This window comes from Sphingobium sp. AP50 (genome assembly GCF_900109095.1).
In the GTDB taxonomy this organism is placed as follows: Bacteria; Pseudomonadota; Alphaproteobacteria; order Sphingomonadales; family Sphingomonadaceae; genus Sphingobium.
Genome location: NZ_FNYZ01000007.1, coordinates 1 through 56,758 on the forward strand (window position 1 = coordinate 1; position 56,758 = coordinate 56,758).

The following is a 56,758-nucleotide window of genomic DNA, read 5'->3' on the forward strand; positions in this document are numbered from 1 at the left end:
AAGGCCTTGCCCGAGCATCTGCCGCGCGAGCGCGTCGTCATCGCCGCGCCCGATGCCTGCCCCTGCTGCGGCTCGGAACGGCTGTGCAAGCTGGGCGAGGATATCACCGAGACGCTTGAGGTCGTGCCGCGACAGTGGAAGGTGGTCCAGACCGTGCGGGAGAAGTTCTCCTGCCGGGATTGTGAGAAGATCACGCAACCGCCGGCGCCGTTCCATGTGACGCCCCGCGGGCTCTTTGGTCCCAGCTTCCTGGCGATGCTGCTGTTCGAGAAGTTCGGTGCGCATCAACCGCTTAACCGCCAGCGTGATCGCTATGCCCGGGAAGGCGTGGACCTGAGCCTTTCCACTCTGGCCGATCAGGTCGGCATCTGCACCGCCGCGCTGATGCCGCTCTATCTGCTGATCGAAGCCCACGTCCTTGCCGCCGAGCGATTGCATGGCGACGATACGACGGTGCCAGTGCTGGCCAAGACCAAGACCGATACGGGCCGGATCTGGACCTATGTTCGGGATGATCGACCTTTTGGCGGACCGGCACCGCCCGCAGCGATCTTCCATTATTCCCGCGACCGGCGGGGCGAGCATCCTGTGGGCCATCTGCGCGGTTGGAGAGGCATTCTTCAGGCTGATGCCTATGCCGGCTATAATGCCCTGTTCCATGGCGACCGCCTGCCGGCGCCGCTAACCCGCGCCCTTTGCTGGAGCCACGCGCGCCGTTATTTCTTCGAGCTGGCCGATATCGCCGCGCAGCTCAAGAAGCGCCGAAAAAAGGCCGTTATCTCGCCGCTGGCGGTGGAGGCGGTTCGCCGTATCGACGCGATTTTCGATATCGAACGCGCCATCAACGGCAAGCCGGCACAGGAGCGCCTCGCCCTTCGGCAGGAACTCAGCGCACCGCTAGTTGCCGATATGGAAGAATGGATGCGCGACAACCGGTCAAAGCTGTCAAAGAACAGCGATGTGGCCGAGGCCATGGATTACATGCTCAAGGCATGGCCGGCCTTCACCGCGTTCCTCGATGACGGCCGCATCTGCCTCTCGAACAACGCGGCGGAACGCGCGCTCAGAGGCATAGCCCTTGGAAGAAAATCGTGGCTCTTCGCTGGTTCAGATCGTGGTGGCCAGCGCACCGCCTTCATGCTGAGCCTCATTGGCACGGCGAAGCTCAACAACATCGATCCGCAGGCTTGGCTTGCCGATGTGCTCAGCCGCATCGCCGACATCCCTCAGAACCGTCTCCATGAACTGCTGCCATGGAATTGGCGCGCCGCCGAAGATCAACGCGAAGCCGCCTGATCCGCGGCCTTCACCGAATGCCTACATTCCGAACCGCCGAGAATGGGCATTATGGTGAACTGTAACTAGTGGTTATGGATAAGGGCTGAAACGCTTCGTGCGTATCGAATTTGCCGCCAACGCGTCGGGCTGTGATAGATGCCAACTGCTTTCCAGAAATCGCCGCTATCACGAAGCGCTGAAAGAAATATCCAGCGAGCTACGTTGACATTGAAGCATGCATCATCCCGCAACCATGCCCTCACCTGGCCCTCGTTGCGCGCGATCAAACGTGCAATCCGAGGCACCCACCAACTGTTTACTTGCATTGGTCCGAGATCATGCGTGCCGTTATCATTGCGTACCTCCGCGCCGATCCAGCCACCTTCCTGCTTTCGCAAGGCCATAAGCGTCTGCCGCAGCCAGTTCCGGCCCGAGGATGCTTTCTCAACACACACTGCAATTACGGCCTCATGATTATTCGAAGACCCCACGACAGCGTGGCTCTTCGGCCACGCCGGGTTCGTCACGGCAACGATCAGGACCACGGGCATGACGATCCCCCGGTTGACGAAGAACCTTCTCATCAGGGTGATAATACCGCCCGGTAACACCCAAAAGGCTAGACCAGAAGCTTTCGCACTCATCGCGAGTGTCCGCGATAAGGCTTGTCGTCTCTGGCGCGATTGGGTTGCTGCGTGGGTTGGTCCTTTTCACCGGACCGCTCCTTAGCCAACACCCGCTGGATAAGTGCTGTCAGCGCATCCGTTGCCGAACGGGCCACTTCAGCGATGCCGCCGTGACGGATAGGCATCTGCCGTTCTAATGCAGCGTCCCGCCGCTCCGCGTCAGTTTTTACCCTAGAGACCCGGAGGCGATCGCCATAGCGGGTCCGAATCGCCTCTGCATGGTTAGGATCAAGCCGCCCCAGCCCTTCGAGCGCCGATCTTTTTTCGCCCGTTCGGCGGATGAGCCTGTCGGCAAGCCTCTCCGGGTCCTCCGTCCATAGTTTCACGCCGAACCGCGCGCGGGTGATGGCAGTATAATAATTCTGGCCGTTGACGAGCGGCGAGTTTACTGGGGCCAGTATATAGGCGCGGGCGTAGGTTTTGGATTGCGAAGAATATACGGTCTCCGCATAGCCATGATCCCAAGTCTTGAAGCGGGTCAAATCGACGGATTGGACGTCCTTGGCCCGATCCCACCTGATGCTCGCGATCGGACCATCGAGCTGAATGACTGTCCCGCGCTCCGCATTCTTAAGCCCAAGGTCTTTGGTCGCTAGGCGCCATTGAATTCGATCGCCGACCGCGACGCCTCGCTCCTCGGCGTTAAAGACGTTGATCTGAGCGGCACGCGTCAGTCGCGGATCCCATCGTATCGTGTGGCCAAGCTCGTCCACAAGACGAACGACCTGTCTGCCATTCTCTTCCCGGCCGAGCCCAGCGACGCGATACTCGACCTGCCGTGCGATACCCTGGCGCGCTTCATCGCGGCTAAACATGACGACCTGGCCTCTGGAATAGAAGCGAGCCATGCGTCGTTCTTCAGAAGACAAAGGCGAAGGCGTTAGAACCTGCAGCGTCACATCTTGAGCGGCGATCACGCCTTCCCTCCGAAGGGTAGAACGGATCTGATCGTTCACGATGATCCTGCTGGCATTGTCGAGAACCAGAATGTTTGTATTATCCCGGTTTTCACGTTTGAGCCGCGTCCATTCAGACACGAGATCGCGCGCCAAGCCATCTGGACCGCTGCCGCTCACGACCTTGTCGAGGCTGTCGATTGACCCGGCATAGTCTCCCTCTCGGGCCAGCGCGACCGCATGCCGCATGAGACGCGTTTGCTGCCGCATCGACTCGGTGAGTTCTGCTTTCGGAAGTCCTAGCCGCTGCAATAACCAGAACGCCTTGCCCTGTTCGATCGCGCCGGTCTGACGATTGTCACCAAGCAGAAGGAGCCTTACGCCGGTGTCGCGGCTGATTTCTAGAAGACGAAGCGCTTGCCGATTCCCAAGTTGGCCGGCTTCATCTATGACGAGCACATCGCGACTATCGATACCATGTCCACCGCCGGCGATGAGGCTCGCTACGGTCCGCGATTCTATTCCCGCCATGTCTCCCAGATTTGCCGCAGCGGAGGATGTGGGCGCTAGGGCAAGCATCCGAATGTCAGGATCGACGGCTGCGGCCATCGCTCGGATGAGGGTCGATTTCCCAGCTCCGGCAACGCCGTGAACGCCGAGCAAGCGATCGCGTGACTCCGCAAGTTGAGCCAAGGCCTGCTCCTGAGCGGGGGTTAGCTCCGCAGTTTCCAGTGCCACCAGTAGTCGGACGCTTGACGCGAGACGCGGGGCGTCATCCATGGCAAGCGCCAGATGCCGGGCTAGGGCAAGCTCCAGCCGCGCCGTATTGCGACTGGTCCTGCCCCTCGCGAGAAGCCCGTCGCCCGTCTGCTCTCGCGTTACGAGCAGCTTTGAGCGCGTCTCATGTTCGACGATAAGGGGACGCAGGTCCGAGAGTGTAACTTCACCGACATGAGCCGCAAGGCCAACACGGAGCAAATGACCCTGATTATTGACCGCCTCCCGATCCTCCAAATGCCTGATTCCGAACAGCGCAGCCCGGCGAGCGGTCATCGGATCAACGACAATCTGCCCCGTTTCTGACCGCTCGGCACGATCTTTCAGATCGTGCAATTGCGGAAGAAGGCCCCCTGCCCTCTCCTTCCAAGCATCCTGCAGGTCGGCCATTCCCACCTTCTCTTTGGGACCGCGCGTCTGATAGAAGGATGCGACCCGGGCCGCCTGGCCGTTATGTCCATGTTCGGCAGCATGCGCGTTGATCTGCTCGGCACGCTGGGACATAGCCTTCACGAGATCGGCCGGTACGCCCCGTATTTCGAACAGCCCTTTTTTCGGATCGGTCTCGATCTCGTAGCCGAGTTCCCGAAGGGAAATGGCGAGAGCATTTCGGTATATCTGTCCGCCGACCATCTGCTCGGCGAACATAGCCCTGCTCTCAACGCTGGTCATTGGCGCTCCAGATGCCCTATTGGTGATGTTCATGATGACAACATGGGTATGGAGATGTGGGTCGAGTTCTCGGCTCGCATGTTCCGTGAAGCGTGCAAAGATTAGTCGCGCCGTCGTCTCATGGACGATCTTTCCGCTATCACGACGGCGAAAAGCCGCATGCTCCTCTATCCAGGAGAGTGCCTGACCCACGGCTTTCTCATGCGCGTCGATGACCCGGCCATCCTGCGCAACGAGCGCCAGAATCGAAACGGACTTAGGTGCATTGACAGCAAAATCCCAGCCGGGGTGGTGCTCGAGCGTTCCATCGGACCGGTGTCGGCCAAGCTCTTGGCCAGCAACTTTACCTGAAAGCAATTCGCGGAAGACGTCCGGATCGACCCTACCCTGCAGACCCAGTTCAGAGGCAATCTGGCCGCCCCATTCACTGTGCTCGTCGCTCCCTTTCGAATAATAATCGCCGATCGCATAATAGCGGGCAATGTTACCGGGCGAGCCGGAAAGGCGTCGCGGATGGATCATGCCGGGTCGGCCTTTCCTGGCTTATCGTTCGTTCGACCATGACGCAGAAGGGGCACGGTTCTGGAACCCGCGCGAGGCCCCAGTGTCGCTGGCGGGGTTACTTTCACCTCCTTGCCTTCGGATCCCGGGGATGGTCGGCCATTTCGGGAAAGCGGCAGTTCGGGCGAACGATTAGCCGTAATATTCGGTCCGGATCTCTGACCCGGCGCATCCCTGTTGGCAGACTTTCCTGTCGTCCGAGAGGACTGCCGACGCTGTGGCTTGCGTTCTCCTTCCCTTGTCGCGCTCCGGTTTGCTTCGATGATCTCGTCGGCGAGTGGGAGGCGTATGGGTTGGGTTGTTCGCTCGATAAAGGCGGGCACAATCGTGGGGAGCGAATTATAGCTATCCTTGAACCGGACCACCGGGAGGTCGCGACCGAACCGCAGAAATCCGGATAGGTTTGGAAGGTTCGTGACCTCCGTGTGCATGACGAGCGGCCGGGTGACCTGCATGCGTGAGAGGTTCACCCCGTCGCGCATGTCGTTTACACCATAAGACATGCCCTCATTGGCTTCGATCTGCTCGACCTGGCCCAGATTCTCCGAAACATGTTTAGCTGTCGGGGTATCGTTCGCGCGCAGGGCAATCCAGGTCGAGCAATAGCCGGTGATGGCCGCTGCATCCTGGATGCCGTATGTTGCCTCCAGCTGGGGGTACGACTGGAAACCCAGAATGCCGCATCCGCCATATTTGCGAGCGCGGGCCAGAAAATCGCTGAGCGAAGGCAGCCGCTGCAGCGTGGGCAATTCATCGATGATGCAATAAAGCCGTCGGTCGGGATCGGGCGCCATGCTCATGATCGCGCCGATCGCGATGTCGATCCACACCGTGATGAGGGGGCGTAGTGACGGCAACTGGTCGGCCTTGACGGTAATGAACAACCAGCTGTCATCGTCTTCATTTTCAACCCAGCTTCGGATGGAAAAGCCGTTCGTGGTGTCGTCCAGATAGGAAAAGCTGCGCATCACCGACGCCAGCTCGGCCTGAATGCCGGCCGAGGTCCGGTCCCCCTCCATGCTAATGAACGCGGCCGCTTCAGTCCCCTCGGCAAACGCCACCAGATCCTTCAGGCCTGAGCGAAGCAGTCGGTCGAGCAGGATCGAGACGAGCGTATGCTTCTGCCGAGCAAGCTTGCGCAGGACCCCCACGAGCGTGCCTCGTGCCGCGCGTGCCCAAAAGGGATCACCGACCTTGTCGGGGATCGTGGACTGGGCGATTTGATCATAATGATAGTCGCGTGGGACATCGACCCAAGGGGACCAATGGTCGGTCCGCTCGTCGAGGGGATTGAGCAATATGTCCTTATCCGGACGGTAGAACTTCTCAACGAACGCCCCCGCCGTATCGTAGACGATTGCGCGCTTTCCGTCTCGCCGAATGCCGGCGAGCATGGTTGTGATGATATTCGTTTTGCCTGTCCCGGGCGCGCCGCAAAGTACGACATGTTCCGGCTCGAACGCATGGGGCACCGTCACGCCGCCAACTGTAAGGCTCCCCTTGCGCCGCCGGCGAAGGGCTCTGCGAACCATCGCTGTCGTGCCGAACCTTGCCCCTCGCAGAAACTGGTTGGACCCGAGACCTCGTCCCGTCCGCGTGAAATAATACCAAGCCCAGAGCAAGGCCAGCAGAGCGCCTACTCCACCAATCGCCGCGCCCGTGATCAACGCAGCTTCACCGGCATCAAGGGTTCTGCGGGCCAGTCCCGATGCCAAAAGTCCATCCGCGCTCGTCCAATATTGATGACCGTCGGGAGCCTTAAATGGTACCGGATCGCTGCCGCCGCGTGTCGCGTCACGGAGGAAGCTGGCCAGCGCGAGTTGCACCAGCACATAGCGTTGATAATCGGTGAGGGTCTCAAGACAATACCAGAGAATGCCAATGATCCACAGCACCAGGCAGGCCGTCATCGTCTGAAAAAAGACCTGGGTGGTCATGCGGACATTGTGGACAATGGCCTGCCCGCCCCGGGTCCAGGATCCCAGCGTATCGTTACGAAAGATGCTCATCGCCGGTCACTCTGCGAACGAGGATCATGTGTGGCAAAGCCACCGCCTTCATCCGGCTGAGGCGCGAGCAGTCCGCGCTGTTCGAGGAGGATGCGCGCCTCCTCCATTCCTTGCTCGATTGCCTCGGGGGAGCGGCGACCGACTGCGACTACCAGGATCGAATAGATCTGGAGACAGGTCGCCAGGATTTCGTCATTCGACGTGAAAATATAGCCACGATCAGGATCGGCGGCCTGCGCCAAGACAGATCTAGAGAATTGGGAAAGGGTAAGGTCAGCGTCATTGGCGCGCCGCACCAGGCGCGCATGCAGCGTGTCGTCGATACGAAAGTTGAGTTTGACCACAGGGCCGCTCCATCAAGTGGAGCCCCGTCGGATGTCGTAAAGCATCGCCCTTATACCCACAAATCTCGTCTTTTACAATCGCGGCTGCGGTGTCCCATGGACCACGAGCCGCATTCCTAGCAAATCATGGGTTCTGAGGCTGTCTGACCGAGGCTAGTGGTCCCCGGACCACAAAATGCCCTCTAAAATGACTACACGTATTACCACGCTATCCATCTGATTTTACAACCGATAATGCGCGGCAGCACCCGTGCGTAGGGTGCATTACAAACGGCCCCGCGCCGTGCGTCTGCTCCTTCGCAGCGGCCTGCCGCTGCGCCAGCCTCGACCGGGCACGGGCGTGGCTCCCCGGAGGGGTTCTTCTTTTTGAAATGGTCTTGCGCCAAAGCGCTCCATGTTGGATCATCATAGTCGGCGGGCAGACCTCTCAATATGGAGTTATGGTCATGCCGAAACTTTCAGAACGCGAGCGCCTTGCCGAACTCGAAGCGCGACAACGCCGAGCCGCACAAGAGGTAGAAACAGCCCGCCGCGCCTTGCGCGGCAAATATGCCGATATTGTTCGAGACCTCCCCGTGGAGGCCATGAGCGAGCGCATCTTCAAGGACCTGCTGACAGAGGCCATCCGGATAGGCGGAGAGGCAAGCTTCGCAGCGCTGAAAGCGATGCCGCCGGCTTCCGAAAGGAAGCCTACTTCTTCAAAATCAACCGCCAAAGGCGTCCCTGCAGCGAGCACGGTGTAACCGCGCGCAGCTGGCCGCGACCGGCTGTTTCCGGTTGCGCATCGCATTGCGACGGACCCGGCTTGCCGGGTTCCCGAGTGGGGCGATATTGATAGGTCGAGACAAAAAAAGGGACGGCGAGAGCAAGATGCTCCCGCCGTCCCTTGCCTTCGTCAGACAGCGCCCTTCGGTCCTTGTCCGCTATTCTGGTCTGCCAGCCGGAAGAAATGCGCGGGGATGCCCTGCTTGCGGACTTCGCGCGCCAGATGGGACTGAAGGCCCGACCCTTCACACACGATGGCTTCCACTGGCCGCAACCCGAGCAGTTGTTCGTTGCGGGCAAATCCCGCCCGGTTGCCAAGGCGGCGGTTGAGGGTGAAGGCGATGAGCTTGCACCCGCTGCGCGCGGCCCAGGCAGCGGCAATGGCGTCGCACCCTTTGTCCTGCGCGGTCGTCGCCAGGATCATGCCCGGCACGCTCGCGCGGATCGCATCCAGCCGGTCGTAGAGCAGCCGATGGTCCTCCCAGACCTGCCCGCCTGAGAAGATGACGACCGGCCCTTGCGGCGCATGCGCGTCGATCTTGCGCTGCCGTCGTGCCGCTAGAAAGTCCGTCGCGGCCACCACCGATGCGGTGCGCTTGGAAGATGTCAGCGACGCTTGCGGCGCCGCCCAGGGCTTCCCGGTTTCGGCGAGATAGGTGGCAGCGGCGTGGTCGCGCATGCAAGCCAGGGCATCGCGCGTCTCGTCCAGCGACTGGCACAGTTGCTGCGCCTCCTCCAGTTCCCGGGTTCCGACCTCGCTGCCATCGGCTTGGCGGATCAGCGCCTTGACGCTCATCGCGGCCTTGTCGGCCTGCCCGTCGATCTGCTGGGTGACCTTATGCAGGCTGTGCACGACGCCCCAGGCAATCCGGTCGGCGATGGATTCGAGCCGCGTGTCCTGCAGCACGTCGAAGATGGTGCGGACGAGCATTTCGGTCGCATGCTCGACTGCAACCGGGTCGGGCATCGGCGCGTCGGTCGGATCTTCGCCCGGGATGATACGGTATTGATCGACTGTCTCGGTGAAGGCCTGTGCAAAACGGTCGTGGCTGGTGGATGAAGTTGTATAAGTCATCGAAACCTCCTTTGAAAATCTCTTCAAGAGGTTCTCTTTTCCGCACGGGCTCCGGCCGACGGGGTCAAGGAGCGCGGCGCAGCCGCGACCGCGCAGCGGCGATGGGGGTCACGATTTTTTCTGGCGCGACCAGGTCTCACGATGGCGCGCCGACGTCACCCGCCAGGAAAAATGGTGGGGCCCCGTCGTCCTTGAGGCCGGCGGTGACCCCGTGCCATCCTTCCGATACGTTGAGAGAAGAAGAGGCAGCGTTGTCGGGGGCTCGATGCCCCCGGCGACGCTGGGATCTTGGCACACCCTCTCCGTCGCGGACCCTTTCAAGCGCGAATCCTCGCCCTGCACAGCCCATAAAAAAGACGGGCAGCGCGCAGCGCAGCCGGTCCAGAACCCTCATGAGCGCGGTAAACGTCCCGCTCAATGGGGAGCACCAAATGGCCGGCTTTGTGGCGGCACATAGGCTTCGAACGGGTTACCCTCGGCAAGATGGCCGAAGGGCGTCATAACATAGTCATTGCCATCCCGGCCGACGCCACAAAGCACGAAACGCTTTTCGTCGGTGACGGCGTCGCGACATTCCATCAGCGCGAGATTGCCATCTTCGGCGGCGCGCATCAGGGTCCGAAAATTCTTCAGATGATGGTCTGGAATAGCCATGTGGGCCTCCATGGTGGACACGGTCCAGACCGTTTCAGTGGCCTGGACCAGAGGAAAATGCGGCGGCAGATCGTCAAACCGGCATGCGCGTCGGCGTCTGCTGCGCAGGCGCCTGATCGCTGACACGGAAGGCGTGGATCGGCGTGCCGGCCTCACGCAGGACCTGGTAGAGGTTCGCTTGCAGTCCCGACCCCTCGCACAGGATCGCCTCGACGGGGCGCAGCTCAGCGAGTTTGCGATTACGCGTGAAGGGCGCCTTGCGGCCGCCGCCGAAGAGGCCGTAGGCCACCAGCGGCACGCCATTGCCTTTGCGCGCCGCCCAGGCGGCCGCGATTTGATCGACGCCCTTGCGCTGGCCGGTCGTGACCAGCGTCATATGCGGCACCCGGCGCTTGATCTCGTCAAGCCGCTCCCAGATCTTGGCCCAGTCGTGCCAGGAGGCCGGTCCCGACACCACGACGATCGGGCCTTGCGGCGCATGCCGCTCGCGGGTCGCAAGCTGGCGGGCACGCAGGAAATCGAGCGCTGCGATCTGGCTCGCGGTCGAGGCGGACGACGCCTTCGTGCCGCGCGCGGGCGACCAGGGCCGACCGCTGAGCGCCCGATACATTTCGGCGGCATAGTCGCGCATGCACTCCATCGCCTCGCGCTGTTCGGTGGTCGATTGGCAGAGAAGCTGTTTGTCCTCCATCTCCCGGTTGAATATTTCGGAGGGGTCCTGACGACGGGCCATGTCCCCCACCTCGTCGGCCAGCGCCTGTTCACGGCGCTCGAGTTTGCCGGCTGTAAAATGGAAGCTGTTGACGAAGCCCCAGGCGATTTCGGCTGCGAGCGGCTCGAGCCTCGTGCCCGTAAACAGGTCGAAGATGGCAGCGATCACGCCGCCGCATTCCGCCTGGGCCGCGAGCGGCTCGGGCATCTCATGTTCGCCCGGCTCGTCACCAAATTCGACGATCGAGAGTCCAAGCGGCTCGCCAAAGGCGGCCTGGAATTCGGGGGTGGCGGTGATCTCGGCATAAAGGGTAGGTAGGTCCGCAAAGCGATCGATCCTGCGGATGGGTTGATGCTGGGTCATGACGACATGTCCTTATAAAAGCGGTTGAGGAAACGGAGGCCGGGAGCGCGCGGAACGCCCCCGGCCGGCTCCCGTCGTCAGAAGGGGACCTCGTCATCAATGTCGCCGCCCGCGCCCATCAGCCCCCCGTCGGCGCCTGCCGTGCTGTCCCCAAAGCCGCCACCCGATGGCGTGTCGCTGCCACGCGTGCCCCGCGTGACCGGTCCGAAATCGTCCCGCCGCTGGGGCCGACGCCAGGCGACGCGATAGCCTTCCTCATCGGTTCCGAAGAGCGCGATCGAGAGCGGTTCGGGAAGGCTGGGATCATCGATCGAACCCTGGAGGAAGACCTCGCCGGTGGAGTTGGACGTCTGCGGCCACAGCGCCCCGATCTGCACCCAGCGCTTGCCGACATTGAGGGTGACGATCTCGTAGGCGGGTGCCCGCTCGTTCTGGCTCTGGACCGGACGAAGCCCTAATTGGGGGAGATCGATACTGCGGGTCGCGATCGCCCCCAACAGACGTCCGTTCTGCTGCTTGATTTCACCGATGTTCATGTGCCTATCCTTTGCGAATGTCTCTCCGAACCCATTTCGGCGACACTCTTCAAAGACCCATCTTTTCTCTGGGGGCTGGCGCTGGCCTCGCTCGAAGGCACCAGGCAGCCGCCCATCCTCCCCATCGCAATGGGGAGCTATGATTTCACGCCCAGGAGAGAGTATCGGACAGGCTGGTCTCCCATGCCCGCTGCACGGGCCGACCGGCCCGCGCCACCCTCCCCCGGCAGGCCCTCGCCTTTGCTCTTCCCGGAAGGGGATCGAAGCCCGAAGGGACGGGACCGGCGCAGCCGGGCCCGATCGGAGCACAGCTCCGACAAGAGCCCCGGTGCCCGCGACGCGGGCATCCGCCAAAACCCCTCCTTGCTGCAACCTCGAACATGCCTGCTGGCGCTCGATCACCTGCGCCGGGCCTCGGGCATGTGTCGCGCGTGGTCCCTGACGGCACCGCACCGCTTGATCTCATGTTGCCATTATGTTCTTATGATGACCAAGCTTCAACGGGGACCTTCCATGCGCGCCTGGCTAACCAATTACGACTTCATCCTGCCGCTGATCGATGCGGTCAATGACCCGGATCTGCCCGACATACGCAGCGCGCTGGCGGCGCTATCACTGGGTGAGGGTCTCGACAGCGGTTATTATGCCGCGCAGGAAATGGCGGACGCGGTGACGCTGGTCTGGAGCGAGGCGCAGGACAAGGTACCGGTCGCCCACGGCGAAGCCGTACGCCATCTGGGCGATATATTGGCGCGGGATGATCTGGGATATCAGCGCCTGCTTTACGAGACCGTGGGTACCCTGCTGCCGCAGGATGCAGCCGGTCATCTTGCGTGGCTGGTCGCAAGGATGGCGGAGCGCGCCGACATGTATCGGGTCGTGCGGGCCGCGGGCATCGGTTCTCCGGCGCTTCCTGGCCGCTAAGACGCGCGTCGATCTCACTGAAGCGGTGCGGCAGCTGTTTACACGGCCGCTCAGAACGCCCGTTTCAAAGAGCGGGCTGCTTGACCGTCACCAAGATATCGACAGGGGATGCGAACTTGCCGGGCGCGGGCTTACCGACATCGATGCGCTCGGCCGTGACCCGCTCACCCGATTCGAGGGTGAAGGTGGCATAGCGCTGAGGCATACGACCGAAAATCATCTTCTGGATAGGCCGGCCGGTGGCGGCGTTCATGATGGTGGCCGTGATGCTCATGGCGTGCCGATAGCCGAGCGCACAGGCGATTGTCCACGGCTCGCAACCCCGTCACAGGAAGCCGTCCAGATTTGAAGGGTCGCCCGCTATCACGAGCAGCCCTGCGCTTCCGATTGTCTTTGCCCCATCCAATGCCATTCTTGGCAGCAAGGCACGCTTTCCAGTCCGGCGTATCTTCTGCGTGGGACAGAATTATGCCGACCATGTCCGCGAGATGGGATCGGACCCGGACCGGCAGGAGCCGTTCTTCTTCACCAAGCCCGCCGATGCAATCGTGCCGAGCGGCGCGTACCTTGCCTTTCCGGCGCGCACGCAGGACCTACATCATGAGATCGAGCTGGTGACCGACCTGGGCCAGGGTGGGTCGCATATCGCCGTCGCGGACGCGTCTGCCTGCATCTACGGCCATGCAGTTGGTCTGGACCTGACCCGACGCGATCTCCAGGCTGCGGCAAAAAAGGCGGGTAGACCCTGGGACATGGCAAAGGGGTTCGATCAGTCCGCGCCGATCGGCCTGCTCGTACCGGGAGAGCCACCCGCAGCGGGCGCCATCGACCTCACTATCGTTGGTGCATCGCGACAGACCGGCGATCTGTCGCAGATGATCTGGAGCGTAGCTGAGATCATCACGATCCTATCGACCTATGTCGCGCTGGCACCGGGCGATCTTATCTTCACCGGCACGCCGGCGAGGGGTTGGGCCGATCAAACCCGGCGAGACGATCAGGGCCACGATAGCCGGCGTTCCGCCAGTCGAGGTTCGTTTTCTGGCCTGATCCACGCGCCACGGGAGTGGACCGCTGCCCGACCGCCTTCCCGCCGACGGCCGCGGGCCCAGGGATCAATCACTGCAGCGAGTCCATTCATAGAGGAGATGGGCGTCGGGGTCGGTGGCATCGCCCATGGCGATACGAATCTGTCGTCCATCGCAGGCGAAGCCGGCAGCGCGCGGCAGGGTCAGATAGGATCCGGCGATGATGATATCGCCGGACCGCACGGCATCGACCCTGCGCTCGATGCCAAGGTTGCGCCCGTCCCAGGGCGCATGGATGAGCCTTAATATGTCGCCTGGTTTGATGGTGCGCTTGAACTGGGCCAGCGACAAGCGGGGCTCGACTGGATTTTGCAGCTCCGTTCGTGCTGCCAAGCGCATCCAATAATCTTTGCCGATCGCGACCTCGCTGAAGAAGCTGACCGACATATAGTCCTGATAGATGTTCGAACGCATAAAACCGAAGCGCTCGATCTGGTCGCGGACCGCGGCGAGCAACGCGTCCCGCAACAGGGGGTCTCGCAGGTCCATAGGCGTGTCGGCGATCTCCAGCTTGATCTTTCGCCCGCCCGCAAAGCGCGTGCGGACGAGCGAGAATCCAAGCGCGGGAAATTGGCAGCGCAGATGGACATCGATCCGGGCGCATAGGGATGCAAGGTCTTCGCGTGCGCGGAACAGGTCGCCGGTATAGGCGAAATTGCCCCGCTCGTCAGTGGGTGTCTCGCTGTAGAGAAGGGGTTCGTTGCCCGCGATTGCGTGTGCGGCATCGACTGGCGATCCAATGCTGTGGGTCATGAAATGTCTCCTGGGAAAGCGCCGGACGACGTTCGCCCCGGCCCACAGCTCAGCCTCCTCCTCCCCTTCTAATACCCGAAGCGGTGATGGATCGCGCGAACGCCTGTCGTCCGCGTCGTAAGACGGCTTGGCTTTTGCCCATATTTCAGTAAGGCTTGGGGCGTCCGCCAGCAGGCGGGCCGAGGCGTGGAAACCTCGTTCCAGTAGAGCCGGTCGTTTGCTCCTAACGACCGGGTGGCGGGCATATATGTCCAGGCCACCCGGCTAAAGGTGCTCGCGCTCGTCTACTGGCGGGTTTTCCAACACCCGGTTCTCAGGGGCCGCACGCCTTGCATCTTCATGACAAGGCGTGCCGCCGGCTGAGCGGCCGGGAGCGGCACATGTCCACACAATCGAACACAGCACAGAGACGCGCGCTGGCGATCGCCTATATGGAGAAGGCGCTCGCCGAACTCGAGGCCGACGAGGACGCCATCGTCGCGATGCGGTTACAGCACGCCCTTGATGTTGCGCGAGGGGAAGAAGCACCGCAACCCTCAGTCAAGGACTGATATTTGCAGAGATCTCCGTCGAGCGGCATGAGCGAAGCATGAGGCGGGCGACCCCGCGCTGTGCCAGGATCGTTCGGCGAAGAGTTCAGAATCTACGGCACTTTACTTGATCTTCATTCAAGACGAAGAAGAACGCTGCTCGATTGACCAAGCTATGGAGTAAAGCATGACGGACGCGGAAAAGCCCGATCTCACAACGCTCACCGTGCAGCTTTTGAGTGCCTATGTCGGGAATAACAGCGTTGCCGCTGAAGCTCTGCCCGATTTGATTGCAAAGACTCGCCAGGCTCTTTCAGGAGAAACTGCGCCGGTCATCGCGTCGGCGCCAGACCCTGTCCCGGCCGTCAGTGTGCGGAAAAGCCTGGCTTCACCCGAGCATATTCTCAGCATGATCGACGGCAAGCCGTACAAGACGCTCAAGCGCCATATCGGTATGCACGGCATGACCCCGGCAGAATATCGCAGCCGCTACGGCCTGCCCAAGGACTATCCATTGGTCGCGCCTGTCTATTCCGAGCAGCGGCGCGCCACGGCCGCACGTATCGGGCTTGGTCGAAAGGGCCGTTCATCCGCAGAGTCGATCCAGTCTGAGCAGGTCGTTTCCGACCCTACGCCAGCCCCTGCGCCACCTCCCCAGCCAGACACTATACCGGCGTCTGCCGACCTGGCAGCGCCTGAAAAGGGCACGACCACGCCAGCGGTCAAGCCCCGTCGCGGCAAGCTTTCCATCGCGTCAGCCCAGAGTCAGCCCAAAGACACCAGCGTGCAGAAACCAAGGGCGGTCAAATCGCCAAAGGCGAAGCCTGCAACACCGCAGGATGCCACTGAGGTCGCCGCATCCAAGATTGCGAGTGTCCCAGCCGACGAAACACCTCTTACGCCAGCAGCCAAACGCCCCCGTACGAAAAGAGACAAGCCAAGCGCTCCGATCGATGCCGCGCCGGTTGATAACGGCGCCGCGCCAGCCAAGCGGATTGGACGCCTTCGCAAGCCTAAGGATACTGGACCGGTGGGCTGAACCGGAACGGTCCATCGCCAGGGATGTCCTCGATTCCAGGGACGGCGCACGGCTTCTCGTGCGGCGTCGGGCCAGGTGGCAATTCATCGAGCGGTAGCCCGAGGCGACCAAGACCGTTCAGCACGTTATGAGGGCGGGTCCCAAGCCATGATTGCAAAGGGACCTTTGCAAAACCTCTGTCGCTTTGCAGCGATCAAACGCGGTTGTAAACATCTCTATCGTATAGGCGCCGCGTGCCAAAAGCGCTCGGCTCGACTGCACAAGCTGCGTGCAGGACAATGGCCACTGGCACAGCAGGATATAGGGCCAGCCGGGCTCGGGCGGATCATAATGAGAAAGCAGGATAGGCTGTGCCTGCAGGGCAGAGGATCGATGGTCGAGCAGATCGGGCGCGACAAGATCGGGACGGCAAAGCGCCAGAAAGTGCGCCAGTTCGATCATCTCGAGTTCCGTCTCCACCATGATTGGGTAGAAACGGCCAAGCGACAGGCTCGGCGACGCATATCGCGCGGGGATGTCGATAACGACTATATCGGGCATTGCGGCTGTGGACCGGGCATAGACTTGCCGCCTCGCCGCTAGGCTGTCGGTGAGCTTCATGCGAACAAATCTTCTTCAGCGGCGCCCAGGGATCAAGCGGAAGCTTCGCCGATCCGGCGAAACTTCCCGACACCCTCATCACATTGGCCGGTCGAGATGGTGGGCGATGGCGGACAGGCATTGCGCCAGCCGTCGTTCGACCATGAGGACGTCGCAAGCCTGGAGCCAGGCGACCTGATCGATGTCGAGGCCGCCGATCCGGTGCAGCAGATAGGCGGTGCGCGCCTCGTCGGGCAGGCCAGCCAATGCCATCCAATGGTGCGTGTTCAGTGCCCGCGGCATAGCGGTTGGCAGAAGGGCCGCCCAATCGACAAGGACCCAGGCCCGGACCCAGACGCCAGCGGTGGACGGGGCAACCTCCGTCTCCCCCTCGTCGATCGTCACCACGTCGAGGGTGAAGTCGGGAAGGCGTGCCATGCTGACGGCGGGCCCGGCGATCGCGGGTGGCGCCGCGGCGTCGAGGTGCACCTCGATCCCGGTGACCCATCCGCGAGCGCGCGCGCCGAGCAGAACGACGAGCCTACGCCAGAAAGGCGCACGCAGGGGGCTCCGCACCTCCGTACGGAGGGCGGTAAAGATGTTCGCGATCATGATGAAAATCCTTGTGCGGGGACGCTCTGCGCCCGGGATGGGGTTTAGTTGGCCCGTTCGAGCAAGCGTCGCGCCTTGCCTTCGAGTTCGAGCCTGCTGTCCTGATTGGTCCGGGTCCGGGCGAGCGCGGTGATCCCCTGGACAAAATCATAGACGGACTGGGGCGGATGGCCTTCTTCGGCGAGCACGGTCGCGATGACCTTGCAGGTTTCGGCTTTGGAGAAGCCTGCTTTTCGCAGGAAGCTCTCCTGATCCTCATCCTTGCGGGCGACAATCCGTTCGCGCGCCGCCTTGATGCCGCTGATGAAGGCGGATGGCGAGGAGTCGGCAAAGCGCGTCAGCGCGGGCGCGGCCTCATGCGCAAATCGGTTAGCGGCAAATTTGCTGTGGCGGATCGAAATTTCCTCGAAATTTTCGACGCCCCACAAATTGCGGTTCATGCACACGGCGCGGAGATAGAATGTCGCCACGCCCAGCGTCTTCGATCCGACCTCGCTGTTCCAGCAGTAAAAGCCGCGAAAATAGAGATCGGGTTCGCCATTGGGCAGCCGCCCCGCCTCAATCGGATTGAGGTCGTCGACGAGGAAGAGGAAGACATCCCGATCTGAGGCGTAGAGGGTCGTATTGTCGCGGGTGATGTCGATGACAGGGTTGTAGTGCATGGTGCGCCAGTCGAGCACGCCGGGTACTTTCCAGCGGGTGTCGCCGGTCCCGTTGCCCGCGATTTTCATGACGGCGGCCACCAGTTCATGATCCCAGATCCGGCCATAATCGGGTCCGGTAACGGCACGAAGCTCGGTGCGGCCATTCTGGGTCTCGAGCAATTTCACCTGCTCGCCGCGGTGCGCGAGGAGCCCGTGCTGCATATTGATCCCAGCGAGCGGCGCAGGAAGGCCACGAAGATAGGATGCCGGAGCGCCCACGAGGCTACACATTTGCCCAAAGGACCAGTGGGTCGGGAGCACCGGGTCGGACCTTCCTGGCACATGTAGCATCAGCCGTTCCGGGTCATCGGTCCGGGCCTCGACGCGAACGGCCCGGCTCTCGACGATGCGTGTCGTGGCATTGTCAGCCCGGGTGCGGACCTTGTCATACAGGTCGCCAAGGGAGAGAAAGCGCTCGTCGTCGGGACGCGAAAACCATTCGGACGACACGCGAGAGTTGTTCTGGCCGCGTGTGACATCGACGCGATAAGGTTGCGGCGCGGGACGCGCGGCGGGTGCGGACATGTTCATGACAGTCTCCTTGAAGGGTTGACCGGCGATTCGACGGAAACCCAGTCCCGACCCTCGCCGCAAACCCTCCACCCCCTTCCCTTCTGCCCAGCAGGCGCGCGATCGGCGGCCCTGACGAGAGGAAATATCTGGGGTCATCATGTCGAAACTGGTTTGCGCTCGCGCGCTATGCGAACGAGGCTAAGCGCCTCGCGCAGCGCATGTGGCGGCCGACAGAAGGTTCAGGCTAGCAGCGAATCCCAGGGATTTAGGAGTGCTACACCTGTGGCGCTGAAGTCAGCGACATTGCGCGTGACGACCGTCATACCATGGATGAGGGCGGTTGCAGCAATCAGCGCATCACGCTCGGCCTGAGGATCGGGCACATGGAGCGCCGCGCAACGCTGGGCGATCGCTGTATCAATCGACAGGATGCGGCCAGCGAATGTCGGCAGGACTAATATGTCGATCCAGGCCCGCAGTTGAGCACCCTGAACGGGATCGCGCCGCGCGCGCTGCAGCGTTCCCTGCTCGATTTCCAGGATCGAGATCACGGATAAGTAGAACTGTGCCGCTGGAACACTTGCCGCCCAGGAGACAACGTTCTTGTCGGCCTTGTCGGGTCGGCGCAGCTCGGAAATCACATTGGTATCGAGCAGATACATCAGTCGAGATCGGCGGCTCGGGTGATCGCGCCCATGCGCGGCGGCGTGAATGCAAAATCGTCCCCGCCAGTCTGGGCTATGGCGTCGAGGAGTGAGGTGGTTTTGCCTAGCAGCTTCTCATAGTCGGCCATCGTCAGGAGAACGTGCGCGGGCCTGCCGCGATCCGTGATGAAGACTGGGCCTTGCATCGCGGCCTTCTTGGCGCGTCCCGCGTCCTGGTTGAATTCCCTACTGGAAAAGCTTGTCACGCCCATCGATCACTCCTGCACAGCACCGCCTCCATACCACGGCAATGCCGCCATTGCAATCAATGTAGATATATCTCTACAATATGATTCGTTCGGACGTATCCCTCGGCTCGCTTGTAATTCTGCTGAGGGCATCATCGATGAACTGGCTCGTCGACATGGAATCGATCGCTTGTGCGGTGATGAGGATGGCCTGACCGCCAAAGCCATCGAACAGCATCCGCGAGCACGTGTAGGCGGTCTCGATCGCGATGTGGGATAGGCTTGGCGAGCGCCGGACAATATCCTGCAGAACCTCCATCCAGTGGTCGTCCATATCGACTTCCAGAAAATCGTGCTGGTCATCGTTCTGCGTGACGCAATCGGTCAGGAAACAGGAGGCGACGCAATCGGCGGGGGATGCCGAGAGAGCGGCGCGAACCTCGTCGAGATGAAGAACGAAGTTCATTTCCCGCCAGGGGTCGGCAAAGAAGTAGACTTCATCGTCGCTGGTCTCGTGGGAAAAAATCGAGTTGAGGAGCAATCGCTCGGCGGGGTTCATGTCGGTTACCGGGATGAACGGCGTGACGACGCACTGGCCATAATAATCTGCCATGGGATATCTCCATTATGTCAGAAGTGGGGGCTGTCCACCGGCGGGGGCAGACACTGCTTCAGCGCTCAGGCCGCGATAGCGAATGGATCGACCGAGGCATGGATCGGCTGCGCACGCCCCATCCAGGGTTCGGGGCGGATGCAGCGGACCCAGTCGGCAAATGACGGAATATAGCCCAGATCCTCAATCACATGCTGTTCGCCGATGAGCCGGACGGGCACCACCCGCCCGGTGGAAATCATGATCGTCGGCCCGAAGAAATGTTCGAGCATGAAGACGCCCTCGGCATGGTGGCGCAAGGCCCGATGGCGATAGTCGGCAATGATGAGTTTGGACGGTTCGTCGAACCATTGATGCAGGGCCAGATAATCCTCGGCCTCCCCGCCCCATTTTTTGGCGCTCGACAGCGCATGATGATAGCAATGTCCCATGACAGCGCTCCTCAAAATTCGTGGCTGTAATCCTCCGTCGCGACATAGCGATCGGCATGTTCGAGACGGATCGTCGCGTTCGCGACATCAAAGGTGAACTCCCCATAGGCGCCATCATTATTCTCCCACCCCGGGTGTGTTGCGCCCAGGAGTCGGTAGGCGTGGGCTTCGAGCGCCGCAGTAAGGGGCATCGTTGCAGCGACAGCAAGCTCCTCGTTCCATGGCTGTTCCAGCATCTCGACAGGCACGTCCGGGATCTCGAGGCCGACATCGTTGGCATCCAGCGCCTCGACTTCCTCGATCTGGCCACTGTCTCCGCAGCCGTCGAAACGGATAATGACCGTTGCGATGCCGACCGCCGCGAGCGCGGAGAGGAGCGTCGCCTTGTTGACCGGCAGGAGCCTGGCCGCGAGCGCCTCATGGCGGCCCCACCGCAGGCAGACATCGTCTGGGGTTATGATCGGTGCTGAATCGGCTTTTTGTGTGGTTGGATCTTCCATGTCTGAGCTCCAGGGATTGTGTCCGAGGACCATTCATCGGACACTATCCCCTTCCCCCTTCCCTCCGGCGCCGAAGTCAGGTGGGGCCATCGACCATTGCCACCAGCTTGCCATATTCGACCCCGGCTTCAGCGATGCGACGCAAAATCGTCTCGGCGCGGTCCGTCGGCACGAACAGCCTCGTTTTGTAGGCAATGATTTCGGTGAAGCACCCAAGGGACTTGAGCCATTCAAGACGTCCGGGCGGAAAGTTGCGGATTTCGAGGCGCGTGGCATCATTGACCCGAACGCGGGCCATTTTGGCGTCCTCAAGGCCTGGAACGGACAGCGTCTCCCCGGACTGAACGGCCCTCAGCATGTCGGCAGGTGTGAGCGCGAGCGTGTTGGCCACCCCGAAGGCTTTGCCGACCTTTTCGACCCCCGACGGGGACACAATACGGCCCAGAAGACTGTTGCCGGCGGCATCCGAGACGCGCCAAACGCGCACATCATCGTCCGGTAGTTTGTTCCAGACAGGCAGCAACAGACCGGTTGCAAGGTGAATGGTTTCGATGTCGATCTTGGCCGCCGCTTCATCGACCTCGGCATGCCACAGCCGCTCAAACTCAGCTGGTGCACTTGAAACCCAGGCACTTTCGGCAAGGCGATGATCGCGGATGCGCTCCTGACCGGTAGGCCGCACCAGCATCCACATGCGGATGGGCTCGCCTTCGTTATTCATGACCGGCCAGGACGGTGTGGCAAGCGCGACCCGACCCGACTTTTCGTTGCGAAGCATGCGGTTACCCGAGCTTTGTCCCCACTGCATCATGAGCCGCGCATAGGCGAGGGCCTTGCGGCGATGATGGAGTTCCAGGCGCGCCAGGCGGGTCTCGGCACCCGTCGCCGGGTCCTGGCGGAGGAGGGTTTCCTCCAGCACCACGATGCGCTCGGTCATGATGGTTTCAACGCCCACATCAAGCGTACCGGCATCGCGCGCTTCGTCGATCCGGGCCTGGATCAGCGCCAAATACTCGTCGAATATGGCATCCTGGGTCTCGATCCGCAGGGCAAGGAGGCGGTTCAGCCAACGGTGAATGGGCGGGAGATCGTCAAGCAGGCCACCGCCGTCCTCGTCAAGCAGCTTGAGGCCCGTCATCGCAATGAAATCGGCAAGACTTGTGCTTATGAGTTTGCCGCGAAAGAGCAGGCTATACCATTGCCGCAGGGCGTCCTTGGCATAGTCGCTCTCGAGATTGTCCGCCGGATCGAACAGATTTTGACCCCCGGTCTGCCGCTGGCCGCGGGTGAGCGCACCCAGGCTGTCGAGCCGCCGCGCGATCGTGCTGATAAACCGGCGCTCGCCCTTGCAGTTGGTCGTGACCGGCCTGAACACCGGCGCGCTCATCTGATTGGTCCGGTTCGACCGGCCAAGACCCTGGATGGCGTTGGACGCCCGCCAGCCCGGCTCGAGGAGAAAATGGATGCGCCGCCGGTGTGCGCTCGGGCAGTTGCGATCCGCATGATAGCTGCGGCCGGTGCCGCCGGCATCGGAGAAGATCAGGATCGGCTTGCTGCCGGCCATGAAGGCCTGCGCCTCAACGATGTTGGAGCGGGCGCTGCGCCGTTCGATCTTCTGGCGGCCATTGCCGTCCAGGATCAACCGACGCGAGCGGCCGGTGACTTCGGCAACGCGATCTGTTCCAAAGCGTGCGATGATATCATCCAGCGCCATGCCGATCGCTGGAAGTGCGCAAAGGCGTTCGATGAGCTCGTCGCGTCGGGCAATGGCCTCTGCGCAATGCACGGCGTTACCATCGGCATCGACCATCAGTTCCGAGCGGTCATAGCCGTCGCTTCCCTTGAACACCGTCATCATACGGGTCGGGAAGGCCGTCTGGAGATAATCGATCATCGCCTCGCGCGGCGACAGTTCGATGTCGAGATGGGCAGCGTCATCGGCTGAGAGGGACGCTAATCGGCGATCCAGCATAGCCTCGGCGGTCGTCACCAACTGGACGATCACCTGGTGATCGGCGTCGAGTTCGGCCTCGATGGCAGCCACGAGCGTCGGCAGTTTCATGGCCACCAGGACCTGACTGAAGAAGCGCTGCTTGGCGCTTTCGAATCGCGAGAGCGCCGATCCCTTGGCCTGGGCATTAAGAGCCTTGCCCGTCATTCGATCGACGATGTTGTTCGCCATGAGCACCTGCTCGAGATTTTTGTGGATGATAGCCCAGCCGTCCGCATAGGCATTGTAAATCGCGATCTGCTCGAGCGTCAGCACATGCTCCAGCGGCTCATATTCGACGCCGCGAAAGGTAAGGGCCCGCGCGGTATAGAGACCAAGGGCTTTCAGATCACGCGCGACGATTTCCATGGCGGCGATGCCGCCGTCGGCAATCCCCGCCATGAACGCAGCACGCGATTCAAAGGCGGTACCCGGTCCCCACAGGCCCAGCCGTATCGCATAGCAAAGATTGGCCGGATCGGTGGCGCCGGTGGCCGACACGTAAAGCACGCAGGCGCGGGGCAGGAGATTTTGAAGCCTGACACCCGCCAGCCCCTGCTCGGACCCCTTCTGTTTCCCAAAGCTACTTTGCGTCCCGGCAGCATTGGCCATTTCATGGGCCTCGTCATAGCAAAGCAGGCCCTCGAAGTCCGCGCCAAGCCAGGCCAGGATCTGCGAAAGCCGGGATGCCTCATCATGGCGTTGCGAGCGGAGCGTGGCATAGGTCATGAACAGGATGCCGCTCTCCATCGATATCGGCGTTCCAAGCGGGAAGGCATCGAGCGGCTGGATATCGATCGGAAGGCCGCCCAGCGCGGCCCAGTCGCGACGGGCATCCTCGATGAGGGCGCTGCTTTTGGAGATCCAGACGGCCTTGCGCTGCCCGCGGCACCAACGGTCGAGAATACAGGCGGCGACCTGCTGGCCCTTGCCAACCCCGGTGCCGTCGCCCAGGAAATAGCCCATCCGATACGCTTTGCCGGTCGCGTCTGGTGAGAGGAACGTCCCCTTGGGATCCGGCGCGTGACGCCCCGGAAGGTCCCGTTCAAATGCCTGACCGGCATAGATCACCGTTTCGAGCTGCGCGTCGGACAGGGCGGCTACGGCGCATGGCGGCAACATCGGCGTGTAGCTGGGCACTGGGGGCAGGATCGACGACATCGCGATCGATTCGACCAGGCTGTCGGGATGGGGCGTGGCGCCCGGAATGGCGATCCGCGACAGCCGCCAAGGCACATAGATGCCAATTTGATCGCCCGCAGGATTTGGCGCCTCCAGGACGGCATAATCCAGTGGCCGGGGCGCTGAGTCGATGGCGGCGCAACCCTTGGGCACTGCAGGGGTGCGGATCTTTGCCTGCCCCAGCATGAGAGGTCTTTGACCGGGCTTGAGACGTATCGGCGCAGATGAAATCAGCGACATTCCCGCTGGTGGCATCGGACGAACCGGCATCTGCCGCGCCGGAAGAGAAAGGACTACTTCCAGCGCGTCGTCGAGACAATCGAGCGCCTCACGCTGGGCTATCCCTGTCCAGTTTCTGTCATAGACCAGCAGGCGCACCGCGATACTGGTACCGTGCCGGGCGAAAGTTTGCCCGGCAAGCGTGATCTCCAGGCGGGGCGGGACAAGGTTTGCAACGGCCTGATAGCCCGTCGCGCCACTGCCATCGGCGCAAAAGCCTGGTGGCATGATGGCGACGCAGCGGCCATGGTCGGCAAGACGCTGAAGCGCTGAACGCAAATGCCGCGCGCCAGCATGGCGGTCGTCTCCACGACCCTCGCTCCGCACGAAGGGCGGATTGATGAGAATGAGGTCGGGTCTTGGCAGAGCAGCCAGATGCGTATCGATATATTCTGCGTCATGGGATGTGACGGGCATGCCCATGATCTCGCTCAGCAGATAGGCGCGAACGGGATCCCGTTCATTGAGCTGGAGGGCAGCACCAGCACATTTGGCGTGTAGAGCCAGGAGACCCGTTCCAGCAGAGGGTTCGAGCACAATATCGGCAACGGTTGGCATGGCTGCCTGGCTGGCAAGCCAGGCGAGCGGCAGCGGCGTCGAAAATTGCTGGAGCGCGATCTGCCTTTCGGTCCTGTATGTCTGGGTGGGAAGACGGTCGGCCAGTTCGCGGACCTGCGCCAGGGTTTCAGCCGGACTATGTCCCAAAAGCGCGCCGCCATTCTTCAGGCAGGTGATGACCTGGGCCGCTTCGAGCGCATCATAGGCATCGCGCATCGACCATGTCCCATCGGCGTCGGTACATCCAAAGCAGCGCGCCATATGCTGCCGAAGAGACTTTCGTGTGATGGGTTGGCCGGCAAGGAGCGTAGACGCCAGGGCGCGGGCTGCTGCGGCGAGCGCATGGGCCTTCTGACGCGCGGGATCGGATGCCGCGGTGAAAAGCGGGAGGGGCATGGATTGTCTCCTGAAAAGTGCCACGCCGAGCGGTGGCCTACTGATCCTTCCCCCTCCTCCCCTGTCAGCTGGGGAGATTTGGGATCGGGCAAGTAATGGGCCGCGCCTTGAGCGACGCGGCCCTGCCTGGGCGATCAGGCCGCGTGCGCGATGTCCGACGTCAGGCCGGCTGGCGTATCGCTGTCGCCCGTTCCATCGGAAGCGCCTGCGCCGGCGTCCGCGTCCGCATCCCCAAGTAATACCGGACCATTGGGCGAGAGACGCATCTCGTCCGGTAGCCAGGCCAGCGCCTTTTCCTTGAGTTCTGCTTCGATGATGATCTGGCCGGAGAAGAGCTTTTCTGCCGACGCTGCCAGGTCATGCTTCTTCGAAGCGCCATACCGGCTCTTGAGCTCGAGCCCGCCAATCTCTTCGAAGAGATCGAGAATGCGCGGCTTGCTCACCCGATCGAAATAGGTGCGCGCGGTCGGACGCCACCAGGCCGCCATGTCGATCTCCAGCTTGCGGCCAAGATGATCGATCATATCGGTCCCGCGATCGCCTGCGGGTACAGCGTGCAGCGTCCTGGCGACAGACCAGCCAAGCCATGCCCCGCGCGCTTCCTCGCTCAGGGCGCAGAAGGCGTCATAGCGTTCGGAGATGGATTTCGCTTCCGTCCAGCTGCGATCGAGACCAGCGTCTAGTGATGCCCAATGTTCGGCCGCCGGCGTACCGCTTTCGAAGCCATAGACACGCGGCGACGGGGCGTTGGCGCGCAGATCGGAAGGGAGATCGTATGCGCCATATTTCTGCGTCGCGGCCTCGGCCATGAAGAAGATGCCGAGATCGAGCGCGAAATGCGTGTCGGTCGCGACATGGACTTTGAGAATCTCGGTCTTCATCATGGCCAGTTCGTCGCGCAGACGCTGGGAGATCGCAGGTCGATCGGGGGACGCCTCTTCGCTCGCCTGGACTTCGTCTTCGTCGATGACATCGTCTTCGACACCGCCTTCGTCGTGGTCGACGGGAGCGGGGCAGGTATAGAGCTGATCGTGCAGGCGCGGCACGCCGTCGGCGCCAATCACGAGATAGGCGATGGCCGACGCCTTATGCTCGTCGAGAATGATCGGTGGCTTTTCGTCGATACGGGCATATTCCGCTTCGAGGGCCCGAACGCGCGCATCCTCTTCTTCGGTATAGCCCTCCTCGTCGCAATTATCGTTGATCGTTTCGAGTTCTGCCTCGATCTCGCGCTGGCGCTCCTCCTCCTCCGGCGAGAGTGCCACGGACCCGCCTTCGACTGGGGTGAGGCGCAGCGTTTCCATATAGGGCACGCGGGTCGCCGGGATCGCGCGGACCTCGGCAAAACCTTCGGACGCTGCAAGAGCCGCCGCGGCTTCCTGAAGGCGCTCCACGACCAGCCGCTCGAGAATATCGCCGCTGGTCCAGCGTTCGGTCTGCGAGGTTGAGAAGAGATCGCAGTCCACCTGACCGCCGGCCGCTGCATAGGCCTCGCGGCCGACGAGCAAAGCCTTGGGATCATTGCCCAGATAATCGCCGATTGTGAGGCGTCGCCTGATTTCGTTGACGTTGTCGGCATAATAGGAGCCGGCAAGCTCATTGAAAATATTAGCCTGGCGTTCCGTGTCCGATGTGCTGGCGTAAGCCATGGCGACGTCGAGCGTGATATCGCCGCCACGCAGCGCCTCGAAGACCGGTTCTGCCAGGCCCGCGAGCCGCAGCCGTCCAAGCACGAACCGTTCGGTAAGACCGAAGCGCTTGGCGACATCGACGGGGGTCTTCTTCTCGAGCGCGATGATATCCTGGAACGCCCGGCAGGCATCGGCAGGGTTCATGTCGAGCTTGAAGAAATTCTCCGAAAGGCTGATCTCGATCGCGTCTTTGCTGTCGCCTAGCACAAGAACGGGGATGCAATAATCTGCTGCGAAGGTGCCATCCTCGATGAGGCTATGGACCGCATCAAGCCGCCGGCCGCCGGCAACGATGCGATACTGCCCTTTCTTGCGCGGAACGGGAACGCCGATGAGATTCTGGATGATGCCGCGGGCCGCGACATTCGCCCTGAATTGCAGATCTGCGGCGGAGTCTGAACTTTTGCGCACGTTGCTGGGTGATTTTTCGCAATCGCAGGCGCGCACCAGGATGGGAAGCTTGGACATGAGGGATACTCCTTGAGCGGCGCGCACTGACCATCAGTCCGCAACCCGCACCCCGCCCCTCTCCCTCCCCTCCTCCTGTGCGAGGTCGTTCCAATCGCTCACATGCGCAGGCGGCCAGTATGTGAGAATCCGTCGACCCGGGGCTTCATAGCGTGCGCGGGCGATCTCCTCGCCGCGTCGGCCGGCCAGATCGTTGTCGGGGAACAGCAGAAGCGTCGAGACGTGCGCAGGGATGTCGAGCAGGCCGAAGCGTTCGTTGCCAAGCGTCGCCCAGACGGCAATTTGCAAGCGATGCATCACCGACAGGGCGGTTTCATGGCCCTCGGCTATGCCTAGGCAATCTCTGGGCCACGCGAGGCGGACGGCACCCCGACCAGGTGAACCCAGCATCCTTCGTGGGGGATCGAGATCGGAGGCAAGTATCGGACTGGCCGCATCGAGGAAGCTGCGCTGAACAGCGCAGATACCGCGATCGTCGATGATCGCGGAGAGCAAAGCCGGTCGCCGGACCATGTACTGGCCCCGTCCGAGCGGCGTTTGCGGATGATAGCGCAACGCCGGCCATGGCCCGGGAAGCGCGCGCGCTTCGAGATATCGCGTCGCCAGCCCATCTGAGATGGACTGCGCTTCGTGCCACAATCTGCGCGCAGCGCTCCGTCCATCGAAGGCGGGCTTGCGCAGCAATGGCGGCGCTGGAGACGGCTGCCATCGTCCTGCCGACAGGCCAAGGGCGCGAATGGCACGCAGCACATCACGCGTGTCGCAGCCGGCAAAACATTTGAAGAGCAGGCACTTGTCACCGACCCTGATGGACAGGCTGGGTCTGCGGTCATCATGCGCCGGACATAGGCACATGGCGCTCACGCCGTCAGATTTCCCGCCTAGACGCTTCGCGAGCCTGGCAAGCTGCAGTTCTGCTTCAGGGTGATGTTGGGCTAGGGCGTAGGGCATGGAGAATTCCCGAAAAAATGGCCGAACCACCTTCTTCACCCATCCCTCTCTCCTTACGGGCCGGCTCGCGCTGCTATCCCGCATCGTCCGGTCGAAAGGACTTGCGATTAATCTTCGATCAAGCGTCAGCTTCCATTTGATAAATTGCCTGAAAAAGCGGCGTAGACATTGAACAAATGCCAGCAACCCTGAAGTCGTATGTCGAACGCAGGGATGCACAAAAGCTGGGTCGCTAATCCGGTCTCCATCACCGACGCTCTGCGATGGCATCAAAAATTGCAGCCAAAGTCTCCCGCGATTTAGGTGTCAGCTTGATATAGATGCGCCGACCATCACTGGGATCAGATTGCCGTGACACGAGCCCCAGCGCAGTCATGCCTTTTATGGCGCGCAACGCCGTTGTGGGCGGCACATTGGCAGCCGTGGCAAGGCTGGAGATAGCGATATCCCGACCGCGTTCATCAGACGCGTAGAGATCCAGCAGCATGTCCCAGACAGGATCGGCACACAGTTCAAAGCCTATATGCCGCCCTACGAGTCGGCGTACCGTGATCAGGGCAAGGCATATTTCCAAACGCTGCTCGCGTTGCCCGGATGCATCGCCATCCACTGGCCTACATCCCAGAGCCGTCTGGCGCTGGTTCCCCGACCCCGCGATGTCGCCGCCAAACTGGCGTCGGCGGTTTGGCGACAGCAAGACCCTGCCTCCAGCTAATTCTCACCGATATGGCGAAAAAATCGCGCTCATTTTGAACGTCCATCTATGTTCACCCTGTCACTTAACTGTCACAAACATTTCACGACACCGCGAACGTGCCCATTCCCTGAAAGGGGGGCAAAGCGGAGCGGCAAAGGGGCGGGTTTCCTGGAGGGCGTGTTCAGACCCTTTAAGCAGGAGCCCTTGATATGTTCATGTCACCCCAGATCATCGAATTCATGGATGGATGCAGCGCGATTACCGAGGAGACGGCACTTCGCGACGTCCTTGGCGAGATGACCCATGCGCTTGGCTTCAGACAATATGCGCTACTGCACCATGTCGATCTGGCGAACCCGCCTGACCATTCGGTAACGCTCATGAGCTACGACGATGCCTGGATCGAGAGAATTGTGCGCAAGCGCTACTTTCAGGACGACCCAATCCTGGCGGCGAGCAACAAGCGGCTGACCGGCTTTGGCTGGCGCGAAGTTCCCGAGATTATCGCGCTGAGCAAACGCCAGCATCGCATTTTGCTGGAGGCCGAAGGCTTTGGCCTGCGCGATGGGTTTACCGTACCCGTGCACGTCGCGGGCGAATATCGCGGCACTTGCTCATTTGGGAGCGACCAGCCAATTGAGCTCACGCACAATCGCATCGGCTGCGCCCAGATCGTGGCAATGTACAGCTTCGAGGTCGCGCGGCGCATCAGGTGCAAGGGGAGAGCATTCCAAGGCGCGATACCAGAACTTACGCAACGGCAACTGGACTGTCTGGTGTTCGTTGGTTCCGGCAAGACCAACTGGGAAATCAGCAAAATCCTGGGCGTTTCGGAAGACACCGTGCGCAAGCACGTCCTCGACGCGATGCGACGCTATAAAGTCGGCAAACGCACATTGCTGATCGTGCGCGCCCTGTTCGATGGTCAGCTTTGCTATCGCGATCTGCTCACCAAGCACTGATCCCCCCCTTTGGGGTAATGGCGGGCAGCTGTGATCCTTCGCATCCTGCTGATCTCTCACGCAGGAGGAAGATCATGCTGTCCGTTCAAACAGGGATATTGACGCGCGTCCCCGATGCGCTGCTGGCCGACATGTACCGGGATCGTAAGCGGGTGTTCATCGATCTGCTAGGCTGGGATCTGCCGGTCCCGGACGATCGCTATGAAATCGACCAATTTGACGGTCCTGATACAGTATATCTCATCATCGGTTCGCCCGAAGGGGACCATCTGGGCTCGATCCGGCTATTGCCCACGGATCGGCCGACGGTGTTGGGTGCAATTTTCGACCATCTGTGCGAGGCAGGCGCGCCAGCCTCGCCTCGCATCTGGGAGCTTTCCCGGCTGTGCCTCTCACCGCGCATACGCGCGGCCCGGCGCCGGGAGGTGCGCAACCGGCTTCTGACAGCGGCCGTGAAAACCGCCATGGAGAATGGCGCGACGCATTTATGCTGCGTCGTCTACGTCTGGTATATGCCCGAGGTCCTGTCCTATGGCTGGCGGTGCAGGCCGCTTGGCCTGCCGCAGCCAGATCCAAGCGGTCTGGTCATCGCGCTGGAAATCATGTTGGATGACAATACCCAGTCTTTGATGGACCAAGCCGGCACCTGGGACGAGACGCCGGTCGCCATCACCCGCGATGGACGACGCAGTAGGGGGGCAGTCCAATGAAGCAGGAACGCATCGGGCACCCGGCCCGCCCCCATATTGATGCGCTCAATGCGGTGGGCTATTGCGTGGTTGACGACCTCATCCCGCTGGCCTGCGTCCGCGCTCTAGCGCAGGACCTCGATCGCGACTTTTGCCGAACACCCGTCTCCCAAGGCCCCTTTTATGGGGCCGACACAGTCCGGTTCGGTGGATTGCTCAACAAATCGTCACATGTCGCAGCTTTCATCCAACAGCCGCTCATTCTGGAAATTGTCGAGACGATGCTCGGCGCCTGGTGCGACACTATCCAGCTCAACCTCACCCAGGCTATCGAAATTCGGCCCGGCGCCGAGCGGCAGGTTCCGCACCGCGACCAGGATATGTGGCGTGCCGGTGCGATGCTGCCACCAGACCATGAGGCTGAATTCCTCGTCAACGTGATGTGGCCGTTCACGCCCTATACGCCCGACAATGGATCGACGATCCTGTGGCCCGGCAGCCATCGCCGGCGCGCTGAAGATCTTATCGATCCATCCGAGGCGGTCTCGCTCGCAATCTCTCCCGGTAGCGCCCTCCTCTTTCTGGGCTCAACCCTCCATTCGGGCGGCGCCAACCGCACAATGGCGGCGCGAAGAGGCATGATCGTGAGCTACTCGCTCGGCTGGCTCAAACCCTATGAGATCCAGACGCTGGTCTATCCGCCGGAGACGGCGCGGCACTTCTCACCGGCACTGGCGCGGCTGGTCGGCTATCAGGTTCATCGCCCGAACCTGGGCAATGTCGATGGTCGGTGTCCATCGCATCTCCTCCACGGCAAGCGACAACTTGGCGCGGTCGATGCTCTGGCTGATGCCCAGATCGAGCTCATACAGGCCTTTCGAGAACAGCAGGTGAAGAGACGATAGCTTGAAAGGCTGCCAACTTCCTATCGACGCCCTCCGGTTTATTGGGCATTGACGCGATCGTTCAAAGACGGGAGCGCATATGAACACGACAGAATTGGTAGACGCGGTAGCAACCCAGCAGGGCATCGCTAAGTCGGACGCCAAGAAGATACTCGACGGTCTTATCGCGGCGATCATGGAGTCTGCGGCAAAGGGCGAGGAGATTTCCCTGAACGGGTTCGGCAAGTTCAAGATCAAGGACAGCCCGGCAAGAGACGGGCGCAATCCGGCGACCGGCGAAACCATCAGCATTGCCGCGTCGCGAAAGTTGACCTTTACGCCCGCCAAGGCGGTCAAGGACAAGCTCAACGGATAGCGATCTCTGATCCCGGCGGGTGTCCCCGCCGGGATCGCTCGCCGGCATCGCCATTGCCGGCATTGATTCGACACGCGCGGCGGCGCCGCGACGGCACAGCTTGACAGTCTCCGTCACACGTGCAGATTGACTTGGCGGGGCGGGATTGCCGACGGCCTCCCCGTAGATTTTCTCGTCAGGCATCATGCACGCCCGTCCATAATGGCCGGGTGGCCGTCCCGGATCAAAGCCTCAAGCTTGAGGCGAACGGCGGCACACCAACATGAAGATTGTCCGGTACGCTGGATGATCCTTGTCGCCCTGTTGCGTTGTATCCATGTTTCATCTGTACACTCCGGTAGGGTCGCGCCGGGTTTCGACCGTGAAGTTGGTCACGCCATGACGTGCCCACCTGACGAGAATTGCGATTCAGACGGCTTCCCACCGCAAGCACTTATCGAGCGGATGTTTCGTGTCGAGTCTGCAGGGATGCTGCGCTATTTTCGACGAAGGGGCCGCAGCGATGCTGACGCCCAGGATCTGGTACAGGAGACTTTCCTGAGTCTCGCCAGGGCGCAATTCAGCGGCGATCCCCTGCCCTATCTGCGCCGCATCGCCCGTAACATGCTTATCAGTGCGGCACGGCGCGATAATCGTTGGAGCAAACTGATGAGCGCAGCGCCGTTCGACGAAAGGAACGCCGCACCAATCCCTCCCCAACAGCATCTGGCGATCGAGGCTAGAGACGTGAAGCAACAGATACAGCGCGCTATCGACCAGTTGCCCGAGAAAACGAGAACCATCTATCTGCTGCATCGCAGGGAGGGGCTAAGCTATGCTCAAATTGCCCTAAAAATGGAACTCAGCGTCAAGTCGGTCGAGTATCATATCTCGTCGGCACTCAAATATCTTGTGCGGGAGTTGGATCAGAAATGAGCGACGAACACAACGCCCGCGAAGGGATGGGCAACCAGTTCTACGATGAAGCAGCCGACTGGTTCACAAAGATGCGCGGTCCGGACGCTGATGCGCATCGGGCAGATTTCGAGGCCTGGCTCAAGCGCGGTGCGCTGCATCGTGCCGCCTATAATCGCATAGCGGAGATTTTTCTTGATTCCGATGCGACCGAAGATAGCCAGCCAGGCCCAGCGACACGAATGCGCTGGCGCCTGCTACCGGACCTGTGCGTGATCGTCCTTGCCGCACTCTGCGCCCTGTCTCTGTCATACATGCTCGCCCAACCGGATCGGGGCGACGTTCATGCTGAAAACCGGTCAAGGCGTGCTGGTACATCTGTTCCAATGCCTTCTGCTTACAGCACGATCGTGGGCGAGGTGCGGCTCATCGAACTGGAGGATGGATCAAGGGTCACCCTTGATACAGATAGTTTGCTGACCATCGATTTCTCCTCAACCGAGCGGCGCCTCAGACTGATACGGGGCCGGGCTCGCTTCGAGGTCGCGCATGAACGGCGGCCGTTCCGGGTGGCTGCAGGACTCGGCGTGATCACGGCGCGCGGCACGATTTTCGATGTGCGTGTTGAAGCCGACAAAGTCGTATCCGTGCAACTGCTTCGAGGCGCAATCGATGTGAACACCAAAGCAAAGGCCACGCATCCTCTGTTGTTGCCGCAGGTCCAGCATCTACGGCCCGGGCAAGGCACATCCTATACCGACCAGTTCGCTACAGCCCAGCCCATCGAGCGCCTATCCGACACGCGCTGGCCATCCTCCCGCGCCGAGTTTGACGATGTGCCACTTGGCGAGGTGATAATTGAGGCAAACCGCTATTCTCTGGTCCCTATCGAACTGGAGGAGGACCATTTGGCGAAACTGAAAGTGTCAGGCGTTTTCTCGCTGCGACATACCCAGAATGTGGCAGAAAAGTTGGCGCATCTGTTCAATCTTCGGGTCAGCCGAGAGCCCTATCGGATATTGTTGTCGAAGCCCAAAGGGCCATCGCCCGAATAAATTTTGCTCCGGCCTTTAGGGGCGCGCGGCCGTCGCGCGTGAATGCCTCAAGAGCCCGCCAATTGCAGCAGCGGGCCGCATAAGGGGGCATTTTCATGACTTTTCGGTATGCGTTGTCGTGCGCCATGTTGACGTCTGTTTCGGTTTTGGCACTCGGCGCGCCCGATCCTGCATTGGCACAGGAAGCATCTGTCTTTTCCTTCGACATTCCCGCCCAGCCATTGGACATCACCCTGCGCGCCATCGCACGTATGTCGGGCATGGAAATATTGTTTGAGCGGTCCGTTGTGCGAACGCTCAGGGCGTCGGCGATCCGTGGCACCATGCCCGCAGCGGCGGCGCTAGACCGGGCCGTGCGCGATATGCCCATCACGATCGAACGTCGCGAGGGCAGTATATATGTCAGGGGATCTGGAAACCGCACGGCTGAGTCTGTCGATGGCGGCGAAACCATCCTTGTTACAGGCTCGCGCATTGCCGGGTCCGCTCGGACCTCCGCTGTCATTACGGTCGACGCCAAGGCGATGCGGGATGCCGGGCAACAGCAGTTGGGCGATGTCGTGCGCTCTATCCCGCAAAATTTCAACGGCGGGCAAAATCCGGGCGTAATGGCGGGCAGCTCGAACGAGGGCGATCAGAATGTCAATTCTGCCACGGGGGTCAACCTGCGTGGTCTTGGCGCCGATGCAACGTTGACGCTCCTCAACGGGAAACGTCTCGCCTATGACGCTGTCGGAGAGTCCGTCGACATCTCGGCCATACCTCTGGCGGCGGTCGATCGTCTCGAAATTCTCACAGATGGCGCATCGGCCATCTATGGGTCTGATGCCGTCGCCGGTGTCGTGAACGTCATACTCCATAAGGATTTTGAGGGGCTCGCTGCCTCTGCGCGCCTCGCAGGTGCGTGGGACGGCGGCAATCTCGAGCGACAGATATCGCTGGTGGGCGGACAGCGATGGGATGCGGGCGGGTTCATGCTGGCAGCCGATTATGGCCAAAATAGTGCGATTGAGGTGAAAGACCGCCCGTTTATCAGGAACATGAATGGCGGTGCGACGCTCCTCCCTGCCCAGACGCACTATAATGTCCTGGCTACGGGCCATCACGACCTGCTGGACAATCTTACATTTGACATCGACGCCCTTTATAACCGTCGGACGTCCTTTACCGGTATCGCCTTCACGCAGGAGGCAGATTTCACGTCATCGGGATACGCGGTGGATTCACGGCTGGAGTCGTTCGCAATCTCCCCGCGGCTCACCTGGCGCTTGTCTCCTGACTGGACCCTGGCCGCTTCAGCGACCTACGGACAGGACAGCAGCAAGCTCGTGACCAGCGGCTACCAGGCCGATGCGCTGAGTTATGTGGGCTATAGTGATTATATAAATGCGCTAGCCGCAGGCGAACTCAATCTGACAGGGGGGCTTTTCAGCCTTCCAGGCGGCGCCGCCAAGATCGCCGTCGGCGGCGGGTACAGACGGAACACTCTGAACTCGCGCCAGTGGACCGTGATGCAGGGCGCCACCCTTCCCGGCGCTGCGTTCGACGAGGCACGCCGTTCAACCTATCTGTTTGCGGAGACGGAACTGCCGGTTGTAACCGCGATGAATGCGGTCGCGGGTCTTGAAAAGCTCATCCTGACCGGCGCGGTCCGATATGAGCGTTACAATGAGATTGGTGACATCGCCACGCCTAAGCTCGGCCTTGTTTATGCGCCCGCCACGTCGATTGCCTTCAGAGCGAGTTGGGGCAAGTCTTTCAAGGCACCGACGCTGCGGCAGACCTTTCTCACGCAGCGGGCCTATCTCGAATTGCCGAGTTCCTATGGTGCGACCGGGCTGCCAAGCGGTGCCACAGTCCTTCAGCTTTCGGGCGGAAGCGGCGAACTCAAACCGGAAAAAGCCGAAACATGGTCGGTCGGCGCGACGATAACGCCTGTGCGCGTGCCCGGTCTGCGGATCGAACTTAACTATTTTCACACCGACTATATCGACCGCGTAATCACCCCGTTACAGGGCCGCGCCGGGGCGCTCACCAACCCCATCTATGGCGAGTTGGTGATTGCAAACCCGACAGCAGCGCAGGTCGATGCAGCACTGGCCGTCGCGAGCCAGGGGCTCCAAAACTATACCGGCATGCCCTTCAATGCAGCCAATGTTCTGTTCATCGTCGACAATAGAAACAGAAACGCCGCCCGCCAGAAGATCAGCGGCGTCGATATTACGCTGGACTATAGGCTCAAGGCCTCAGTCGGCACCTTTGGCATCACGGGCAACCTGACCTATCTCGACAGTGCGCAGCAGCTTCTTCCCGGCCAGGACTATGTCCAGCTGGCCGGCACGATTTACCGACCACCGCACTGGCGTGGTCGCGCCGGCCTGACCTGGCAGGCGGGCGATGTCATGGCGGCCACCTTCGTCAACTATAGCGGTGGAATCACGGACCGCCGCACAACGGACGTCTATAGCAGCGATGGCATGACCACCGTGGATCTCAATCTGCGGTACGAGCCCCGCTCTGGCGCGCTGAATGGCGTCGCGATTTCTGCATCCATCCAGAATCTTTTCAACGTGATGCCCGACGAGGTTCGCACTAGCGCGCCTTATATTCCGCCTTATGACTCGACCAATTATTCGATTGTCGGGCGCTCAATCGGCATCACGCTGGAGAAGCGTTGGTGATCATGAGCCTTGCCGCAATGGCGCTGGGCGCAACGGCGCCAACGCCTACCTCCGCCTGCGCCGTTCCGACAGCCGTCCATAACGCATCGACCTCTCTGAACAGGGACGTCAGCGCGGAAGATATAGCCGGATTACGGGACATCGGCGTGTCCGACTATGGTGAGACTGCCCCGGGTCTCAGCGTATCGCCAGACGGTCGATGGGCAGCCCTCCAGCTCAAGAGGGCCGTGCCGTCCATTAACAGCTATTGCCTGGAGATCGTTGCCGTTCCGACCGACGGTATCGGCCCCGTGCGCATCATTGACCAAGGGGGTGCGCTTTTGCTCAGCGCCGAACCCCGGTTTGAATATGGCCCGGTTTACACGGGCATTCCCGTTGTGGTTCGCCCGCTCTGGTCTCCAGACGGAAAAGCCATCGCCTACCTCAAGCGGGTGAATGGACAAACCAGAGCCTGTGTCGCCTATCTGGATGGACGTGCCTCAACGCTGATCGATCATGGCTCTGGCGACGCCGTACATGTTGCCTGGGGTCCAGACTCGCGCGCGCTGGAGGTTACGGCGGTCCAACTCGCGCAGCTTGAGCATGAGCGCGATATCGAAGCCTTGTCCGGATATCGGCTGGACGACCGGTTCATCCCATCGTCTAGCAGCCGCCCCTATCTAAGAGCGCCCTTCCCAACCCTCACCAGCAGGATCGCTCTTCCATCGTCCTCGACCACGGCAAATATGGCCGCGGCAGGAACGCAGGCATCTATTGATTGGGCCGAAATGGCGCGGGGTGCCGACAAGCCGCAGCACAGCGTAACGGAGCGGCTGGTTCAACATGGGATCATGGCACAGTGCCGTGCCGAAGCCTGTTCAGGCAAGATCGACAAATTGTGGAAAAGCAGCAATGGAAAGGAGATCAGCTTCCTACGGCGTGAAGGCCCGTCGTCAGATCGCTACGCCTTGTACCATTGGCGGGTCGGCTCGAGAAAGGCCAGCCGCCGGTATCTAACCGAAGGACTGCTTCTGGATTGTCAGCCGGCGGCAGGCACCAAGCTTGTCTGTGCGCATGAGGAGGCCACCCGGCCCCGGCATATCGTCAGTCTGGATCCTCGCACCGGACGGATGCATGATCTGTACGATCCCAATCCAGAATTTGCTGGGAAGGCCTTCGGAACGGTCGAACGCCTCTACTGGAAGAATGATCGGGACATCCCGGCTTTTGCAGACCTCATCTTGCCCCCAAATCATCACCCCGGGGAGCGTCACCCCCTCATCATTGTGTCCTACAGCAGCCGCGGCTTTCTGCGCGGCGGCACGGGCGACGAATATCCAATCTTTGCGCTGGCGGCGCGTGGCTACGCCGTCATGAGCTTTGATATGCCACCAGACATCGGCTCTTTTGCGAAAGGCGCCTCTGGGCCAGAGCGATCCGCCATCAATCGCAAGGATTGGGCTAATCGCCGCAGCGTGGAATCGTCGTTGGAGCGGGGCATAAAGCTCATTGAGGAAAAGGGTGTGATCGACCCTTCAAAGAAGGGTATCACAGGCTTTAGCGACGGCTCGAGCAGCCTGTGGTTCGCCCTCATCAACAGTAAGCTGTTTCAGGCGGCCGCGGTAAGCCATTGCTGCGAGGAGCCTGTTGGATCGATGGCGCTTGTCGGCAGCCGGACAGCCAGATATTTCGAACAGGGAGGCTTTCCTGGGATTTTGCAGGATGATCCGGCGGTCTGGGCGCCTATGTCGGTGACGCGCAATGCCCATCGCATCAATGTTCCGGTCTTGCTGAACCTTTCCAGCGATGAATATCTTTGGTCGCTCGAGGCCATACGCGCCCTGCGCTTTTATCATAAGCCCGTGGACGCCTATGTCTTTCCCGACGAATATCATGTGAAACAGCAGCCTGCCCATCGGCTCGCCATCTACAGGCGCAATATTGCCTGGTTCGACTATTGGTTGCGCGACATCCTGCCATCCCGACGCGACGAGCGGTCCCGCTGGCAGGAGATGCGAGGTGATGCCAGCCCGTCAGGCTAGCTGCGCTTTGCAGCGACGGCAGATGCGGCACGCCCATGCCAGTGGGTGCACCAAGCCTCTGCATCCGCCAACTGCAATAAACGGCGGCACTCATTGACGTCCTGCGCCAAAATATTCGCCATCGCGGTTTCGACCGCGCGACGATCGATGATGTCTTGTCGCGCAAGATGTCCGTCGAGAAGGCGTTCCTTCATTTGCGGCAAATAGGTTTGGAGCAGGAGCGCAGAAAAGCTTGCAGGACCGGGCTTTCCCTTGCGCGTCAGGATCTCCGCGGGAAGGCGGTGCCGGAACGCCTCGCGCGCGACCGCGCGGTTCTGCCCTCCCAAAATCCATTGCCAGCTCTGGATCGCGAGGCAAGCTTCGAGAATGGGTTGTGCCATCAGCGGCGTGATCATCGGTGGGTCATTAGTCTGGAACGGGTTCTCGATATGCTCCTGCATGCGCAAGATCATCGCGATATGGTGCGCCTTGCCAGGCAAGGCGTGGGACGGACAGTTCAGCCAGGGATGCTTGGGGGCAGCCAACGCCCGACCGGACTTCAGGAAAAGGTTCGACATCGGCCAGGCATAGCCGGTCGGCTTGCGAGCGCGCCGCCACAGCCCCATGATCGCCTCTCCCAGGGAGCAACCCGTCAGCAGGCTGACATTTTCGAAGGTGGCCAATATTTCCAGAAGCGACCTCTGCGCCTTCAGACAGTCAAGGATGGGGGTCGCCGACATTGTGAAGGAAAAGATCTGATCGCCACCATTGCCATTGATGAACATGTCGGCCTCTGTTTCCACTGCCGCCTTGGCGGCGAGATGGGACATGCTTTGAAATAGGGGACGACGTTTGGGATGTGGCAGATAGGGCGCCGCACAGCCCGCAACGCTGACATGATCTGTCTCATATTGCGCCTCGAGAAGGGCAAAGCCGAATTGATCGGCCACCATGCTGGCATATCTACGCTCATCGCCGGACGGGTCTGCCGTGAAAATGGTCAGGCAAGCCGTCTCGACATTGGCCGCGGCCAAGGCGGCCAGAACAATCGAAGAATCAAGCCCCCCTGATGCGAGGCACAAGGGCTTTCGATAGGATGACACCAAGCTTGCGATGGTCTTGCAGATGGTGGTCTCGAGCTCTTGGGCGACGCGCGCCCTGGATAGGGCAGGCTGGAGATGACAATGATCCCACGGCGACCAGAAGGGATGCTCTATGGGCCTGGGGTCGGTGCAATGGAGGTACATGCCTGGCCTGAGCTCATATATAGCTGCAAGGCAGGTCTTGTGCGCATGGAAGCCCTCGGACGCGATGTTGTCCAAGAGCATTTCCCAACAGACTGAAAAGACATCAGACAGGAGATCGACATCATTGCTGACGAAGAGATGGCCTTCTTCTTGCCGATAATAGGCCGGTAGTGCGCCCGATGGGTCGCGTGCGATGATCGCACCCCTCTGCAGGATCGCTACGTAGCTGCCCCAGAAGTCTTTGGCCAATTCGCTCGGACCAAGGCCTGTCTCTTGGCCAGGACAACTATCGAGGTTCGCGGGGCGATAGTCCCGGTCGAACAACTGTCCAAGCACGACGCCGGCGCCGTTCGGGAGCAGATGGCAGGTTAGGTCTGCATCGCTGCCGACCACGATGACGTCATTCTGGAATAGGGTTGTCATGCCCCGTGCCGCCAACGCTGCCAGCGCCCCGTCCCTGTCATGCGACCCTGTGATCAGCAAAAAGCGTTGCATGGTCAGGCGGCCAGGACAGGCGTGAACTGGCCCACAAACTCGTGATGGTCGTTGAGTACCGTCACGCCACGCTGCAGCCAGCAATGGGCTTCGAAGGGGAACAGCCGAACGCCAAAGACCAATGCGGCACGATGACCGTTTCTCTGCAGTCGGCGCCGTAAGGCGATGGAGGTCGAGAGGCACCTCCCCTGCTCCTTGAGCAGACGATTGGAAGTGAGAAAGTGCGTTACCATCTCGGCAATTTCGTCATCATATTTCGGCGTACGCTCGTAGAGCGCACTTGCGTTGGCAGCGTCGAGAAAGGCTGAGAGCGGGCGTGTCCGTAATGCGCCGGCGATCCACAGTCTTTCTGTCGCGGTCCACAGGGACAGGCTGCCAAACGCCAGCACGGCCGGCGCTGCCACTAGCGACGCTGTGGCAGGCGGAACCTTGACCGCCGCGATCTTGCCGACCACGTCGCCACGCGTGACAATGCCGCTATCCAAAAGCCGCTGTACGCCAGCATCATCGGGCGGACCGTCACGTGCAAGGTCAAGAAATACGCTGTTAAGCTCTGGCGAAATGCAGAAATACCGGTCCTGGGCCGCGTCGAGAAAAACAGCGCGTTCGCCATACAGACCAAAAGACAGATGCTCTCGCAACATAAGGCCCATCCCCGTTCTCCCATGGCATAAGAGGGGGCGCACCTGTTGCACGCCCCCTCCTACGTTCAGTCTTCGGTAAGCCCCATGCTCCGCTGGATCTGGGGGTTGAGCGTGTCATCGTTGCCAACGCCGGCCCCTTTGGTCAGGACCGACGCAGTGCCCAGATCGATGACGTCGCGCGTGTCGACATTGTCTTCCATCTTCATCGTTTTACTCCTTGCTTGCTGCCCTCGATTGAGCGGCAAGGAGGAAGGTAAATCCTCGCGACTGATATATCGCAGCGCATAAGCCGCCGATCTGGCGGGATCGACCGTGCCGACAATGCGCGTGACGCTAACCCCTAAAATCACGCGACAATCGCGACGCAATGGCTGCCTGATGAAAGACTACAGCTTGCCTCAAGCGGCGATGATGCGCGAGAATCTGTCGCGCGAGACGCGTACGATCGCGCATGGCCGCAAGCTTGAGCAAGGTCTGGCCTTCCTGCCTCGCTCGCTGGCTCACAAGACACTGACCGAGTCGCAGCACATGGAGTTGATAGACTGTCCTCTCGCCCCAACCGATAATGACCCCGTTTTTTGTGGAACGGAACAGATAGGACAAGGCTGTTTCGAGCATGTCCGTGGCCTGTTCCGCGTCGGGCTCCTCTCCTGCCTTGGCTGACGCATTTTCAAGCGTCTCGTCAGGCGAAAGGCGCTGCAGGCCTATGATGAGAAGTTTTTGGCTGGCGTCGATGACATCCAGCAGCATTCCCTCGTCGATCACAGATGCATGAAAGCCGCTCTGGGCCGAGCTGATCAAACCCTCGCCGACCAACCTGTACATGGCTTCTCGCACCGGCGTGACGCTGGCTTCCAGCCTCCTTGCAAGATCGGTTGCGGCTAATCTCGACCCCGGCTTGATCGTACCATCGAGGATGTCGCGCCGGATGCATTTATACACGCGCTCATGGGTGACCGGATCGGAGGGTGCCATTGCGAGCTAGGCTTTGTCGGGCCGCTTCGACCACCAGCGTGGCGTCAACTTTGTCTGAATCCGCTTTATATTCCTCTCGGCGATGAGGTCGATGCACTCGCGCTCTAGTTCGCTGAAATCGCCATAGGATAGCTCTCGCGGAAACTCCATGTCCTGGCTGCTGAAGAGCAGCGGCAGAAAGATATGTCCGGTTGATAGCCGCAAATATTGCGCGCACACGACATGGTCGTCGAGGCGCGAGCTGGGATTCCCAGCCTCAATCTCCCTTAGCCACCTCATGCTGATACCGACCTCCCTGGCAAACTGGGACTGGGTCAAGCCGCTGCGACGGCGCGCCTGCTCGATTCGTCGGCCCGACATCTCCTTGACGAAGTCCAGGAGGGGACTTGTGGTCACAGCTGGCGCTCGTTCTGGTGACATGCGCTTTCCCTCATGGAGAACGAGCCCGCCACGGCATCCCTGTCCGCCAACTATAGGAAAAACAAAGAAAGCCACAATCGAAACAATCGCCGATCTGGCGACGCTGATAGTCTTTCCGCCAACAGGAGCCGCAGGACTGACAATCAAATCCGGAAAGACGCCACAAATAAAATCAGGTACTTGGCGGAGAAATCGGCACTAAATTGCCGATTAGGCAGCCTATTTCCCATTCGGCATTTCAGCGCCCGATCGGCAGTAAAGTGCCCGCCCCGTTGCACAGCCTTCTGTCATCTCGCATTCCTTTGCTGGTGAAGAGGCGGACCCAGCAGGCTCCACCCCAAGCACGACAGACGCTCTTAAAATGAAGGGATGGACCATGGTCTTGATATCGGCGCTTGCCGCGGCGACGGCGCTCGCCCTGCTGCCTTCCTGCCAACACGAGACGGATGTTGCCGGGCACTGTCCTGATCTCCCGATCGTGCATGCCCGCCAAATCATATCAGACCCTGAGGGCTTCTCGATTCACGACATGCGTTTGGCCTATCGCGTGAGGGCGTCGGGCGCCTCCCCCATCAGACTTGGATCGCATGTCACGCTGCAGGGCGTCGTGCGCCACCGCGCAGCCCTAAAGGAGGCCGGTCATGCGGCGCGCTGATCCGTTCAGGGGACTGTTTTGCCTTTTTGGCGCCGCGTTCAGCCCCGTCGTCCTCGCCCAGCCGTCCCCGGACGCCGCGCTGCTTTCGCAGGCAGCCGCGAAAGCCGAGCAGCAGCTGCGCCAAAGCTTCATGAACCTGCAGTTCGACGAGTTCCGTCTCTCGCCGGTTCGCGGGCCGCTATACCAGGCCAATGCGGGCGGCCGCATGGTCTATTATGCGCCAGAAAGCGACAATGTGCTTTTCGCGGCGATCTATGACCGACACGGCATCAACCTGACGGCGCTGGCGCAGGACGCAACGGCGCGCAAAAGGCTGGCGGCGCTGGACCGATCGCAGGCATTGGTGATTGGGCCTGCCGATGCGCCCGAAGTCGTCGAATTTACCGATCCCGATTGCCCCTATTGCCGGGCGCTGGATCGTTATTGGGCGAGCAAAGCCGCAGAGGGCAAACCGGTTCGGCGGCATATCTTCTTTGTGACCGGCATTCATCCTGGGGCGGCGGCCAAGGCCGAACATATCTTGTGCGCCGCAGATCCGGAAGCCGCCTTCAGGACGATGTATAGCGGCGCGACGCCGGAAACGCTCACTCAGTGCGAGGCCGGGCATGCGCGTGTGGCAGCCCATGGCAAAGCCGTTTTGCAGGTCGGTGTTTCTGGAACACCGACTCTCATCCTGGACGGCAAGATCGTCTCGGGTTTTCAGCAGAGCGAGATCGAGATCTTCCTCGATGCGAAGAGGGCGAGCGACCATGTGGCGCGCTGAACCCGGGGATCAGATCTCCCGCCGATCCCGAATTTTGGCGGCCATCGCGCACGGCCCTGCTGCTGCCTACGGACCGGCAGCAGAGTCAGGCGCATGGACCGGAATGCCGATGACGCAGCCCCTGCAGGGTCATCCAGCTGCCTCATCGGTCGACAGCGATCACGATCGCGGCCGGCAGGCACAGCCAGGGATGGTCCATTTCAACGGAGGAAATACCATGCATATGCATTTGGGGAAGCGGCTCCTGTCTACCGCGGATTTTGGTATCGCGCTGCTACTGCTTGGCATCGTCGGCAGCGCGGCCCATGCGTTCTCGGCACCGGCCCAGGGCGACCTTGGCTACGACATTTACGACATCGTCGTGAACCAGGGCGTGAAGGGACCGCTGGGCTTTGTCGGTGGCGTTGCCGCCTTCCTGTTCGGGGTCTCGCGACTCTTTTCCAACATCATGATCGGCATTCCCACGATCGTGGCGGCGGTCTGCCTCATCAAGGCGGATTCGATCCTCCAGACCTTCGGGATGACCATCTGACAGCCACGTCCGTCGGGCTCTGACCTTGTGTCTGCCCCGCCGGCCCCAAACCGGGCGCCGATGGTCGGCGCTCCGGAACGATGCTCCGCGCGGGTGTCGTAAAGCAGGAGGAGAAGGGACAAGTGGACGAGCGTCTGCCCCAATATCTTCACCGTCCCGTCCAGATCCTCTGGTTCGGCTCGGATGAATTCATACTGGTCATGGCCACCATCTTCGTCGCGGTCATCGTCGGCGGGATGATTGGCTGGATGCTCATCGCTTCCCTTCTCCTTTTCATCCCCTGGAAGCGGACCAAGCCGCGCGGCTTCCTGCCGCATCTCGCCTGGCGCTGGGGGCTGCTGCGCTTTTCCCATTATCCGGGTCCCACACAGACCCGCTTCTTCGAGTGAGGGTCACGAGATGCGCATAAGAAGCACCGCCCGACAGCCAGAGCTGGACCCGCTGATGGGCAAGCCGGCGAGCTGGGGCATTCATCGCTATCTGCAGGGCTCCTCGAACCTGTTCGAAGAGAACCGGCTGTTGAAATTCGCTGTCACCGGCCTGTTCGGCGTCACCGCTGTTCTTGGCCTCGTCATCTATTCCTCTAACCAGAACCAGCGCACGGTCGTCGTACCCTTCGGCGCCTCCGGTGATCTCTATGTGACGGGCAACAAACCTTCGAGCGCTTATCTGCGCACCATGACCCGCAATATCGTCGCCATGGCTGGCACCTATTCGGCATATTCGGCCGATCGCCAGTTCCAGGAGCTGCTGACCCTTGTTCACCCCAGCGCGTTCAACAGCATCCGCGATAGCCTCAATGGCATTTTGGACGAGCTTGCGGACAATCCGACGCTGTCGATCGCCACCTACATCCGAACCGACCAGCCCGTCACCTATACCGAGCGCGACATCGTCGTGCCCGTCGAGAAGGTGCGCGTCATCGGCGGCGTGATCCGCAAATTCCGGGGCGTGCTACACATTCGTTACGCGCTCGATAACGGTCGCTTCTGGCTGACCGCGCTCTCCGAGGAGAATTTCAATGCGGAAAGCTGAATTTCTGCAGGTGGCAGCGATAGCGCTGGCGCTCGCAACGCTCCCTGCCGCCGCTTTTGCCCAGTCCCAACCGATCGTCGCCTTGCCCGATCAGTCGAGCGCGATCCGTCTCTCCAACCGCGACATCAATCACCTCATCTGTGTCGGCGGCGAGATTGAGGATGTGAAGTTCTCAGCCGAAAAGGCAATCGCGGTGGAGCGCGCCGGCGCCGATGCCTGGGTCAAATTCCTGGTCAAGGAAACTGACGATGCAGGCCAGGTGACCCGCAGCTTCGTCACCGCCCCGTCGGAATTTTTCGTCGCCTGCAACGGCGCCATCTACCCCCTTTATGCCGAGCCCGCCGATATTCCGGCGCAGACGGTAACGCTCGTTCCAGGCACCAGACAGCGCGCCCAAGCCAATAGCGAATTGCTGGGGCCGCTGGTCGAAGAGGAGCGTGCGGTGTCGATCACCCTGTCGCTGCTGGAGGATCGAATCCCGGCTAGCTTTACAGACATCGCGCCGCGGAACGGCGCGCTTTCCCTGCCTGGCCTGGACGGCGCCGATCTTGTCGAGCGCCGGGCCGTGCAAATCGAAGGCGCGGGCCTCTCGGCTTCGGAATATCTCATCCGGGCTGCACACCCGATCCAACTCGATGAACGGCTGTTCCTCGATGCAGCGCTTGGATCGACGATCTTTGCGATCACCCTCGACCGGTCCGATCTCAAACCCAATGAGACCGCGCGCCTCATCGTCATACGCCGGGGAGAACAGCCATGACCGAGCGCAGGAAGGGTCCAAATGGGGGCGAACCCGGCAATGCTGCCCCGCAGTCTATGTCAAGTCCTGAAAGTCACGCGGGGCGACAGGGATATTCACGCCCACCCAAGGTCGAGCCAGCACCTGGCGAAGCGCCCCTCGAGTTACGCGGCCCTGCCCTGCTCGATCTGCGAACCCACTGGGCTACGCTCAGCGCGAGCCAAAAGCTGCGGTGCAAGCAGGCCGGCGTTGGTATCGGCATCCTGATCCTGGGATATGGGCTCTACACGGCCAGCAGCGGATCAAGCGCCCCTACCGATCTTCCGCCCAGTGCGTCCAAGATGGACATGGGCGCGGGCCTGCGCGGCGACAGCCTTGAGCTCAAGATGCGCGGCGACCTCAAGAAGATCCTCGATGGCCAATCCCTGCTTGGCGACCGAGTCAGCGCGATCGAGGCAGGAAAGATCGGCGCTGTCGGTCAATCGAACCCTTCGGACTTGTCCGGCGACTTGCCGCCCGCATTTCCAGGCAGCGACATCCCCGCCTATCCACCCATCCCGGGCCAAGGTGGCGTACCGGGCACCGGCGCCGACGAGGTTCCGCCTCCACCGATGCCGCCAGCCGCGCCACCCGCGCCGCCGCAGGAGAAGGTGATTGGCGCGATCGGTAGCGCGACGAGCGCGACGCCGATTGTGGCGGGCGACGCGCCGAGCAGCCCCGGCGCACCCAAAAAAAAAGCCCGGACGATTTATTTGCCGCCTGGTTTTATGAAGGCGCGACTGCTGACGGGGATCGACGCGCTCGCAAGCCGGGATGCGACGAGCAATCCCGAGCCACTGATCGCCCGGGTCCAGGCACCTGCCGTGCTGCCCAATGACGTCAAGGCAAACCTGGCGGGCTGTTTTGTGATCGGCAACGCTACTGGCAGTCTCGCCAAGGAGCGAGTGGAGGTCCAGCTCGTGTCCCTGTCCTGTGTGGATTTCGATGAGCGATCGGTTGTGGATCAACCGATCAAGGGCTTCTTTGTCGATACCGACGGCAAGAAGGGCCTGTCGGGCAAGGTCGTCACCCGCGCTGGCGCCGCGCTCGCCCGCTCTTTCATCGCGGGAACCATCAGCGGCTTCTCGCAGACCGTCGAATCAAGTCTTGGCGACGTCTCGACCTCGGCGCTCGGCAATGTACGCAGCCTTGACCCTGGTGAAGCGGCGCAGGCGGGACTCGCGGGCGGCCTTTCCAAATCGTCGGACAAACTCACCGACTTCTACCTCGACCTGGCGCGTCAGGCCGGCCCCATCGTCGAGGTCGGCGCCGCCAAGGATGTGGTGGTCGTGATCCAGGAGGGCGTGACCCTCGAGATCAAGCCCAGCGCAGGAGCCAAATTCTGATGCGCCCGTACCCCCCATATTCGGAGATACCCGCCATGTCGTCTCGCGCCCCCAGCCCGGCTATGCCCAAGTGCCTATGGCTCGCGCCTGTCCTGGTCAGCATATCGGGATGCACGAGCCTTGGCTCTCTTATGTCGCCCTATTCCGAAAAATTTTCCTGTAAGAATAACGACCACGGGCAGTGCATCCATCCCGACAAGGCCTATGCCGACGCAGTAGCGGGTCGGGCTTCGCGATCGGACCCGTCAGTCACCCGTGACAAGGCGATGCTGAAGCCAGCGCCGGACAGAGTGCAGGACGGGGTGCACGCGGCACCCACCACCGCTCGCGCCCAAGCCAAAATAGCTAGCCCAAGCGCCTATCAAGGCTATCGCGACAGCGTTTATCGCGAGTTGCAGGGCCTCATCGAGGCGCCGGTGACGCCGATGCTCCGGCCTTCACGCACGGTGCGCACGCTGATCATGCCCTATGCCGATCGGGCGCGACCCGACCGGCTCTATATGCCGCGCTATGTCTATTCGCTGCTGGATCGGCCACAATGGGTGATTGGCGACTATCTGCTGGACCGGGTCTCTCCCGCCGCCAAGGCCCCGATCCTCGACCAGGTGCGAGAGAAGCCGCTCGATGAGACAGCGCCTGAAGGACCCCGGCCATGAAGGCCCCGGGAACACGCACGGGCGGCGGCATGACATTTGCCGCCTTGCGGCGCAGCGTCTCGCGCGACGCTTATTCTGACTATCTTCCGATGGTTGCCTGGGACGAAAGCGAAGAGGCCTTTCTCTGTATCGACGATGGCTGGGGCTATGCCTGGGAGCTGGTGCCTTCCGCCTATATGTTCGCCCATGTGCATGGTGCGTTACAGGGCCTGCTCAACATCCATTTCCCGCCGGGCACGGTCGTCCAGATCCATGCCTTTGCCGATCCGCTGATCGACGATACGCTCGATGCCTTTCTGGACCTCAAGACCCGGGACGATCCGCTGATCCAGGCATCGGCGCAGCAGACCTATGCCTATCTTCATGAAGGGCGCCACGGCCTGGATGCCCTCCACGGCATTCCGATCCGCGACTTCCGCAGTTTCCTGTCGGTCAAGACCCGGCAAAAAATCGGTAGCGACATGCGTCGGCAGATCGAGGAGCAGCTTGCCAAGCTCGGCATTCGTCGCATGCCGCCGCAGGGGCTGGTTTCCTTCTATCGCCGGATATTCAATGGTGTCTTTGCTCGCGCACCCGGCGTATTCGCGCAAGGCGACGATGGCAATCCGGCCCGCCCCGTGCGCAAGCAGATCATCGATGCCGGCCCTGACCTGTTGTTCGAAGGCCCTGAAGTGTTCCTGGGCAACCAGGTTGCGCGCTGTCTGACGCCCAAGTCGCCAGCGCGCCGAGTGACAGCGGAACGCGCCAATCGCCTGACCGGTGGTATGCGCGGATCTTCGGAGGACAGCGATCAGATTGGCGGTCCCTTCCTCTACACGTTGAACATCCTGTTCGATCACAGCGCGTTCGAGATCCATAAACGTGCGCAGATCCTTTCGGCCCAGAAGGCGGCTGGCTCGTTCGCGGTCGAGGTGGGGAAACAGATCGAGGAGATCGGCTGGGTCCTCGATGAAGCGGGCAACAGCAAGTTCGTGTCGGTGATCCCGACCGTCTGGCTGTTCGGCCAGACCCGGGCCCAAGCCCGCGAAATGGCGGCGCGCGCCAAGCGCCTGTGGGAAAGCGAGCCCTTACCCTTCATGATGCAGGAAGAGAGCTACCTCAACCCTGTTTTGCTGGCGATGAGCTTACCTTTCGGCCTCTATCCCGAAGGCCGCACAATCAAACTATTAGAGCGGGATCTTCGCATGCCGGTGAAGGCGGCGGTGTTGATGGCGCCGATCCAGACCGACTTTCGCGGCGGTGGGCGCCCGGCCCTTCTCTATACGGGGCGAAAGGGTCAGCTCATCACGCTCGATCTCTTCGACGCGCGGATCAACAATTATAATTTCATCGTCTCGGCCGAGTCCGGCGCGGGGAAGAGCTTCCTGCTCAATAACCTGTGCCAGCAATATTATGCCAGCGGCGCGCTCATCCGGATCATCGATATTGGCGGCAGCTACAGGAAGCTCTGCACGCTGTGCTCGGGCCGCTATATCGACATTGGCGAGGAGCATCTGGTCCTCAATCCGTTTGACATGGGGCTCGCCATCGACGGCGACGATCGGCAGTCGGCGATCGCCATGGCGGTCGCGATCGTTGCCGAAATGGCCAATGCCGCGACGCGCAAAGGCGTCTCAACATCGCAATGGAACCTGTTGAAATCAGCTGTCCAGTGGACGATCGAAACGGGCCGGGCCGCCGATGGCATCGACGCTGTACGCGTGTGGCTGGGCGCCTACCCGGCAAACATAACTAGCGATCTTGACCGGGTCGATCATCTCGTGCCCGTCGCGCGCGAGCTGGCCTTTAACCTGCGCGATTTTGCGAGCGACGGCGTTTATGGCCACTATTTCAACGGTCCTTCGACGCTCGACATTTCGAGCGACGAGTTCGTCGTTCTCGAACTCGAGCGCCTCAAGAACATGCCCGATTTGTTCAACGTCATCGTCATGGTGGTGGTGAATGCGGTCACGCAGGAGCTTTATCTCTCGGGTCGCGATCGACCGCGGTTCGTTCTGTGCGACGAGGCCGCGCAATTCATGAGCAAGAGCGACGGGCAGGACCTGTCACGCCTCGCCGAAGCCTTCGGCCAGGGTTACAGGCGTGCCCGTAAATATCAGGGCAGTTTCGGCATCGTCCTGCAGTCGATGAACGATCTGCTGCTATTCGGCGGCACGGGCCAGGTCATCCTGGAAAATGCCGCGACGCGCTTCCTGCTGCAGGGATCGACCTTTGACAAGGCGGTCGAGAACAAGATCCTCGACTATTCGGGCTTCGTCCTCGATCTCCTGAAGTCGGTCCGCAACAACAAGCCCAATTATAGCGAGGTCTTCATCGACTCGCCGCTGGGCCTGGGGATTGCGCGCCTGGTCGTCGACCCCTTCTCCTATTGGATCAACACTTCGGCCCCCAATGAGGTCGCCGCCTTCGATCGGCTCCTCGCGCGCGGCGCTTCGCCCCTTGAGGCGGTGTGCGAACTGGCCGGCGTGGATCCCGCGCAGCTTCTCGGCCGGCAGGCCCAGCCTGGAAAGGTGGCGTCATGAACCGCGAGACGACAAATGGTGTCCAGTTCACGCTCGGACTCGAGCGACATGTCGCCCTCGAACAGGAGATCGAAGCCCGCGTCGCCGAACGGGCAAAAGCGGAAGCCTGGCTCTGGCGGTTTCGGCTGATCACCATCGAGACGTTCATGATGGCGAGCCTGATCGTCGTGGCCGGACTTTGTCTTGGCAAGCCGATCGCTGAAATCCTGCGAGCAGCGATACTGGTAGCAGCGGCTTGCTTTGCCAGCGGTATGCTGCTGCTCGGGCTCTCAGCCGGCGCCGGTCTGAGTTGGAGCGCTCTTGCAAAGCGCTGGCGACGGTGGCGGTCATGACCGGCATCTTGTCGTCTTCCCCCTCTACGGGGCCTGTTCGCCTCATGGTCGGGGCTCTGCTCCAATCGATGCTCGCCTGCCTCCTGTTCCTCCGAGCGCCAGACCCCTGCGCCACGATGCTTCGGGTCGCGGTCATCATGATGATGCTGTCAAGCATCGGTGCCTTTGCACTTGCTCTGATGGGCGAGCGGCCGAAACACGCCCGCCGGCGGAGACAGCGCCATGCATAAGCGCTGCGCCATACCCATCATGCTTTGCATCGCGTCCATTTCAGAGCCAGCGCGGGCAGGCACCGCGACGATCGGCCGCACCTGGCCGATCGAGGAGGCTGACGCGCTGAGCGAGATAGAAGCCAGGGCGTCGCGGCAGCCCGTCGATATGGCGCGCAATTTCGGTCCGCGCAGTGGATGGTCCGCGATGCGGGCGGCAACGCTCGGCCTGGCGAGTAAAGCCCGCACCCGCTCCGTGGTGCCCTTCTACACGCTCGAGTTCGACATCAAGCTGCCCGATGGGACGATGCTCTATCCCAAGGGGTTCACCTTCAATCCGCTGACCTATGTCGCGCTGCCCCAGCGTCTCGTCATTGTGCATCCGCGCGATCTTGGCTGGGCGCTGCGCACCGCGCGGCCCGCAGACTTCATCCTGCTGACCGCCGGCGATGCGTTGGCGTTGGGCGAACAGGTCGGACGCCCACTCTTCATTCTTGAAGAACGCGTGAAAGACCGGCTCGGACTGACGGTCGCGCCGGTCATCGTCTCGCAAGCGGGACAGCGGCTCGTCCTGCAGGAATATGGTCCGCGCGACTTAATATCGAAGGCGGCTCACCGGGTGGAGATCGTCCGATGATAGCGCTGGATGGCCGCGCGCATCGCACGCGTTGCAGGCTTTGGATGATCCAGAGCCTGAAAACATGCCGCGACATCGCTGGGCTGCAAAAGCGTCCGCTCGATCGCGCGCTCACCGGTCGTACTTACCTGTCCACTGGATGCCGCCATGTCACTGGTCCTCGTCACAATCTTCGTAGAGTCCTAAAAGTCATATCGGCATCCCTGACAGTTACACGCCGGCGGCTTCCGATCGGCCAGTTCACGCTGGCCCTGGGATTTTTGATCTCCATCTCAACGCCGATACCCGCTCAAGCGTCGAAATGCGAGGCCGGTACGATCTTCAATCCGATCACGAAGGTGCGCTGGACCTGCATTTTCCCGATCACGATCGGCGGCGTGAAGGTCGGGAGTTTCGACAAGCTCGACAAGGAACTCGACGCCCAGTCGGCGAGCAAGCTGCTATGTGCCTGTCGCAAGGGTGTCAGCTTCTGGTTCGGGGTCAAGGTCAGCTTCTGGTCGCCAAATCGCATGGTCGATGTCGTCACCGAGCCTGGATGCATGATGGCGCTGGGCGCTGATCTGATGCCAACCGGCGGCAAGCTCCAGGGTAGCCAGAGTTCAATCGCCGATGGAACGAATAGCGTCAAGATGTTGGCGCAGATGCATTATTATATCGCGCCGGTCTGGAAGATGCTCGACATGTTCACCGATCTGCCGTGCATCGAGGATGACGGTTTCGACGTCGCTATGATCACCGAGGTTCTACCGACCTGGCAATCGGGAACGCTGGGCGCGATCATCCAGCCCGAAGGCATATTGTTCGGTAATCCCGCCGCCGGCCTTGCCTGCATGGCAGACAGCGCTGCGGCTGCGGCGGGCAAGGTCATCGACCCCCTCTTCTGGTGCATGGGCTCCTGGGGTGCCACCTACCCGATCGCTGGTGACATCCATTTTGGTGACAGTGTCGAGGCTTGGGCGGGCCTCGCCGCCCGCGGCACCTTCATGATGGGACGCCTCGGCGCGCTCACCATTTCCTCGGCGGACGGCTGCTCGTTCAAGCCACAGCCAATCTGGACCAAGAGCCGTTACAAGCTCCAGATCATGGAACCGGTCAAGGGCGGCAAATGCGTCAATGTCGGCCGTCCCGGCGCACTCTGGTCGAGCGGCAAACACGCGCCTGGCAAAGACAATGCCCAATTCATGCTTTTCGAAAAGGTGATCTGCTGCGCCGGAATTCCGGTGCCATGAGCAGACCCCCCACCAGATGCATCGCGCGTGACCCAAAGGTCTCCCGGTCTGCCCGCCACAGCACCCAAGGCCGGCTGGGCGCGTGCGGTGCAGGAGCGGCGTCGACGCCCCTTGACGACGCCGCTCCACCCTCGATTCCGGCGGTGCCTCGCTCGGCCAATGCCCGCCCTTCCCTGAACGCGGCAGATCCATCTCCTCTGCCCTGCGCCAAGGCGACGCTGACGATGTTTGAGGGCCAGGCTGTGTTTCGGCTAGCGTCCGGCGGTCTCTTCCGGCTCCGCCACGGCAGCCGCACCCAAGGGGCAATGCGGCCGTGACCCGCTGGTGCGCCGCCCTTCTTCTGAGCGTTGTATCGCCGCTGGTCCTGCAGGCAGTAGCACTTGGCCAGGAACCTGTGCTCAGTGTCCAGGAGCGCGCGCGGGCTGCCGCCGCTGCATCGCGCGCGCGTACCGGCGACAGCGATGCGCTGCGATCCAACGTTGTGACGCCCGGGCTTGCCGGGCAGCCAATCGCGACGGTCGATGGCAAGACCAGCTTTACCCCTGCGATCAGCTGCCAGAAAAGCGCGACGCTCCTTGAACTGCTGGTCCAGCCTGGCGCCACCGGCGACCTTGGGCAGGTGCGGATCGCCCATGACCGCGACTTTGACGGTGCCTTCGACAACCAGACCCAGCTGCCCGTACCGGTGTCGGGCGTTTGCGCCAATGGCGTCATCGCCTGCAATCCGGGCACCTGGGAGGGATGCCGCGCCTATGCGTGGAATGTGGACGAGAGCCAGAAAATCGGGCTCACGCAAACGGCGATGACACAGCTTGCGGGCTGCTATTGTCTCAACAATAGCTGCGGGTCCAATCTCGCCTGGGGTAATATGGCAGGGGTCCTCAAGGATCTGGGAGGCGGCGTCGTTGGCGCCCTTACAACGGCCGATCCCCGCATCGGGGTCGCGCAGGCGCAGGTGGAAGGTCCCGTCATCCGCTATATCGGCGCGCAGACGACCGCGTGTGCGACCAACCCCACAGTCGACCAGACGCGCTATAAGGCCGCCCCCACGCTTCTGGCCGGCGACGCCGAGGCGGTGGCCGCTGCCAGTTCCGTATTCCAGGCGGTCAAGGCGTCGCCAGCGTGGTTCGGAAAAGCCCAGCAGGTGTCGGTCTGCACCATAAACCGCGAGATCAGCATGTCTTCGCCCGACCCGCAGACGATCATCACCCGATCATCCGGGGGATATGCGACCATGGCGCCAGCACCCGATCGGCTGTCCTTCCTGATGGGCTCGCCAGGCGACGACAGCCTCAAAGGGGGCAAGTGCGGATTATTCGATTTCAGGATGACGATCGACGTTGGCGACGGGGATCGACTGAAAGCGGTCCGCCTGGCACGCTATTATGCAGATGACTGGGCCCAGGTGCGGGTGGACGGGCAACTGGTAGCATCAGGCCCATCCCCCTGGACGGACATGGGGTTGCCGCCGGGCAAATGCGAGAGGGGCGGACCGTTCAATGCCGCGCCGGCCGTTGATCTGACACCGTTCATGACCCCGGGCTCGCACGAAATCTGGCTTCGCGTCGCTGTCGGAGACGAAGGCGAAGCATTTGCCCAGATTGACGCCGATCTGGACCTTGCCTGTCGGGCGAGCGAAAGGGTGGTTGATCTGTGCGCCGGCTATGCCGGCCAGTCCCACTGTCATCTCAAAGATGAGACGGTTGATGGCGTAGCGACCTTTCGCAGCGGCGTGGGCACGGGTCTTTCGCCACTTCCGCAGACCCGGACAGTCGGCACGGGGACTTGCACGACGCAGCTCACCCGCGACTTCTTCCTGCGCGAACGGCGCTATGCCTGCACGATCGACACGGGCGTGCAGACGCCCCCTGACCTGTCGCGCAGCGCCTATATCATCGACCGGTCAACCGAGACCCTTCTGGCGGACAGGGCGCGCACCGAAGATGGTGGCGTTGCGCAGACCACCCGCCCCTTTGCTTTGCCCGAACGCGGTTCCGTGCCGGCCTGCGAACCGATCTGCAAAACGCGGGCAGCACGCGTGAACAGCGACGCCGCGCCCGATGGCGTGGTCGGCGCGCTGCAGAACAGCCCTCAAGGCTGGGATACCTATTATCACGCCTGCACCGCCGACAATGTCTGCCCTGCAGGCGACGGTGAGGAGATCGTATCGGCGTGCGGCTGCCTCGACGATTTCCCGCAAGCCGTGGCAATGATGCAGACGGTCAGGCTCGCGGGCGCCGACCTTGTCTGCACGGCGAGCGCGCCATGAGCGGCCGCAATGCCTTTACCGCCGCGCTGATGCTCTTGCTCGCTACCTGCGCGCAGCCCCAGGTCGCCGCGGCACAGACGCAGGCGACGCAGCAATGGCTTTGCGCGGTCGATCGCAATGGCAATGGCGATGCCGCCGATGAAGGCGAGATCGCCGGATGCGGAGCCATAGAAGGTGGCCAGCATCTATGCCCTATCGACCAGGCCGCCTGTACGCAGGACGCCGATCACCATTATAGGTGCCCGCTAGGGGCCCAGTTCTCCTGTCTGTCGCTCGACGGCATCGCGCCGCCCAGCTGCTCGCCCCATGCCTGCATCGATACCGGCGCGCATCCGATCGAGACCGATGTTCCGATCGACGACCCCGGCACCCTGGCAGACGGCACGGTCGATGAAGACGGCAATTGTCTCGGGACGATCGAGATATTCGGCGGCCGCAAGCTTCGCTGCCGGACGCCCGGCCTTAGCGTCACCTTCCAGAACTGCTGCAAGGACAAGGGCAAGATCGTGAAGGACGGGATGGGCTCGTCGATCAGCTCGATCGGTACCAAGATCGCGGTCGCCAAGGGCGTGTTCACCGGCATGAAGGCGGCTTATACAGCGTTCCGGGCGGGCGCGACCGCGAGCCAGGCAGCGAGCGCGGGGGCGAACGCGCTGATCGTCGGGATCGACCCGACCTCGATCGCCATCAGCCTCGCGATCAATTTCATGATGGAGGTTCTGCTGCAAGGCTGCGACCAACAGGATATGGAAGCGGGCATGCTGCGGGGTTCGGGCATGTGCCACGAGGTCGGCACTTACTGCTCGTCGAAGATCCTGGGCATCTGCGTCCAGAAGGCGAAAAGCCAATGCTGCTTCAATAGCAAGCTCGGCCGCATCATTCAGGAGCAGGGTCGCAACCAGTTAAAGGCGTTTGCCAATGGCTGGGGCGAGGTCAAATCACCCGACTGCCGTGGCTTTACGCCCCAGGAGTTTCAGGCGCTCGACTTCAGCCGCATGGACCTGTCCGAATATTATAGCGAGATCGAGGCCCGGTCGGCCGATCTCATCCAGTCCGATATGGAGGAGCGCGTCGATGCGTATCTCAAGACCGTCCAGCCTTAGTCTGGGCGCTGCATTGGCGCTGGCGGGTGTGCCTTACGCCCTTGCCCAGACGGCTGAAGAACAGCAAGAATCAGGCCCTGGTCCCGCGATCGGCGCGCCTGCAACCGGCGCACAAGCGATGGAGGCTCTGGCCAGCGCGCGTACCCGCCAGAGTGAGGCACCATCGGCGCGGTCTCCTTCGCCTGTTCCGCCTACATCCTCCGCACCGATGCGCAAACGGGCCTTTGAGGCGTTGCGATCTCGAAAGCCCTCCCCTGTTCTTGAAGAACGCGCACGGGCGGCCCGGCTGGCAGGCGAGGCGCAGCTTGCGAGGGACCGTGAAGCGATGGGCAAGCGGCTGGCGCAAGCCCTGGGTCTGGAAGCCCCTTCAACACAGGCAATCGTCGACGCGGTCACGCCCGCAGCCCCCCGATCCTGGGTGCCGGTCCTGTTCCTATCCTCCTCGATTCCGATCACAACGCTGCGGACCTATGCCGGGCAGCTCGAGCGCGCGCACGGGGTCCTTGCATTTCGTGGCGCGCCCGGCGGGCTCACCAAGGTCGGCCCGATGGCGAAGCTCTCGGCAGAGATCCTGCGGCTCGATCCAGGCTGCGAGGGCCCGGCTTGCGCCATGCGCAATGTGCAACTGATCGTCGATCCGATCCTGTTCCGG

At 61.6% G+C, this 56,758-nt stretch carries 55 protein-coding genes and 1 pseudogene (1 of these 56 cut by a window edge); 29 read left to right on the forward strand and 27 right to left on the reverse strand.

What is annotated here, in order from left to right; translation table 11 throughout:
- A partial coding sequence (locus BMY84_RS13060) for an IS66 family transposase (protein WP_143074994.1) occupies window positions 1-1,296 on the forward strand: 1,296 nt, incomplete at its 5' end.
- A 65-nt stretch (window positions 1,297-1,361) separates the two neighbouring features.
- On the opposite strand, the gene BMY84_RS13065 is transcribed toward BMY84_RS13060, so the two are convergent.
- The 4 genes from BMY84_RS13065 to BMY84_RS13080 are packed head-to-tail and all read right to left on the reverse strand — an operon-like array spanning window position 1,362 to window position 7,223.
- Window positions 1,362-1,922, reverse strand: coding sequence for a lytic transglycosylase domain-containing protein (locus BMY84_RS13065; protein ID WP_237236404.1), 561 nt, complete (start codon window positions 1,920-1,922; stop codon window positions 1,362-1,364).
- Window positions 1,919-4,831, reverse strand: a complete 2,913-nt coding sequence (gene mobF / locus BMY84_RS13070; protein WP_093084418.1) for a MobF family relaxase — start codon at window positions 4,829-4,831, stop codon at window positions 1,919-1,921. The genes BMY84_RS13065 and mobF overlap by 4 nt, the downstream gene beginning before the upstream one ends.
- A complete protein-coding gene (locus BMY84_RS13075; protein WP_093084419.1) occupies window positions 4,828-6,879 on the reverse strand; it encodes a type IV secretion system DNA-binding domain-containing protein in 2,052 nt (683 codons plus the stop codon). The genes mobF and BMY84_RS13075 overlap by 4 nt, the downstream gene beginning before the upstream one ends.
- Window positions 6,876-7,223, reverse strand: a complete 348-nt coding sequence (locus tag BMY84_RS13080; protein ID WP_093084420.1) for a hypothetical protein — start codon at window positions 7,221-7,223, stop codon at window positions 6,876-6,878. Before BMY84_RS13080 ends, BMY84_RS13075 begins: the two co-directional genes overlap by 4 nt.
- Before the next feature lie 446 nt (window positions 7,224-7,669).
- Between BMY84_RS13080 and BMY84_RS13085 the strand changes: the two genes are divergently transcribed.
- Window positions 7,670-7,966 carry a hypothetical protein gene (locus tag BMY84_RS13085; RefSeq protein ID WP_093084646.1) on the forward strand — a complete coding sequence of 99 codons (297 nt, stop codon included), beginning with the start codon at window positions 7,670-7,672 and terminating at the stop codon, window positions 7,964-7,966.
- Between the two features lie 152 nt (window positions 7,967-8,118).
- Here the strand turns inward: BMY84_RS13085 and BMY84_RS13090 are convergent, their stop codons facing one another.
- The 4 genes from BMY84_RS13090 to BMY84_RS13105 form a co-directional block, all read right to left on the reverse strand.
- A complete protein-coding gene (locus tag BMY84_RS13090) occupies window positions 8,119-9,063 on the reverse strand; it encodes a DUF2493 domain-containing protein (protein ID WP_093084422.1) in 945 nt (314 codons plus the stop codon).
- Window positions 9,064-9,477: 414 nt separating this feature from the next.
- Window positions 9,478-9,717: a DUF6117 family protein gene (locus tag BMY84_RS13095; protein ID WP_093084423.1), complete on the reverse strand. Its 240-nt coding sequence runs from the start codon at window positions 9,715-9,717 to the stop codon at window positions 9,478-9,480.
- A gap of 73 nt (window positions 9,718-9,790) precedes the next feature.
- A complete protein-coding gene (locus tag BMY84_RS13100; protein ID WP_093084425.1) occupies window positions 9,791-10,792 on the reverse strand; it encodes a DUF2493 domain-containing protein in 1,002 nt (333 codons plus the stop codon).
- 77 nt (window positions 10,793-10,869) lie between these two features.
- Window positions 10,870-11,328 carry a DUF736 domain-containing protein gene (locus BMY84_RS13105; RefSeq protein ID WP_093084426.1) on the reverse strand — a complete coding sequence of 153 codons (459 nt, stop codon included), beginning with the start codon at window positions 11,326-11,328 and terminating at the stop codon, window positions 10,870-10,872.
- A 513-nt stretch (window positions 11,329-11,841) separates the two neighbouring features.
- Here BMY84_RS13105 and BMY84_RS13110 point away from each other — a divergent pair.
- Window positions 11,842-12,252, forward strand: coding sequence for a hypothetical protein (locus BMY84_RS13110; protein WP_093084428.1), 411 nt, complete (start codon window positions 11,842-11,844; stop codon window positions 12,250-12,252).
- A gap of 64 nt (window positions 12,253-12,316) precedes the next feature.
- Here BMY84_RS13110 and BMY84_RS13115 read toward each other — a convergent pair whose 3' ends face one another.
- Complete coding sequence (locus tag BMY84_RS13115; protein WP_093084429.1) at window positions 12,317-12,526, reverse strand: hypothetical protein; 210 nt, start codon at window positions 12,524-12,526, stop codon at window positions 12,317-12,319.
- A gap of 214 nt (window positions 12,527-12,740) precedes the next feature.
- Here BMY84_RS13115 and BMY84_RS30815 point away from each other — a divergent pair.
- A pseudogene (locus BMY84_RS30815) lies at window positions 12,741-13,169 on the forward strand (fumarylacetoacetate hydrolase family protein); the annotation flags it as partial.
- Window positions 13,170-13,367: 198 nt separating this feature from the next.
- Here the strand turns inward: BMY84_RS30815 and BMY84_RS13125 are convergent.
- Window positions 13,368-14,093: a hypothetical protein gene (locus BMY84_RS13125; protein WP_256215232.1), complete on the reverse strand. Its 726-nt coding sequence runs from the start codon at window positions 14,091-14,093 to the stop codon at window positions 13,368-13,370.
- 380 nt (window positions 14,094-14,473) lie between these two features.
- On the opposite strand from BMY84_RS13125, the gene BMY84_RS29735 reads away from it, so the two are divergent.
- Window positions 14,474-14,644, forward strand: a complete 171-nt coding sequence (locus BMY84_RS29735) for a hypothetical protein (protein WP_177204007.1) — start codon at window positions 14,474-14,476, stop codon at window positions 14,642-14,644.
- A gap of 166 nt (window positions 14,645-14,810) precedes the next feature.
- Window positions 14,811-15,662: a MucR family transcriptional regulator gene (locus BMY84_RS13130; protein WP_093084431.1), complete on the forward strand. Its 852-nt coding sequence runs from the start codon at window positions 14,811-14,813 to the stop codon at window positions 15,660-15,662.
- A gap of 117 nt (window positions 15,663-15,779) precedes the next feature.
- Here the strand turns inward: BMY84_RS13130 and BMY84_RS13135 are convergent, their stop codons facing one another.
- The 12 genes from BMY84_RS13135 to BMY84_RS30420 all read right to left on the reverse strand — a co-directional run bounded on the left by BMY84_RS13135 (window position 15,780) and on the right by BMY84_RS30420 (window position 28,718).
- A complete protein-coding gene (locus BMY84_RS13135; RefSeq protein WP_093084432.1) occupies window positions 15,780-16,262 on the reverse strand; it encodes a hypothetical protein in 483 nt (160 codons plus the stop codon).
- A gap of 78 nt (window positions 16,263-16,340) precedes the next feature.
- Window positions 16,341-16,853: a hypothetical protein gene (locus BMY84_RS13140; protein WP_093084434.1), complete on the reverse strand. Its 513-nt coding sequence runs from the start codon at window positions 16,851-16,853 to the stop codon at window positions 16,341-16,343.
- A gap of 44 nt (window positions 16,854-16,897) precedes the next feature.
- Window positions 16,898-18,088 carry a DUF932 domain-containing protein gene (locus BMY84_RS13145; RefSeq protein ID WP_093084435.1) on the reverse strand — a complete coding sequence of 397 codons (1,191 nt, stop codon included), beginning with the start codon at window positions 18,086-18,088 and terminating at the stop codon, window positions 16,898-16,900.
- A gap of 221 nt (window positions 18,089-18,309) precedes the next feature.
- The gene (locus tag BMY84_RS13150; protein WP_177204008.1) at window positions 18,310-18,732 is read right to left on the reverse strand and encodes a type II toxin-antitoxin system VapC family toxin; all 423 of its coding nucleotides are present in this window, start codon (window positions 18,730-18,732) and stop codon (window positions 18,310-18,312) included.
- The gene (locus BMY84_RS13155) at window positions 18,732-18,986 is read right to left on the reverse strand and encodes a type II toxin-antitoxin system Phd/YefM family antitoxin (RefSeq protein WP_093084438.1); all 255 of its coding nucleotides are present in this window, start codon (window positions 18,984-18,986) and stop codon (window positions 18,732-18,734) included. The genes BMY84_RS13150 and BMY84_RS13155 overlap by 1 nt, the downstream gene beginning before the upstream one ends.
- Before the next feature lie 70 nt (window positions 18,987-19,056).
- Window positions 19,057-19,575 carry a hypothetical protein gene (locus BMY84_RS13160; protein ID WP_093084440.1) on the reverse strand — a complete coding sequence of 173 codons (519 nt, stop codon included), beginning with the start codon at window positions 19,573-19,575 and terminating at the stop codon, window positions 19,057-19,059.
- 65 nt (window positions 19,576-19,640) lie between these two features.
- Window positions 19,641-20,006, reverse strand: a complete 366-nt coding sequence (locus BMY84_RS13165) for a DUF6915 family protein (RefSeq protein WP_069066773.1) — start codon at window positions 20,004-20,006, stop codon at window positions 19,641-19,643.
- 11 nt (window positions 20,007-20,017) lie between these two features.
- Window positions 20,018-20,506 (reverse strand): DUF6878 family protein, encoded by a 489-nt coding sequence (locus tag BMY84_RS13170; RefSeq protein WP_093084441.1) that lies wholly within the window; start codon window positions 20,504-20,506, stop codon window positions 20,018-20,020.
- A gap of 76 nt (window positions 20,507-20,582) precedes the next feature.
- Complete coding sequence (locus BMY84_RS13175; RefSeq protein WP_093084443.1) at window positions 20,583-24,911, reverse strand: strawberry notch family protein; 4,329 nt, start codon at window positions 24,909-24,911, stop codon at window positions 20,583-20,585.
- A gap of 134 nt (window positions 24,912-25,045) precedes the next feature.
- Window positions 25,046-27,070 (reverse strand): ParB/RepB/Spo0J family partition protein, encoded by a 2,025-nt coding sequence (locus BMY84_RS13180; protein ID WP_093084445.1) that lies wholly within the window; start codon window positions 27,068-27,070, stop codon window positions 25,046-25,048.
- 33 nt (window positions 27,071-27,103) lie between these two features.
- A complete protein-coding gene (locus tag BMY84_RS13185) occupies window positions 27,104-28,060 on the reverse strand; it encodes a DUF7146 domain-containing protein (RefSeq protein ID WP_256215233.1) in 957 nt (318 codons plus the stop codon).
- A 208-nt stretch (window positions 28,061-28,268) separates the two neighbouring features.
- The gene (locus tag BMY84_RS30420; protein ID WP_256215235.1) at window positions 28,269-28,718 is read right to left on the reverse strand and encodes a winged helix DNA-binding protein; all 450 of its coding nucleotides are present in this window, start codon (window positions 28,716-28,718) and stop codon (window positions 28,269-28,271) included.
- A 209-nt stretch (window positions 28,719-28,927) separates the two neighbouring features.
- Between BMY84_RS30420 and BMY84_RS13200 the strand changes: the two genes are divergently transcribed.
- The 8 genes from BMY84_RS13200 (at window position 28,928) to BMY84_RS13235 (ending at window position 38,280) form a co-directional block, all read left to right on the forward strand.
- Window positions 28,928-29,680, forward strand: coding sequence for a LuxR family transcriptional regulator (locus BMY84_RS13200; protein WP_093084449.1), 753 nt, complete (start codon window positions 28,928-28,930; stop codon window positions 29,678-29,680).
- A gap of 74 nt (window positions 29,681-29,754) precedes the next feature.
- On the forward strand, window positions 29,755-30,390 hold the full coding sequence (locus BMY84_RS13205) for an acyl-homoserine-lactone synthase (protein ID WP_093084451.1): 636 nt from the start codon (window positions 29,755-29,757) through the stop codon (window positions 30,388-30,390).
- Entirely contained in the window at window positions 30,387-31,274 is an 888-nt protein-coding gene (locus tag BMY84_RS13210; RefSeq protein ID WP_093084452.1) for a phytanoyl-CoA dioxygenase family protein, read from the forward strand. Before BMY84_RS13205 ends, BMY84_RS13210 begins: the two co-directional genes overlap by 4 nt.
- Window positions 31,275-31,353: 79 nt before the next feature.
- Window positions 31,354-31,629 (forward strand): HU family DNA-binding protein, encoded by a 276-nt coding sequence (locus tag BMY84_RS13215; RefSeq protein WP_093084453.1) that lies wholly within the window; start codon window positions 31,354-31,356, stop codon window positions 31,627-31,629.
- A gap of 285 nt (window positions 31,630-31,914) precedes the next feature.
- Complete coding sequence (locus BMY84_RS13220) at window positions 31,915-32,544, forward strand: RNA polymerase sigma factor (RefSeq protein ID WP_177204009.1); 630 nt, start codon at window positions 31,915-31,917, stop codon at window positions 32,542-32,544.
- Window positions 32,541-33,578: a FecR family protein gene (locus tag BMY84_RS13225; RefSeq protein ID WP_093084456.1), complete on the forward strand. Its 1,038-nt coding sequence runs from the start codon at window positions 32,541-32,543 to the stop codon at window positions 33,576-33,578. Before BMY84_RS13220 ends, BMY84_RS13225 begins: the two co-directional genes overlap by 4 nt.
- 362 nt (window positions 33,579-33,940) lie before the next feature.
- Window positions 33,941-36,259, forward strand: a complete 2,319-nt coding sequence (locus tag BMY84_RS13230) for a TonB-dependent receptor plug domain-containing protein (protein ID WP_177204010.1) — start codon at window positions 33,941-33,943, stop codon at window positions 36,257-36,259.
- Between the two features lie 17 nt (window positions 36,260-36,276).
- Entirely contained in the window at window positions 36,277-38,280 is a 2,004-nt protein-coding gene (locus BMY84_RS13235) for an Atxe2 family lasso peptide isopeptidase (RefSeq protein WP_256215237.1), read from the forward strand.
- On the opposite strand, the gene BMY84_RS13240 is transcribed toward BMY84_RS13235, so the two are convergent.
- The 5 genes from BMY84_RS13240 to BMY84_RS13255 all read right to left on the reverse strand — a co-directional run bounded on the left by BMY84_RS13240 (window position 38,277) and on the right by BMY84_RS13255 (window position 42,016).
- Window positions 38,277-39,929 carry an asparagine synthase-related protein gene (locus BMY84_RS13240; protein ID WP_177204012.1) on the reverse strand — a complete coding sequence of 551 codons (1,653 nt, stop codon included), beginning with the start codon at window positions 39,927-39,929 and terminating at the stop codon, window positions 38,277-38,279. The two genes, BMY84_RS13235 and BMY84_RS13240, sit on opposite strands and share 4 nt — an antisense overlap.
- Before the next feature lie 74 nt (window positions 39,930-40,003).
- Entirely contained in the window at window positions 40,004-40,654 is a 651-nt protein-coding gene (locus BMY84_RS13245; RefSeq protein ID WP_093084462.1) for a lasso peptide biosynthesis B2 protein, read from the reverse strand.
- Between the two features lie 56 nt (window positions 40,655-40,710).
- A complete protein-coding gene (locus BMY84_RS29080; protein ID WP_143075040.1) occupies window positions 40,711-40,851 on the reverse strand; it encodes a benenodin family lasso peptide in 141 nt (46 codons plus the stop codon).
- A gap of 127 nt (window positions 40,852-40,978) precedes the next feature.
- Window positions 40,979-41,620, reverse strand: coding sequence for a GntR family transcriptional regulator (locus BMY84_RS13250; protein ID WP_093084463.1), 642 nt, complete (start codon window positions 41,618-41,620; stop codon window positions 40,979-40,981).
- A 6-nt stretch (window positions 41,621-41,626) separates the two neighbouring features.
- On the reverse strand, window positions 41,627-42,016 hold the full coding sequence (locus tag BMY84_RS13255; RefSeq protein ID WP_256215238.1) for a helix-turn-helix domain-containing protein: 390 nt from the start codon (window positions 42,014-42,016) through the stop codon (window positions 41,627-41,629).
- Between the two features lie 400 nt (window positions 42,017-42,416).
- Between BMY84_RS13255 and BMY84_RS30110 the strand changes: the two genes are divergently transcribed.
- The 15 genes from BMY84_RS30110 to BMY84_RS13335 all read left to right on the forward strand — a co-directional run.
- Window positions 42,417-42,695 (forward strand): hypothetical protein, encoded by a 279-nt coding sequence (locus BMY84_RS30110; RefSeq protein ID WP_093084465.1) that lies wholly within the window; start codon window positions 42,417-42,419, stop codon window positions 42,693-42,695.
- Entirely contained in the window at window positions 42,682-43,458 is a 777-nt protein-coding gene (locus tag BMY84_RS13265; protein WP_093084466.1) for a DsbC family protein, read from the forward strand. The genes BMY84_RS30110 and BMY84_RS13265 overlap by 14 nt, the downstream gene beginning before the upstream one ends.
- A gap of 217 nt (window positions 43,459-43,675) precedes the next feature.
- Window positions 43,676-43,990 carry a hypothetical protein gene (locus BMY84_RS13270; RefSeq protein WP_069066787.1) on the forward strand — a complete coding sequence of 105 codons (315 nt, stop codon included), beginning with the start codon at window positions 43,676-43,678 and terminating at the stop codon, window positions 43,988-43,990.
- Between the two features lie 122 nt (window positions 43,991-44,112).
- Entirely contained in the window at window positions 44,113-44,379 is a 267-nt protein-coding gene (locus BMY84_RS13275; protein ID WP_069066788.1) for a type IV conjugative transfer system protein TraL, read from the forward strand.
- 10 nt (window positions 44,380-44,389) lie between these two features.
- The gene (locus tag BMY84_RS13280) at window positions 44,390-45,025 is read left to right on the forward strand and encodes a TraE/TraK family type IV conjugative transfer system protein (RefSeq protein WP_093084468.1); all 636 of its coding nucleotides are present in this window, start codon (window positions 44,390-44,392) and stop codon (window positions 45,023-45,025) included.
- Window positions 45,012-45,785, forward strand: coding sequence for a type-F conjugative transfer system secretin TraK (locus tag BMY84_RS13285; RefSeq protein WP_093084469.1), 774 nt, complete (start codon window positions 45,012-45,014; stop codon window positions 45,783-45,785). Before BMY84_RS13280 ends, BMY84_RS13285 begins: the two co-directional genes overlap by 14 nt.
- 56 nt (window positions 45,786-45,841) lie before the next feature.
- Entirely contained in the window at window positions 45,842-47,149 is a 1,308-nt protein-coding gene (locus tag BMY84_RS13290) for a TraB/VirB10 family protein (protein ID WP_093084471.1), read from the forward strand.
- Between the two features lie 62 nt (window positions 47,150-47,211).
- Window positions 47,212-47,805, forward strand: coding sequence for a TraV family lipoprotein (locus BMY84_RS13295; protein WP_256215251.1), 594 nt, complete (start codon window positions 47,212-47,214; stop codon window positions 47,803-47,805).
- A complete protein-coding gene (locus tag BMY84_RS13300; RefSeq protein WP_093084474.1) occupies window positions 47,802-50,327 on the forward strand; it encodes a TraC family protein in 2,526 nt (841 codons plus the stop codon). The genes BMY84_RS13295 and BMY84_RS13300 overlap by 4 nt, the downstream gene beginning before the upstream one ends.
- Complete coding sequence (locus BMY84_RS13305) at window positions 50,324-50,659, forward strand: hypothetical protein (RefSeq protein ID WP_093084475.1); 336 nt, start codon at window positions 50,324-50,326, stop codon at window positions 50,657-50,659. The genes BMY84_RS13300 and BMY84_RS13305 overlap by 4 nt, the downstream gene beginning before the upstream one ends.
- A 222-nt stretch (window positions 50,660-50,881) precedes the next feature.
- Window positions 50,882-51,505, forward strand: a complete 624-nt coding sequence (locus tag BMY84_RS13315) for a conjugal transfer protein TraW (protein WP_256215239.1) — start codon at window positions 50,882-50,884, stop codon at window positions 51,503-51,505.
- A 260-nt stretch (window positions 51,506-51,765) separates the two neighbouring features.
- Window positions 51,766-52,734 carry a TraU family protein gene (locus BMY84_RS13320; protein ID WP_256215240.1) on the forward strand — a complete coding sequence of 323 codons (969 nt, stop codon included), beginning with the start codon at window positions 51,766-51,768 and terminating at the stop codon, window positions 52,732-52,734.
- A gap of 313 nt (window positions 52,735-53,047) precedes the next feature.
- Window positions 53,048-55,003: a hypothetical protein gene (locus tag BMY84_RS13325; RefSeq protein ID WP_256215241.1), complete on the forward strand. Its 1,956-nt coding sequence runs from the start codon at window positions 53,048-53,050 to the stop codon at window positions 55,001-55,003.
- Entirely contained in the window at window positions 55,000-56,106 is a 1,107-nt protein-coding gene (gene traN, locus BMY84_RS13330; protein WP_093084478.1) for a conjugal transfer protein TraN, read from the forward strand. Before BMY84_RS13325 ends, traN begins: the two co-directional genes overlap by 4 nt.
- On the forward strand, window positions 56,078-56,758 hold the 5' portion of the coding sequence (locus BMY84_RS13335) for a type-F conjugative transfer system pilin assembly protein TrbC (protein ID WP_177204013.1). Its footprint extends 213 nt past the window's final position; only the first 681 of its 894 coding nucleotides appear in the window; its start codon is at window positions 56,078-56,080; the stop codon falls past the right edge of the window. Before traN ends, BMY84_RS13335 begins: the two co-directional genes overlap by 29 nt.

Bases quoted from the DNA above. Each gene is read 5' to 3' on its own strand.
- BMY84_RS30110 (WP_093084465.1), top strand. From the start codon at position 42,417: ATGGTCTTGATATCGGCGCTTGCCGCGGCGACGGCGCTCGCCCTGCTG.
- BMY84_RS13095 (WP_093084423.1), bottom strand. From the start codon at position 9,717: ATGGCTATTCCAGACCATCATCTGAAGAATTTTCGGACCCTGATGCGC.
- BMY84_RS13230 (WP_177204010.1), top strand. From the start codon at position 33,941: ATGCCCATCACGATCGAACGTCGCGAGGGCAGTATATATGTCAGGGGA.
- BMY84_RS13075 (WP_093084419.1), bottom strand. From the start codon at position 6,879: ATGAGCATCTTTCGTAACGATACGCTGGGATCCTGGACCCGGGGCGGG.
- BMY84_RS13295 (WP_256215251.1), top strand. From the start codon at position 47,212: ATGCCCAAGTGCCTATGGCTCGCGCCTGTCCTGGTCAGCATATCGGGA.
- BMY84_RS13215 (WP_093084453.1), top strand. From the start codon at position 31,354: ATGAACACGACAGAATTGGTAGACGCGGTAGCAACCCAGCAGGGCATC.
- BMY84_RS13090 (WP_093084422.1), bottom strand. From the start codon at position 9,063: ATGACTTATACAACTTCATCCACCAGCCACGACCGTTTTGCACAGGCC.
- BMY84_RS13155 (WP_093084438.1), bottom strand. From the start codon at position 18,986: ATGGGCGTGACAAGCTTTTCCAGTAGGGAATTCAACCAGGACGCGGGA.
- BMY84_RS13135 (WP_093084432.1), bottom strand. From the start codon at position 16,262: ATGAAGCTCACCGACAGCCTAGCGGCGAGGCGGCAAGTCTATGCCCGG.
- BMY84_RS13130 (WP_093084431.1), top strand. From the start codon at position 14,811: ATGACGGACGCGGAAAAGCCCGATCTCACAACGCTCACCGTGCAGCTT.
- BMY84_RS13305 (WP_093084475.1), top strand. From the start codon at position 50,324: ATGAACCGCGAGACGACAAATGGTGTCCAGTTCACGCTCGGACTCGAG.
- BMY84_RS13245 (WP_093084462.1), bottom strand. From the start codon at position 40,654: ATGGGCCTTATGTTGCGAGAGCATCTGTCTTTTGGTCTGTATGGCGAA.
- BMY84_RS13315 (WP_256215239.1), top strand. From the start codon at position 50,882: ATGCATAAGCGCTGCGCCATACCCATCATGCTTTGCATCGCGTCCATT.
- BMY84_RS13250 (WP_093084463.1), bottom strand. From the start codon at position 41,620: ATGGCACCCTCCGATCCGGTCACCCATGAGCGCGTGTATAAATGCATC.
- BMY84_RS13270 (WP_069066787.1), top strand. From the start codon at position 43,676: ATGCATATGCATTTGGGGAAGCGGCTCCTGTCTACCGCGGATTTTGGT.
- BMY84_RS13140 (WP_093084434.1), bottom strand. From the start codon at position 16,853: ATGATCGCGAACATCTTTACCGCCCTCCGTACGGAGGTGCGGAGCCCC.
- BMY84_RS13150 (WP_177204008.1), bottom strand. From the start codon at position 18,732: ATGTATCTGCTCGATACCAATGTGATTTCCGAGCTGCGCCGACCCGAC.
- BMY84_RS29080 (WP_143075040.1), bottom strand. From the start codon at position 40,851: ATGAAGATGGAAGACAATGTCGACACGCGCGACGTCATCGATCTGGGC.
- BMY84_RS13290 (WP_093084471.1), top strand. From the start codon at position 45,842: ATGTCAAGTCCTGAAAGTCACGCGGGGCGACAGGGATATTCACGCCCA.
- BMY84_RS13170 (WP_093084441.1), bottom strand. From the start codon at position 20,506: ATGGAAGATCCAACCACACAAAAAGCCGATTCAGCACCGATCATAACC.
- BMY84_RS13210 (WP_093084452.1), top strand. From the start codon at position 30,387: ATGAAGCAGGAACGCATCGGGCACCCGGCCCGCCCCCATATTGATGCG.
- traN (WP_093084478.1), top strand. From the start codon at position 55,000: ATGAGCGGCCGCAATGCCTTTACCGCCGCGCTGATGCTCTTGCTCGCT.
- BMY84_RS13285 (WP_093084469.1), top strand. From the start codon at position 45,012: ATGCGGAAAGCTGAATTTCTGCAGGTGGCAGCGATAGCGCTGGCGCTC.
- BMY84_RS13280 (WP_093084468.1), top strand. From the start codon at position 44,390: ATGCGCATAAGAAGCACCGCCCGACAGCCAGAGCTGGACCCGCTGATG.
- BMY84_RS13065 (WP_237236404.1), bottom strand. From the start codon at position 1,922: ATGAGTGCGAAAGCTTCTGGTCTAGCCTTTTGGGTGTTACCGGGCGGT.
- BMY84_RS13205 (WP_093084451.1), top strand. From the start codon at position 29,755: ATGCTGTCCGTTCAAACAGGGATATTGACGCGCGTCCCCGATGCGCTG.
- mobF (WP_093084418.1), bottom strand. From the start codon at position 4,831: ATGATCCATCCGCGACGCCTTTCCGGCTCGCCCGGTAACATTGCCCGC.
- BMY84_RS13145 (WP_093084435.1), bottom strand. From the start codon at position 18,088: ATGAACATGTCCGCACCCGCCGCGCGTCCCGCGCCGCAACCTTATCGC.
- BMY84_RS13125 (WP_256215232.1), bottom strand. From the start codon at position 14,093: ATGACCCACAGCATTGGATCGCCAGTCGATGCCGCACACGCAATCGCG.
- BMY84_RS13220 (WP_177204009.1), top strand. From the start codon at position 31,915: ATGATCCTTGTCGCCCTGTTGCGTTGTATCCATGTTTCATCTGTACAC.
- BMY84_RS13175 (WP_093084443.1), bottom strand. From the start codon at position 24,911: ATGCCCCTCCCGCTTTTCACCGCGGCATCCGATCCCGCGCGTCAGAAG.
- BMY84_RS13160 (WP_093084440.1), bottom strand. From the start codon at position 19,575: ATGGCAGATTATTATGGCCAGTGCGTCGTCACGCCGTTCATCCCGGTA.
- BMY84_RS13115 (WP_093084429.1), bottom strand. From the start codon at position 12,526: ATGAGCATCACGGCCACCATCATGAACGCCGCCACCGGCCGGCCTATC.
- BMY84_RS13240 (WP_177204012.1), bottom strand. From the start codon at position 39,929: ATGACAACCCTATTCCAGAATGACGTCATCGTGGTCGGCAGCGATGCA.
- BMY84_RS13235 (WP_256215237.1), top strand. From the start codon at position 36,277: ATGGCGCTGGGCGCAACGGCGCCAACGCCTACCTCCGCCTGCGCCGTT.
- BMY84_RS13200 (WP_093084449.1), top strand. From the start codon at position 28,928: ATGTTCATGTCACCCCAGATCATCGAATTCATGGATGGATGCAGCGCG.
- BMY84_RS13165 (WP_069066773.1), bottom strand. From the start codon at position 20,006: ATGGGACATTGCTATCATCATGCGCTGTCGAGCGCCAAAAAATGGGGC.
- BMY84_RS29735 (WP_177204007.1), top strand. From the start codon at position 14,474: ATGTCCACACAATCGAACACAGCACAGAGACGCGCGCTGGCGATCGCC.
- BMY84_RS13085 (WP_093084646.1), top strand. From the start codon at position 7,670: ATGCCGAAACTTTCAGAACGCGAGCGCCTTGCCGAACTCGAAGCGCGA.
- BMY84_RS13100 (WP_093084425.1), bottom strand. From the start codon at position 10,792: ATGACCCAGCATCAACCCATCCGCAGGATCGATCGCTTTGCGGACCTA.
- BMY84_RS13110 (WP_093084428.1), top strand. From the start codon at position 11,842: ATGCGCGCCTGGCTAACCAATTACGACTTCATCCTGCCGCTGATCGAT.
- BMY84_RS13300 (WP_093084474.1), top strand. From the start codon at position 47,802: ATGAAGGCCCCGGGAACACGCACGGGCGGCGGCATGACATTTGCCGCC.
- BMY84_RS13105 (WP_093084426.1), bottom strand. From the start codon at position 11,328: ATGAACATCGGTGAAATCAAGCAGCAGAACGGACGTCTGTTGGGGGCG.
- BMY84_RS13225 (WP_093084456.1), top strand. From the start codon at position 32,541: ATGAGCGACGAACACAACGCCCGCGAAGGGATGGGCAACCAGTTCTAC.
- BMY84_RS13180 (WP_093084445.1), bottom strand. From the start codon at position 27,070: ATGTCCAAGCTTCCCATCCTGGTGCGCGCCTGCGATTGCGAAAAATCA.
- BMY84_RS13265 (WP_093084466.1), top strand. From the start codon at position 42,682: ATGCGGCGCGCTGATCCGTTCAGGGGACTGTTTTGCCTTTTTGGCGCC.